The following is a 52,113-nucleotide window of genomic DNA, read 5'->3' as shown; positions in this document are numbered from 1 at the left end:
CTCGAGTCGGCGCCAGCGACGACATCGCGGGCGGTCGCTCGACGTTCATGGTCGAGATGGACGAGCTCGCCACGATTCTGCGGGAGGCCGACGAGCGCTCGCTGGTCCTGTTAGACGAAGTCGGTCGGGGAACCTCGACGGCCGACGGACTGGCCATCGCGCAGGCGATCACCGAACACCTCCACGACGAGGTCGGCGCGACGACGCTGTTCGCGACCCACCACCACCCGCTGACCGAGCTGGCCGACGACCTCGAGGCCGCGTTCACGCTGCACTTCGAGGTCGAACAACAGGAGGGGGAGGTCGTCTTCCACCACGAGATCGCCCCCGGCGCGGCGACGGGATCGTATGGCGTCGAGGTCGCGACCGCCGCGGGCGTCCCCGAGTCGGTCGTCGAGCGCTCCCGGGACCTCGTCGCGGAAAACGCCGACGAGCCGGACGGAGGCCGGCCGGCCCCGCAGGCCGATCCACAGGGGCCGGGAGACGCCCACGTTCCGGCGTCGACCGACGGCGGGAGCCAGGGCCTCCCCGACGACGTCGCGGCCGAACTCCGCTCGCTCGAGCTGGCCCACCTCACGCCCGTCGAGGCGCTGACCGAACTCGATCGGTTACAACGGCTACTCGAGGAGTAGTCGAAACCGCATCAGTAGTCAAAAATACAGTTTCGTTATTCAGTCTTGGTGTTGATTCCGAGTGGGTCGAATCGTTTACGTAGAGCGTGCGAATGGAACAGGCCGGCATTGTGTCTGCGGTTTTAGCCAACCACCGCCGGGCGGGACTGAAAGGGGCTGGCCCGGTCGGCGAGCGAGACGAAGTAAGCACCGAGCGAGCGAAGCGAGGGAGGCGCACAGCGAGTCGCAGCCGTCGACCGGGTCAGGGGCTTTCGCGGTGATAACTGCAGGAGCAAACTCTCCTCACACGACCACAGGGGATCGCCACGCCCTCCCCAGCCGATTCGCTCGGTCGCGTCGCTCCCTCACTCATCCCTCGCGCAGCATCGTCGACCGCCCTCGTTCGCACTCGGCCGGTCGACAGCGCACGCCACCGCAGGAAGAATGGTCGGACCGAACTGAGACGTCGTTCCCCTATACTGAACACGAGTTTTACGGCCGACTCTGAATAAAGAAATCGTGTTACTACCTACTGGTATAGCGGAGAACGGCTGCGGTTACTTCGAACGACGGGCGACCCGCGCGAACGCGAGCGCGGCGCCGAACAGCGCGGTGTTTTTGAGGAACTGGATCTGCTCCTGCTGCTTCTCTTCGGGATCGTCCTGGTTCCAGAAGTCGTGCATTACCGGGGTCGTTCCGGCGAGGAAGCCGGCGATACCGAGCGCGGCCGCGGCCGGCAGTTTCCAGAGGACGACGCCGAGCCCGCCCAGCAGCAGGCCGACGCTCGCCGCGGGGACGGTGCGGTCGGGCTCGGGCGCACCCTTGAACTCGGCGTAGCCGATGCGCTCCTCGAGGTTACGCAGGTTGTCGATCGCGTTGAACGCGAGCACGCCCCCGAAGAGGACGCGCCCGAGTCGGAAGAGCGCGGTGTCGGTCACCGACTCGTCGTCGGTCGGCTCCGCGACCGCCTCGGTGCGCTCGAGGGGTTCGTCGTCGCTATCGCTGTGGCTCGTGAGTCGAGAGGCAACTGTCATCACCAGCGCTAGTGGATCGAGCGGGATAAGTCCGCGCTGACACCGATGTCACTGTGACTCGGTATAACTTACTTCGTGGCCGGGGTGGGAGCATCGGATGATGGCGACTCTTACCGTCACGAGTCCGGAGTTCGGCGACGGCGAACGAATCCCCGACCGGTACGGCTACGGCGAAGAAAACGTCAACCCGCCCCTCGAGATCGAGGGCGTGCCCGACGAGGCCGAGTCGCTCGCGCTGATCGTGGACGATCCCGACGCGGTCGAACCCGCCGGAAAGATCTGGGACCACTGGGTCCTCTGGAACGTCCCCCCGGAGACCGAAACGATCCCCGAGGACTGGGACGCCGCCGATTCGGCGGAGGGGACGAACGATTTCGGCGACGTCGGCTACGGCGGCCCGAGCCCGCCGGACCGGGAGCACACCTACCGATTCGCGGTCTTCGCGCTCGAGACCGGCCTCGAGCTCGGTTCCGAAACCGACGCCGACGGCCTCAGAGACGCGATGGAGGAGTACGTCCTCGCGCAGGGACGGCTCGAGGGGACCTACGCGCCGTAACTACTCGGTCGGCTCGAGCGCGACGAACTCGAGGCCGTGACGGGCCAGCAGCCGATCGGCCCGATCCGTGACGGAGGGGGCGACGAGGATCCCACGAACCGAAGCGTCAGCGTGGAGATCCCGCTCCAGGGCGTCGACGTAGCGGCGGAGCTGACTCACCGCGTCGGGGCCGACGCGTCGGCGCTTGAGTTCGACGACGACCGAACGGCCCGCCGAATCCTCGCCGTAGATGTCGACCGCGCCGGCGGGCGTGTCGCGCTCGGTCGCAAGCGGCGTGAAGCCGGCCTCGAGCAGGGTCGGCTCCTCGAGGATCCGCCGGCGGAGGTCCTCCTCGGTGCCGACGACCGAGAGCTCGGTCGGATCGGAGCCCGCAAAGGTCGAGACCTGTAACACCGCCTCGAAGCTGACGACCAACTGCTCGTCGGGCGAGGACCGCACGCTCTCGACAACGAGCGCGCCGTCCTCGCAGCGAACCGCGTGCTCGCAGCCGGGGGGCTGCCAGTTGACGGGCTGTTGGCCCTCGTCGGTATGGACCAGCGCCGCGCCGTCGGGTTTGAGCATGAGGTGGCGGTCGCCGGCCTCGAGCCGGCTCGAGGCTCGACCGTCGTAGTCGACGCTACAGCGCCCGAACACCGTGATCATCGCCTCGCGCTCGATCCCGTCGGCGATCGCCTCCCGGGCGTCCTCGAGGGCGGGCCGCTCGAGCGTCGTCGCCTGCGGGGGCCGGATGCCGGATGTCACTACCCCGTGGTAGCCGACTGACGAACAAAAGGGATCCGAACTGCGGGAGTGAGGCGATCGAAAACCCTTATTTTCGTGGGGAGACGCGTTCGAGCTACCAATGACTAGCGAGCCCAACCGCCGTCGATTCCTCCAGCTTACCGGAACGGGGACCGCTGCGGCGCTGGCCGGCTGCAGCGACCTCAACCCGTTGAGCGACGACGGCGGCGAGTACGACGACGTCCTGACCGCCGTCATCGGGCCGGACTCCGCGGAGATCGAGGAGCTCCAGGAGCAGGTCGAAAACGAGGAGTTAGACATGATGGAGGCCCAGCAGCGCCAGCAGGAACTCGTCGAGGAAGCGATCGACGACTTCGAGTCCCGGGCCGAGGAGGACGACGACCTCACGATCGAGGACGCGAGTCCCGAGTACGGGCTCTACCGGATCGACGGCGAGGCCGAGGCGATCGTCGACGAACTCAAAGGAGGGCCGATCGCGTCGCTCTCCGAGGGCGCGGCCTACGATCGGATCCTCGAGGAGCAGGAACAGCAGCCGGAGCCGGCCGATCCCGAGGAGGACATCGACGTCGAGGAGGAACCCGAGGACGACGAAGCCGAGGGGGACGAACCCGAAGGGGACGAAGCCGACGACGGTGACGAGGAAAACGGCGCGGACGACGGCGACGAGCCGACCGACGAGGATGGAGACGAAGCCGACGAGGACCTCGAAACGGACGACTGAGCGGTCCTCGAGTCCCTACCGCACGCCGAAGGGGCTCTCCCGTTCGGTCCAGTTCCAGCCCGGCAGGCGCTCCTGGAAGCCCGCGGCCAGGGCCGCCTCGCAGTCGTCGACGCCCGCGTTTTCGCTCTCGTCGCCGTGGACCTGCAGGTCGGCGTAGTGAAACGTCGCCTCGCCCAGCGTTCGCAGCGGCTGGGTGCCGGCGATCGTCGCCGCCAGCTCCCGACCGACGATCTCGTCGACGATGAAGCCGGGGTAGTCGCCCTCGACGTCGAGTTCGCGCAGGATCGCGACCATCGCGGCGACGTTGACCGCGAGGTCGCCGTCGGCGAAGACGGCGTCGACCGCTCCGCGGTAGGCGTCTTCGGTGACGGGATCGACGTCGGTCTCGAAGATCGATCCCAGGTCGTCGCGCACGTCGTTGATGATCGGGACGACGGTGTCGGCTCGTTCGATGACCCACTCGTACTCGGCGGCGACGCGCTCCGGTGTGAGATGCATACGGTCACTTCGAGCCGAACTACCCTGGTTTTTGCGAAGGCTTTTATACCACGCAAAGAATAGCCACGGGTAAGCGGGTTCTCCCTGGAATCTTCCCGCACGAACCAGGATAACCGACCTGGGTACGTCTTCGTCGGACGAACCATCACACAATGATTCGGGACACCGGACGGAACCGACCCTCCGTTGTCCGACGGTACCGTCGCTCGAGGTCGTCGGCAGTATCACTGCAGCGGCCGACGACCGGCGACCGGCGACCCGTCGACGGTCCCCGCGGTGGTGCGTTCGCTTCGGCGACTCCGGCGTCCCCCCGTCGGCGAGTTCACGCAATCGACAACTGGCGATTATGAGCACTGTAGAGCAGCAACTCGACGATTTGAAAGCAGAGATCACGAGCGAGTTACCGAACGATATCTCGGTTTCCTCGGTGAAGTACGAAGGTCCAGAGTTGGTCGTGTACACGCGCGACCCGAAGGAGTTCGCCCAGCAGGGCGACCTCATCCGGAAGCTCGCGAGCAAGCTTCGCAAGCGGATCACCGTCCGCCCGGACCCGAGCGTTCTCTCGCGGCCCAACGAGGCCCGCGAGCAGATCATGAACGTCATCCCGGAGGAGGCCGGCGTCACCGATCTGGACTTCCACGCCGACACCGGCGAGGTCGTCATCGAGGCCGAGAAACCCGGCATGGTTATCGGCCGTCACGGCTCGACGCTTCGGGACATCACCAAAAGCGTCGGCTGGACGCCCGAGGTCGTCCGTACGCCGCCGATCGAGTCCTCGACGGTCTCGAACGTTCGGAGCTTCCTCAAGCAGGAACGGGACGACCGCCGAGACATTCTCGAGCGGGTGGGCCGCCAGATCCATCGCGAGGAGATGTCCGATGACGAGTACGTCCGTATCACGACGCTGGGCTGCTGTCGCGAGGTCGGTCGCGCCTCCTTCATCCTCTCGACGCCCGAGACCCGGATCCTCGTCGACTGCGGCGACAAGCCCGGCGCCGAGGGCGAGGTGCCGTACCTCCACGCACCCGAGGCCCTGGGTGCGGGCGCCCAGACGATCGACGCGGTCGTCCTGACCCACGCCCACCTCGACCACTCCGCGCTGATCCCGCTGCTCTTCAAGTACGGCTACGACGGCCCGATCTACTGTACGGAGCCCACGCGGGACCTGATGGGACTGCTGACGCTCGACTACCTCGACGTCGCCGCCAAGGAGGGACGCACGCCGCCCTACGAGTCCGAGATGGTTCGCGAGGCGATCAAACACACCATCCCGCTCGAGTACGGCGACGTCACCGACATCGCGCCCGACGTCAAGCTCACGATGCACAACGCGGGCCACATCCTGGGATCGGCCGTCTCGCACTTCCACGTCGGCGACGGTCTCTACAACGTCGCGTTCACCGGCGACATCCACTACGACGATACGCGCCTCTTTAACGGCGCCGTCAACGACTTCCCGCGAGTCGAGACCCTGGTACTGGAGTCGACCTACGGCGGTCGCAACGACTACCAGACCGACCAGGAGGACTCCGAGCGGAAGCTCGTCGACGTCATCAACGAGGCCCACGACCGCGACGGAAAGGTGCTGATCCCCGCGTTCGCGGTCGGGCGCTCCCAGGAGATCATGCTCGTCCTCGAGGAGGCGATGCGATCGGGCAAGATCCCCGAGATGCCCGTCCACTTAGACGGGATGATCTGGGAGGCGACGGCGATCCACACGACCTACCCCGAGTATCTGCGCGACGACCTGCGGGATCGGATCTTCCACGAGGACGAGAACCCGTTCCTCGCCGAGGAGTTCAACCACATCGACGCCGGCGAGGAAGAACGACAGGACGTCGCCGACGGCGGCCCCTGTATCATCCTCTCGACCTCGGGGATGGTCACCGGCGGCCCCATCATGTCCTGGCTGAGCCACCTCGGTCCCGACCCGGACTCCTCGCTCGTGTTCGTCGGCTACCAGGCCCAGGGAACCCTCGGTCGACGCATCCAGAACGGCTGGGACGAGATTCCGACCAGCGAGGTCGGCGCGATGGGCAACGGCGGCGGCCGCGGCACCCTCTCGCTGAACATGAACGTCGAGACCGTCGACGGCTTCTCCGGCCACGCCGACCGGGCCGGCCTCGAGAACTTCGTGAAGACGATGAACCCGCGCCCCGAGAAGGTCCTCTGTGTCCACGGCGACGAACGCTCCGTGCAGGACCTCTCCTCGGCGCTGTACCACGACTACAACATGCGGACGTTCTCGCCGAAGAACCTCGAGACGTTCCGCTTCCTCTGAAAGCCCTCGGCGACCCCTGATCGGCTCGCTCGTCTCGCCCTTTTAATCCACCAGGCCCGCAACGCGGCGCGGGGATCCCCGCGCCGCGCGGTCGGCCTTCACTCCCCCGTGACTCGAGCCCGCGACTCGAACGGCGCCGCGCGCTCGAGTCGGCCACCGTCGCTGGACGGTCCGGACCGCCGTTCGGAGGACGAACCGTCGGGGGTCGTGCGACGGGGTGACAGTGGATACGTATTGCAAGGCACTCTTGGAACTCGAACCACTCCGTCAGAAACGATGGAACGCGACGACCGCGGGCGCCGTCTCGAGGATTGCGACGTCGATCGATCGACCGCGAGCGACGCCGGCGGAAGGGTGAGTCGCCCGTGATGTCGACCTGGTTCCTCTATGCCTTCCTGACCGCGGGGATCTACGCCGTGATCGCGCTGCTGTCGAAGGTCGTCAGCGGCGTCGAGATCGACGACCCGCTGACACTGGCGATCTACAACTGCATCCCCTTCTACGCCGTCTACGTCCTCGTCGGGCTCGCACTCGAGTGGCCCGCGATCCGCAATAGCCTCGCCGGGGTCGGCGGCGAGGGAGTGGCGGGCGCCGAGCCGGTCCCGATCGCGATCGCGCTGGGGTTCGGCGTCGTCTCGACGATCGCCTACGGCGTCTACTACTGGGGGCTGGTCAACGGCGACGTCTCCCGGTTCGTCCCGGCGCTATCGCTCGAGACCGTCTTCGTCCTCGTGCTGGGATTCGTGATCCTCGACGAGGCGTTCCCCTCCGGAGTCTACGCCGGGGTCGGGCTGGTCGTCTTCGGGGCGCTGTTCATCTCCTACGACCGGGCGGCCGGCTCGATCCGCGAGAGCCTGACGTTCTCGACGGTCGGCGTCGCCGTCCTCGCCGCGATCGCCTTCGCGGTGTTCAACACGGGGATGAAGGTCCTCACGGACGGCTTCGGCACCGTCGAGATCCTGTTCTGGATCAGCCTCGGCGGTCTGCTCTCGATCGCCGCGGTCGTCCCGTTTCGCAGAGAGGGGATCGAACCGAATCCCGCCGACCTGCTGGCCGGGCGCGTGCGGCTCACCAAGGGGACGAAACTGCTGCTCGTCGGCGGCCTGCTGAACGCCGTCGGGCTCTTTACGTTCATCCGGGCGCTCGAGCACGGGCCCGTCTCGCTGGCGACCGCGATCACCAAACTCGACGTGATGATGGTGTTCGTCGGCGCGCTCGCGCTGTCGAAGCTCGCGCCGGCGCTGCTCGAGGAGCAGTTCGACCCGTTCACGCTGGCCCAGAAGGCGTCGGCGTCGATGATCGTCCTCGCGGGCTCGGCGCTGATCCAGTTCAGTTACTGAGTCGGAGTCGCTATAGCAGTAGTCGACGAGGTAGTTTTGTTGCTCTCGGGTGGAGAGATGATCGGTCGATTCGTTGCGTAGGTGGGCGTATGGAACAGCCGGCGATACGTCTGCAGTGCCGACCAACCACCACTGGGTGGGACTGAAAGGGGCTGGCCCGCTCGGGGAGCGAGACGACGCAAGCACTGGACCGAACGCAGTGAGGGAAGCGCGCAGCGAGTCGCAGCCCTCGAGCGTGCCAGGGGCTTTCAGAGCGATACGGACGAGTAGCAGGTCCTGCTCACACGAACACAAGGGATTGCCACACCCTCCCCAGCCGATTCACTCGGTCGCGTTGCTCCCTCGCTCATCCCTCGCACAGCGTCGTCGACCGTCCTTACTGGCGTTCGGACGGCCGAGAGCGCGCGCCACCGCAGAAGGAACGGTTGGATCGAGCTGAGACGTCGTTCACCTATACGTGACGCGAATTTCTGAATACCGAACCCGTGCTCCCGTCAGGAGAGCTGCTTCGAGAGCCACTCGAGGTTCGTCGCGACCACCGCCAGGAGGATCCCGACGACCGAGATGACGATCAGGAACGTCGAGACGACGCTGACCATCGGATCCAGCGCCTGCCGGATCTCGGTCCAGGCGAGGACGGGGATCGTCTCGGTGCTTGGGGTCGAGAGGAACAGCGCCATCACGAACTCCTGGAGGCTGATGATAAAGGCGAGCAGCCCGCCGACGAAGATCCCGTGTTTCACGTTCGGGAGGACGACGTGGACGAACGACTGGACCGGCCCGGCGCCGAGGTCCTGGGCAGCATCGAGCTGTTGCCAGTCGAACCGGCTGAACACCGACCGCATCACGAAGTAGACCAGCGGCGTCGCCCACAGCGTGTGGGCCAGGACGATGCTCGTGTACGAGCCTCGAAGCCCGACCTCGTTGAAGTACATCAGCAGCGTAATCCCGAGGATCACCGGCGGGATCAAAAGCGGGATCAGGACCAGCGGTGCCAGCACCGTTCCCAGCGAGCCGTCGTCGATCTCCTGTCCGAACGCCCCCATCACGCCCAGCAGCGTCGCGACCAGCGCGGTGCCGACGCCGATGACGAGGCTGTTCGTAAAGGCGTCGAGCCACCGGACGCTGTCGAGGAACTCGGCGTACCACACCAGTGAGTAGCTCTCGGGCGGGAACGCGAGCCGCCCCGTTCCGGAGAACGACGTCACGACGACGACCAGCAGCGGCAACAGCATGAGCGCCAGCAGGGTCAGGTAGCCGGCGTGAAACGCCGCGGTCTCGAGCGATTCTCTACGCAAGCTCGAACTCACCTCCGATCCGGTTGAGGACGGTAAACATGATCGCGATGCTGACGAGCATCAACAGCAACATGAGCACCGAGAACGCGGCTGCGAGCGGGTAGCGCATGTCCGAGAGCATCAGCCCTTCGACCTGCATCGCGAACGTGATGTTGCCCGATAGCAGATCGGGTGCGGCGTAGGCCCCGACGCTCCAGGCGAAAGAGATCACCGCCGCGACGATGACGCCGGGCATCGCCTGCGGGACGACGACCTCGAGCACCGACCGCGGCCTGTTCGCGCCGAGGTCGCGTGCGGCCTCGACGACGTGCCAGTCCATCGTCGCCAGCACGCTGTAGATCGCCAGCACGGCGTAGGGAAGCACGATGTAGAGCTGGCCGACGACGACGCCGACGGTCCCGGGAACGAACTGGATCGGGCTCGAGATCAGGCCCAGCGAGAGCAACAGCTCGTTGAACGTCCCCGACGGCGACAGCAGCGGGTTGAACGCGTACGTTCGGATGACAAGCGTAGTCAGCAGCGGAAGCACGACCGAGAACAGCAGCAGCGACTTGACGAGCCCCGTCGACCGCCAGATCGCGTACGCGTAGAACAGCCCGACTAGGACCGAGAGTACCGTGACCACGATTCCGAGCAGGAACGAGTAGCCGACGATGCTCCAGAGGAGATCGCTCGTGAGGACGCTCGAGTAGGCCTCGAGCGTCCAGGTCCCCTCGGCGTAGACGAGGTCGCTCGACTCCTCCGCGAGGCTGATCCGCAGGAGGATAAAGAAGGGGACCACGAACACCAGCAGCTCGAAGGCGAGCAGCGGGGCCATAAGCAGCAGCGCCCGGTTCGAGTCGGACTGCCGGCCGAACGACTCCAGACACTCACCCGCAACACGTCCTCGCCGTCGCTGCCGGCGAGTTCGGCACAGCCTGCGAGCGCGGTCGCCGAGCCGACCGCCGCAGCGGACAGGAAACGGCGCCTCGAGGTCGGGCTCGCTCGAGAGTCGGTTGAAGATCCGATCGCTGACTTCGTGTCGCTGGTTTCTGCATCCCGGTGTGGGTCTGCAGCCATTGGTACCCGGATTGTAACATAAAGGCGTTATGATATGGTAATAATAGCCGATGAAAATCGCGAGGATCGGTCGCCGTATCGAGCTCTCGCCGGCGAATTGCCGCCGTTCCGGCGTCGCTAGTCGTCGGTCGATTGCCCGGAGTCGTCCTCGTCGGGCCGGTCGCCGGGCGACTCCGCCTCGGACGCGGACCCGGTCTCCGCTCGAACGCGAACGCCGACGGACAGCGGGACCGCGAGCAGGTAGCAGCCGACGACCGCGAGCGTCAGCGGCGAATGGCCGGGGGCGGCGACGGCTCCCAGTAATGCGAGTCCGGTTTCGAGCAACGCCCGGAGCGATCGGTTCGAGCGCTCCGCGAACGGCGCCTCGAGCAGCGACTCGAGGCTCGTTCGCCGACCCCCTCGAGCGGGAGCCGGGCCGAGACCAGAACGGGAACGATGACGACTCGCCCGATCCACGTCGTCACGAGGAGGGTGAGTTCGAGCGATAGCCGAATCGTCGTCGCCCCGAAAAAACCAGGAACTGGACGAGACCGCCCCGACGAGTACCATCGGGAACAGGGCGAACTCGATGGTCGGGTCGACCGGTCAGGACTCCGGCGCGTCGGCCGGATCGACGACCTCACCCGTCTCCGGGTAGACCCCGACCTGATCGCAGACGTCGGCCATCGGACAGGCGTCGGGATCCTCGAGACAGGCCGGCTTGCGGGCCGTGCAGTACTCGCGGCCGAACTGGATCGAGGCGGTGTGACCGAAGCCGCACTTCGCGGCGGGAACGTCGCGCTCGAGGACCGTCCGAACGTCCTCGTGGTCGGCGTCGGCAGGAGCGATCCCCAGTCGCCGATAGATGCGGTGGACGTGCGTGTCGACGGGGAAGACGCCGCCGCGCCCGCCCGCGAACAGCAGGACGCAGTCGGCGGTCTTCGGGCCGACGCCGTGGATCTCGAGCAGCCGGTCGCGAACGGTTTCGGGCTCTTCCTCCCGGATGAAGTCGTCGAACCCCGCGGCCGACCCGAACTCCTCGAGGATCTCCTCGGCGGCGCCGACGATCATCTTCGATTTCTGGTTGTAGAGGCCCGCAGAGCTGATCGTTTCGGCGAGTTCGGACTGCTCGGCGTCGGCGAGCGATTCCGCGAGATCCTTCTCGGGACCGCCGTATCTGTCGATCAACGCGTTGTGGGCCGGCTGGCTCGCCACGTCGCTCGTGTTCTGGCTCAGGATCGTCCGCACGAGACAGGTGAAGGCGTCCTGCCCGCCGTACGTTTTCTGCCAGTACAGTTCGCCGAGGCGGTCGACGACGCGCTCGGCGCGGGTGTCGGCGGTCGCCGGATCGAACTCCGCGGCGGCCCCGCCGCCCGTCTCGCCGCCGCTGATGTTGACCGACGGCTCCCCGTCGTCATTCATGTCCTCGCCTTCGGTCTCGAGGAGCAAAATCGCCGCGGAATCGGCAGCGCCTCGAGTCGACGACCGAAAAAGCCGGCTCCGGCCTTACTCGACCGCGATCGTTACGGTCACGTCGGCACCGTCCGCGAGCGCGTCGACGAGCTCTCGGTCGAATCCCTCAGCCGCGAACTCGGCGCCGACCAGAATCGTGCGGTCGTCCACGTAATCGCTGGTGCGACCAACCGCACTGCGCTCGTTCGTGAACTCGAGGTCGGGGTCGCCCCGCCCTTCAACCGACTCGCGGTGGCCGTCGGCCTCGATCTCGACGGTGATCGTCGCTTCGGCGTCCCGACAGGCGTCGACGAACTCGGGGTCGAAGTCCGCGGGTGCTCGGTCGGCCTCGATCGCGAGGATGCAATCGCCGGCGGGGGTGAGGTAGTCGTCGGTCGTCACCTCGAACGTGCTCGCGTGGTCGGCGCTGACGTGTTCGTGTCCTCGAGCGCGGATCACTTCCTTCATACCTCCGCGGAACCGCGCCGGGCGGAAAACGGGATCGACTCGGGCCTAGAGCAGACTCGCGCCGTCGAGCTCGCTGCGGCTGTACTCGACCTCCAGCAGCTCCAGGATCGTCGGGGCGATGTCGAAGAGGTCGGCGTCGCCGATCGAGGCGTCGGGGTCGTCGATGTACAGCGAGGTGTCGTCGAAGCTGTGCATGCCGTTTCGGGGGCCGGTCGTGAAGATCTCGGAGTCGGCCTTGAAGCCGGACTTGAGGTCGAAGCCGTCGTTCGGGATCGCGACCAGATCCGGCGCGATGTCGTCGTGGTCGCCACGGAAGGCAGCTTCCTTCTCGACGACGCGGTCGACGACCTTCTCGCCGTTGGGGCCCTCGAGCGCCTCGAGGTCGGCCTTGAGTTCGTCGCGGACGTCGTCGTACTCGTCCTCGGGAACCGAACCCCGCGGTTCGCGGCCCTCGAGGTTGAGGTAGAAGCGACCCGGAATGAAGGAGTAGGCCTTCGTCTCCGTCGCGATGTCGCCCAGCTCCTCGGGCTCGTCGTCCTCGAAGGAGAGCCATCCCTCCTCGCGGAGCCACTCGTTGAAGTGGACCTCGTAGTCGAGGCTCGTGAAGCCGTGGTCGGAGGCGACGATCAGCGTCACGTCCTCGGGCAGCGCCTCGCGAAGGCGGCCGACGTAGTCGTCGACCTTCTCGTAGAACTCGAGGAACTCCTCCTTGTACTGGCCGTCGCGCTCGTAGTCCTTGAACAGGAAGTGATTGACCCGGTCGGTCGTCATGAAGACGCCGAAAAAGAGGTCCCAGTCGTCCTCCTCGATGTAGTGTTCGAACGCCTCGAAGCGGGCGTCGATCGTCTCGTGAGCGTCCTCGATGAACGCCTCCTTTTTTTCCTCGTGACCGAGTTTCGGATTGACGTCGATGCGGTAGTCGAGCGTCTCGAGGTAGTCGCGGACGTCGTCGGGGTAGGCGGCCTTCTCGAGGTCCGGCGAGAGGAATCCCGAGACCATCCGCTGGACGTTTCGCTGGGGCGGGAACGTAACGGGGACGTTCATCACGGTCGCCTTGAGCCCCTCCTCCTGGACGCGGTCCCAGACGCGGTCGGCCTGGACCTCCCGGCCCATCGGAACGTACGTGTCGTACGTGCCGACCTCGCGGTCCTGGAAGCCGTAGACGCCCGTCTCGCCGGGGTTGACGCCCGTCGTCAACGACGGCCAGCAGGCGCTGGACTCCGGCGGGACGATACTCGAGATCTCGCTTGCGGTCCCGTCGTCCGCGATGGATGCGAAGTTCGGAAAGCGATCCTCGTGTTCGGAGAGCAAACTGTACGGCACGCCGTCGACGCCGATAAACGCGACTCGGGGGGAGTCGTCACCCCGCAACCGGTCGAACAGACCCATGGGGGCCGTAGTCCGACCGCATACAAGAAGGTTCGTTTCCGGACACTGTTTTCGAGAAGCGGTGACGCCGTTTTCACTCTCACGGACGGCTTCGCCGACCACCACGTCGTTCTCGCGGACCGACGCCGGCGGAGAGGATCCTCGAGACGCTCGCAGAAACCGGCAGGATCGCCGTGCGCTCTCGCGGCGGGCGATCGAGGTCCGGGCTACTCCGTCTCTTCGTCCGCGCTCTCGGAACGGAAGTTCGTCGGGACGACCGTCAGGTGGGCCATCCCGGTACCGGATTCGACCGATTCGGTGGTCGACGCGGACTCTCGTGGGGACGGGTTGGTTGCTGCCATGACGAACGGTAGTACGGTGGCTCACCCAATAAAATTACCCATGCTCATAACACATACGGCGGACGGGCGGCGATAACTCCGGCGAATCCCTCGGCGAAAAATCGAACGCGGGCGCGGGGTCACCGCTAGAAGTTCTCGTCGTAGAGTTCCTGGGCGTGTTCGATCGCGTCGTAGGCCGCCTGACGGTCCTCCCAGCCCTGCGTTTCGACTTCCTTGCCCTCCTCCAGGTTCTTGTAGGTCTTGAAGAACTCGTCGATCTCGTCGAGCTGTTGCTGGGGGATGTCCTCTAAGTCCTCGATGTGGTCGTACCGGGGGTCCTCGCTGGGGACGGCGATGACCTTGTCGTCCTGCTCGCCGTCGTCGTCCATCTTCATCAGGGCGACCGGACGGGCCTCGATGACGCAGCCAGGGAACGTCTGGTCCTCGACGAGGACGAGCACGTCGAATGGATCCTCGTCGTCGTAGTAGCTCTGCGGGATGAAGCCGTAGTCGGAGGGGTAGTGGACGTTCGAGTGGAGCACGCGGTCGAGGACGACGCCGGGAACGTCCTTGTCGTACTCGTACTTGTTGCGCTCGCCCTTGAGACACTCGACGACGGCGTAGATCTCTTCTGGCGGGTTCGGTCCGGTCTCTAACTCTTCCCAGAGATTAACCATGTGCCTTGAAACTCCACGGTGGATCAAAAAGTACTTTCGTAATCGCATCGGCCGCTACGGCCGACGACTGCCGACGGAGCGTCAAGTACGGGACTCGCGACGACGGTGTTCGTGCCCGTATCGACGACTGGACGCGGTCTGCGGGTTGTCCGGCAAAATAGTTGAGAAGTCTTAAATAGGCCGATGACTGTTACACAACTATGTCAGAGGCACAATCAATCAGCGGCGATCAGAGCGTCGCACGCGAACTGACCGCGTTTCAGACGAACATTCTCACCATCCTCGCCAAGGAGCCGATGTACGGCCTGGCGATCAAGCGCGAACTCGAGGAGTACTACGGCACGGAGGTCAACCACGGCCGACTCTACCCGAACCTCGACGAACTCGTCGAACTCGGGCTGGTCGAGAAGAGCGAACTCGACAAGCGAACGAACCAGTACTCGCTGACCGACGAGGGCTACGAGGCCGTCCTCGACGGCGTCCAGTGGTCGCTCTCGAAGATCGTCACGGACGACGACCGCGCCGACGAGATCCGCCAGCTCGTCGACGAGAGCTACTAAACAGCAACCAGGGTGTCAGAACCTTCGTTCGCGTTCGATCGCACGCGGCTGTGATCGGCGCCGAACCGTTTCGTTTTATTCGACCGTTGACGAGATCCGTAGCTCCGGGTGTGGCTCGTCGGCCGCCTCGAAGACGAGATCGATCGACTCCTCGACCACGTCTCGTTGCTTTTCGGAGGGCCAGGCGTTCCGAACGAAGTACCCCGTCAGGAACTCCTCGAGTTCGGACGGCGTCGCCGATTCGATCGGCTTCGCGTAGTGGTTCCCGAAGAAGTCCGCGAGCGCGACCGCGTTATCGCCGTGGACGTCGCCGTGGGCTGCCCTGACCTCGGCGACCAGCTCGCGGTTTCGCTCGTCGACCGCCCCCCAGTCGTCGGGATCCTCGGTGCCCTCGAGCTGAATCTCGATCGCCCGGTCGATGTCCTCGATGCGATCGGTCCTGATGACGCCGTCAGCGTGCCACTCCTCGGGGTGGAGCACGAGGGTCGCATCCTCCTCGTCCCGGACACGGGCGGTAAACTCGTGTTCGGCGAGCAGGTCGTCGCGTCGCTCGAGCCGGGCCGCCCGCTCGTTCTCGTCGGTCGCGGTGCGGGCCAGCCGCGTCAGTCGTTCGGCCTCGTCGATCACGTTGTCGGGTAGTTCCCCGGACGTTCCGTCCTCGTCGGCGTCCCCCTCGTTCGCGAGGTCGCTCATACCCCTCGTTCGCGCTCGAGGGTTTTTCCCTTGCCGCTTCACGCTCGATCCAGCGCCTCGTTGGCCAGCCCGTCCGCGCGGTCGTTGACCTCCCGGGGAACGTACTCGAGGCTCCAGTCGTCGAACGAGGAGAGGAGTTCGAGGGCCCGAACTCGCCGTTCGCGCAGTTCGGGGTCGTTCGTGTCGTACTCCCCCCGAACCTGCTTGACGATCAGTTCGGAGTCGCCCCGGGCGTGGACCTCACCGTAGCCGTACTCCTCGGCCGCCTCCAGCGCCGTGATCAGCGCGGTGTACTCGGCCTGGTTGTTCGTCACCCGACCGATCCGTTCGTTCCCCTCGGCGACGATCCCCTCGCTCGTGACGATCACCCAGCCGATCGCCGCCGGACCTGGGTTGCCGCGGCTGGCGCCGTCGAAGTAGACGTGGGCTCGGCCTCCGCCCTCGCGAAGCAGCGCCTCGAGTTTGCGGGGCGTCTCGCCCTGGATCACCACCTTGTCGTCGTAGGCGACGGCCGTCGCTCCTTCGCGGCTCGCCCGCCAGCGCTCGTGTTCGGTGTTTCCCGATTCGACGGAGACCCCCGCCTCCTCGAGACGCTCGCGGGCGGCGTCGACGTCGCACTCGATAACCGGCATTCGTGTCCGTGCTCGAAGAGAGCCGGATAAAGGTTTTCCGGTTTCAAATCGTAAACCATCCTCCTGAACGCCTGAAGGTACTGTTTTCGGCAGATACTGTGAATATGTCGGGAACGGGACCCCAGAACTTATATATCATAGTAGTACTACTATAAAAGCGCGATGACACGGTCCACCCGCCAGCGGGAGCGAATGCGTGAAACGGACGAATCCGAGGAGCAGGAGGGGGTACGTGCCTGTCCCGAGTGCGAATCGGATAATCTCGTGAAAGACTCCGATCGGGGTGAGCTCATCTGCGAAGACTGTGGGCTCGTCGTCGAGGAGGAGAAGATCGACCCTGGTCCGGAGTGGCGGGCGTTCAATCACCAGGAACGACAGGAGAAGTCTCGCGTCGGTGCCCCGACGACACAGACGATGCACGACAAGGGGCTGACGACGACGATCGACTGGAAGGACAAGGACGCCTACGGTCGCTCGATCTCCTCGAAGAAGCGCAGTCAGATGCACCGCCTGCGCAAGTGGCAGGAACGCATCCGAACCAAGGACGCTGGCGAGCGTAACCTGCAGTTCGCGCTCTCCGAAATCGATCGGATGGCTTCGGCGCTGGGCGTGCCGCGGTCGGTCCGCGAGGTGGCGTCGGTGATCTACCGACGCGCGCTCAAGGAGGACCTCATCCGCGGCCGATCGATCGAAGGCGTCGCCACCTCGGCGCTGTACGCCGCCTGTCGAAAGGAGGGCATCCCGCGAAGCTTAGAGGAGATCTCGGAAGTTTCACGCGTCGAACGAAAGGAGATCGGTCGCACGTATCGGTACATCTCGCAGGAACTCGGCCTCGAGATGCGCCCCGTCGACCCGAAAAAGTACGTTCCCCGCTTCTGTTCCGAACTCGAACTCTCGGAGGAGGTCCAGACCAAGGCCAACGAGATCATCGAGAAGACGGCCGAGGAAGGACTGCTCTCGGGCAAGTCCCCGACCGGGTACGCCGCCGCCGCGATCTACGCCGCCTCGCTGCTGTGCAACGAGAAGAAGACCCAGCGCGAGGTCGCCGACGTCGCCCAGGTGACGGAAGTCACCATTCGGAACCGCTACCAGGAACAGATCGAAGCGATGGGAATCCACGGCTAACCCCGAACTCCGTCACCGCTTTTTTCGAGCGTCCCCCTCTCGAGGCGAGAGACCGCCGTCGTCCGAAGGTGTCACCGATCGACGGCTGCTCCCGCAGCTCGCCGCCGTAACGTACCGGAGGCCGCTCGAGGTCGAACCACCGAATCGGTGACCTACTCCTCGTCTTCGGCCGGATCTTCCTCGTCTTCGGTCGGGTCGTCTTCTTCATCGTCCATCGGATCCTCCTCGTCTTCCTCCTCTTCATCGGCCGGGTCTTCCTCGTCTTCGGCCGGATCATCTTCCTCCTCATCGGCCGGGTCCTCCTCCTCATCGGCCGGGTCCTCCTCGTCTTCGGCCGGATCGTCTTCTTCTTCGTCCATCGGATCTTCCTCGTCCTCGGTCGGATCGTCTTCCTCGTCCATCGGATCCTCCTCTTCATCGGCCGGCTCCTCCTCGGGGTCGTCCTCCGGATCGTCGTTACATCCTGCGATCGCGATAGCGCTAACTGCACCGCTCAGTGCAATCAGACGCCGGCGTGTGAGATGATCGTTCATGGTGGGTCGCTCCGAATCGGGTCTGAGAAGGCCACCGCAAAAAGAATGCGCTGCCTATTCTTGCTTCGCCGGCGACAAACTACAGTTATGTCAAACCCGTTCTCGAGCGAGAACAGTCACCTGGCTCGAGCGGAGCGTTCAGCGACCGTCGATCCCCTCGGCACCGACGGTACCGAGAGATCGAGCGATGACGTCGGGTCCGCTGCGCGGTGGAAAACCGCAGTTACCGAGTCGAACGACCGAAACGGGAGTCGGAGCACGATCGTTACTCGTCCTTCCCGACGCTGATGACCTGCAACAGCGAGTAGACGGGAACGCCCTCGATCTCCTCGACGCCCTGCTTGTCCGCGAGGACGACGCAGGCGAGCGGCTCGCCGCCCTCCGACCGGATCGCCGTGATCGTCTCCCGCATCGTCGTCCCGCTGGTGATGGTGTCGTCGACGACGTAACACTCGCGGTCGCGGATCCCGGCGAAGTTTCGCGAGAACGTGCCGCCGAGTTCGTCGATGTCGCCCTCTTCCCACTGGTGTTTCGCGGGCGTGTACGTCGAGAGATCCGTCTCGAGTTCGCTGGCAATGAGCGTCGCGATGGGACCGCCGGCCTTCTCGATACCGACGGTCAGATCGACGTCCTCGCCGTGTTTGGCGAGCAGGTCGGCCATCGCCGCCGCGATCGATCCCATTCGCTTGCTGTCCCGGCCGATCGCCGACCAGTCGACGTGGATGTCCTGTGGACCGCCGTTCCCCGCGGACTGCTGGGTCGACTGGTTGGAGGGCTCGGCCGTCGCGCCGCTTCGCTCGACCAGCCAGCTCGCGGTCTCCCGGGAGACGTTCAGCTCGTCCGCGATCTCGCCCTTCGAGAGCCCCTGGCCCGCGAGTTCGGCGGCACTCTCGATAAGGTCGTCAACGTTTTTCATGGCTCGAGGTTCGCACGCCGTTTTTATAGTCGTGTCGCAGCCGACGAACGTCGCCTCGACTCCCTGGAACGACTCTCAGTAGTGACAAGGATTATCACCCACCTCTCCGGTATCACGGGTATGGAACGGTACGATCTCGTCTACCAGCTCTACGACGAGTACGACACGGAAACGTTACGGGAGTACCAGGAGTTCGTCGACGTCTTCCCGGCCGTCGACTCGCGGGTCGCCCTCGAGCACTGGCAGGAGGCGAACGAGGAACTCGAGGGCCGCAAGGACGAGATCCGGTCGGCGTTCGCCGCCGGAGAGACGTTCGCCGAGATCGCAGCCCGGGCGACCCGCGACCAGGCGTTTACCGCGCTCGACCTCGAGGCCAAGTACGACCGCGGGGTGAACGTACTCGTGCTCGACGTCGACGAGACGCTGCGGTCGGCCGGCAGCACCGACAACGAAATCCCCCGTGACACCTTGCACGTCCTGACGGAGTTCCACGAGGCCGGCGTGCCGATCGTGATCTGTACGGGCCAGACCCTGGAGAACGTCAAGGGGTTTGCCATCCAGGGGCTGGGCAGCGAGATCGTCCACTCCGGGGAGCTGTCGATCGTCTACGAGGCGGGAACCGGCGTGTTCACGCCGGGCCACGGCGCCGAAACGAAACAGCTGCTGTACGAGGAACTCGACGTGGAGATCCGCGAGGTGTTCGACGACCTGCGGGCTCGCGTCCTGCCGGAGGCCCCCGACGCGCTCAGGCGGGGCTGTCACCTGCAGGGCAACGAGTTCAACGTCACGATGAAGCCCAACTACGAGACCGGGTCGGCCGACGCCCGCGAGATCATCGACGACGCGCTCGTCTACCTGATCGACCTGCTCGCAGACGCCGTCGCCGAGGCGATCGGGTTCGACGGCGAGGCGATCCGCGATCGGACCCGTGCGTTCTACGCCGACCAGGACCCCGAGATCAGGACCGTCCTCGAGGAGGAGGGCGCCTACCCCGACCGGGACGAGAATGCGATCCCCGACGAACTCGAGGACGTCCTCGAGCGGATCGACGTCGCCTACTACGAGGCCGACGCCGCCGAGATCGGCAGCCTCGAGCTGAACAAGGTCGTCGGCGTCGAGCGCGCGCTCGAGGTGCTCGGGGTCGACGACCCGTTCGCGCTGGTGATGGGCGACTCCAAGAGCGATCGCCGCGTCATGGAGTGGGTCGCGGAGAACGACGCCGGGATCGCGGCCGCGCCGGAACACGCCTCCCAGGACACCCTCGAGCACGTCCTCGGGACCGACGAACTCGTCTTCGACCGCGGAAAGAGCGTGGACGTCCTCCAGACGGCGTACGCACTCAACCGGCTCGCGAGGCTCGGGTAGCCGGCCGGGATCACACTTGAACTGCCGGAATAGGTAGGCCGTCTCATCAATCCCGTCGGCGCTGTCCCTTCCGCAAGCGCGGTTCGAGCGCGGGTGGCACTGACACGCAGTATCCGTGCGATCGAGCCAGGTGATCAGCTATGAACGGACTCGACTGCCAGTACGGCTCCGGTCTCGGAATCGACGGGCGACCGGACTGGAACGCGAACGGCGGGAGGGATCGATCATGACGACGATCGCGGAGCTCGCCGTCCCCACCGACGAGTTCGCACTCGAGCCGACGATCCGGTCGCTGTCGGCGTTCGAGCTCCGGGTCGAGAGCGTCGTCGTCGACGACTCGATCCGAACCGCGCCGCTGATCTGGTTCGCGGGCCCCGACGTCGCCGCGGTCGAGGACGCGCTCGCGGACGATCCCACCGTCGAATCGTTCCGCCGACTGCTCCGGCGTCCGGAGGCCGACGAGTGGCTGTTCCGGATCCGGTACGCCGACGAGGCCACGCCGGTCTGCAGCGCGGTCTACGCGAACGACGGGACGGTTCTCGACGCCGAGGTCGCGAACGGACGCTGGGCGGTCACGCTGTTGTTCTCCCGCAGGGAGGGCGTCTCGGATGCGGTCGACGACTTCGAGGAACACGACGCCAGAATCGACGTCAGACGCATGGGCGAGGCCGGGAAGAACGAGAGCCTCGAGATGACGACGACCCTGACCGACCCCCAGCGGGAGGCGATCGCCGAGGCCTACCGGCAGGGGTACTACGACGTCCCCCGGGAGATCTCCCTCGAGGAGCTTGCGGGCGAGCTCGAGATCTCTCACCAGGCGCTGTCCGAACGGCTCCGCCGGGCGAACCGCGTCCTCGCGAGCGAGCAGCTCGACGCGTCGGCCGGCGGACTCGGCGAGGGGTAACGCTCGAGTGGTGGCCATTTTTGCCACCGGGCTCGAATAGGGGCGTATGGAGCTCACCGACGAGCAGGCGGCGGTTCGCGACGTCGTCCGCGAGTTCGCCCGCGAGGAGATCAGACCGACGGCGCTCGAGGCCGATCGGAACCAGGAGTTTCCCGAGGACGTCTGGGACGGCCTCGCCGAACTCGACCTGACGAGCCTCACCGTGCCCGAGGCGTACGGCGGCTACGACGCCGACCCCGTGACGGCCGCCGTCGTCAACGAGGAGGTCGCCTACGGCGCGCTCGCGGTCGCGACGGCGCTGTCGGTCCACTCGCTGGCGACCTCCTGTATCGCCGAGTTCGGTAGCGAGGATCTCAAGGAACGCTGGCTCCCCGATATGGCCGACGGCCGGCCCGTCGGCGCGTTCGCGCTCTCGGAGCCCCACGCCGGTTCGAACCCCGCCGAGATGTCCACCGAGGCCCGCAAGGAGGGCGACCAGTACGTCATCAACGGCGAGAAGCAGTGGATCACGAACGGGAACCGGGCGGGCGTCTACGTGCTCTTCGCGAAGACCGACCGGGACGATCCCTCGACAGTGACCCAGTTCCTCGTGCCGGGGGACGTCGACGGGCTCTCGGTCGGCGAGAAGGAGGACAAGCTCGGACTCCGTGCCAGCGACACGACGAGTCTCACCTTCGACGACGTTCGGATCCCCGCCGAGAACCGCCTGACCGAGGAGGGGCGTGGCCTCTCGGCCGCCTTCCACATCCTCACGGGCGGGCGAATCGCCATCGCGGCACAGTCGGTCGGTCTCGCCCAGTGTGCGATGGACGAAGCGCTCGAGTACGCCGGGGAACGCGAGCAGTTCGAGCAACCGATCGGTGACTTCCAGTCGATTCGCCACAAGCTCGCCGAGATGGCGACCCGAATCGAGGCGAGCCGGCTGCTGACCCGCGAAGCCGCCCGCGAGCGCGCGTCGGGCGACGCCGGACTGACCGCGAGCATGGCGAAGTACTTCGCCAGCGACACCGCGATGTTCGTCACCAACGAGGCCGTCCAGATCCACGGCGGCTACGGCTACGTCACCGAGGGCGAGGTCGAACGCCTCTACCGGGACGCCAAGATCACCGAGATCTACGAGGGGACCACCGAGATCCAGAAGAAGGTGATCGCGCGCCACCTGCTCGAGTAGCGGACCGAAGTCGCTATTCTGCTTCCGTCCGTACCACCGGTCGTGACCGAATACGACGCCGTCGTCTACGACCTGGACGGAACCCTCGTCGACCTCGAGGTCGACTGGAACGCCGTCGCGATCGACGTCATCGCGGTGTACGCCCGAGCCGCGACCGAGCCGCCCAGCGAGAACCTCTGGGAGCTGCTCGAGGCCGCGAGCAACTTCGAGATTGCGCCGGCCGTCGAGGAGACGATCGCCGACCACGAACGGGAGGGTGCGCGGCTGTCGCGTCGCCTGGCCCGTGCCGACGAGGCGCTCGGCCGGACGATTCCGGTGGGCGTTTGCTCGCTCAACTGCGAGGCCGCCTGCCGGATCGCACTCGAGGTACACGACCTCGAGGCCGTCGTCGACGCGGTGGTCGGTCGAGACACCGTCGAAACCCGAAAGCCCGATCCCGAACCGCTGCTCGAGACCGTCCGCGGGCTCGGCGCGGAGCCGGCGAACACACTGTTCGTCGGCGACACCGACCGCGACGAGCGAACTGCGCGGCGCGCAGGCGTCGACTTCGAGTACGTCGAGGGCGGCGAGTATAGTAGCAACTGAAACGATTCACACACCGATCTCGATGCGGTCCGGCGATCGGGTACGTATTGACTTTCAGTTGCTACTATAGGCTACTCCTGCGTGCGCTTCGCGTACGCGAACACCGACAGCGCCACGAGCAGCCAGACGACCGCCCCCACGCGGATCGCGAACTCGGCTCGAGCGCCCCAGGTCGGGAGGTCGACGCCGGTCGACAGCAGGGCGACGACCGGCGCGCCGACGAGGATCGTGACGACGAACGTCGTCTGCATCACCCACCCGTAGTCGACGCCGTCGGGCGAGGTCGTTTCGACGCGTTCTGGCACGTTCGAAGGTGCTCACCGGGCCCTCTTAAGGATCGCGGGTGGCGGATCGTCGGCGCGGAACGATGGCGTTTACTCGCGGGGGCCGAACCCATACGTATGCCTACCGTACGGGAGCTGCAGTCGATGGCCGGGACCGAACCGATCACGATGCTGACGGCCTACGACGCGCCGACGGCCGAGATCGTCGACGAGGCCGACGTCGACGTGATCCTGGTCGGCGACAGCGTCGGCAACACCTCGCTCGGGTACGAGACGACGCTACCGGTGACCGTCGACGATATCGCCAGCCGCGTCGGCGCAATCTCCCGGGCGACCGACGAGGCGCTGGTCGTCGCCGACATGCCGTTTCTCTCCTTCGGCGTCGACGAAGCGGACAGCCTCGAGAACGCCGGCCGGATGCTCAAGGAGGAGGGCGCGGCCGCCGTGAAGCTCGAGTCCGGACCACACACCGTCGACCTAACCGAGACGATGGTCCAGCTCGGCATCCCCGTAATGGCCCACCTCGGCCTGACGCCCCAGCGCGTCAACCAGTACGGCGGCTACCCCCGCCAGGGAACCGATCAGGAGGCCGCCGAGCGCATGCTCGAGCTGGCCCTCGCCCACGAGGAGGCCGGCGCGTTCTCGCTCGTCCTGGAACACGTCCCGTCGAACCTCGCCGCCGAGATCACCGAGGCGCTCGAGATCCCGACGATCGGGATCGGTGCCGGCCCCGACTGCGACGGCCAGGTGCTGGTCGTCGACGACGCCGTCGGCCTCAGCGACTGGTCGCCCTCCTTTGCGAAGCAGTTCGGCAACGTCCGCGAGGAGATGAGCTCGGCCGTCGAGGGCTACGTCGAGGCCGTCGAGTCCGGCGAGTTCCCGGCCGAGGAGCACAGCCACGAGGAGCGGGATCTCGAGGACCTGTACTGATACGGTTTGCTGTACCGATTTACCGGTGGGACCGCAGGACGGATCGCGGCTCCACCGGAAATGACTTACAGCAGACAGTATGAGCCTCGAGAGGGGCTACTCCTCGAGCCGGTCCGCGAACGCCGCGACGGCCTCGTTGAACGCCGCCGGCTGCTCGAGCATCGCCAGGTGGGCCGCGCCCTCGATCTCGACGAGGTCGCCCTCGCCGATCTCGTCGACGAGGTACTCGTGGTACTTCGGGGGCGTCAGCTGGTCGTGCTCGCCGTAGACCGCGAGCGCGGGGACGTCGATTCGGCGAACGTCGTCGCGGACGTCGAAGCGGTGGCAGGTTCGGAAGTCCCGGCGCACGGTCGCCTGCCCGCACTCGCGCATCCGTTCGATCGACTCGTCGCGTAGTTCGGGGTCGGGATCGTGAAAGAGCCGATCCGACCCGTGGAGGAACTCGAGGGCCCGGTCGAAGTCGGTGTCGAGCCACTCGAGCAGGTCCTGGAGCACGCCCAGTTTGGCACCCGTCCCCGCCAGCACGACTCCGTCGACGTCGAGGTCGCGCTCGAGCAGGAGGTGCAAGACGACGGCCCCGCCCAGGGAGCTACCCGCCAGAACCCTCGCGTCGGTTTCCTCGAGGACGGCCGCAACGTCGTCGGCGTACGCCGACAGCGCCGTGTACCCTGCGCTGGCGTCGACGTCGTCGGAGTCGCCGTGTCCGCTGAGGTCGACGGCGACGACCGGGTACCGATCGGCGAGTCGGTGCTGTGCCTTCCAGGCCGCTCGCGATCCGCCGCTACCGTGGACGAAACAGATCGTCGGCCCCGTTCCCCCTCGATCGGCGACCTCGTAGGCCGTCTCCCGGCCGTGGTGTCGAACCGTTTCCATACTTCTCCGGACGCGGGGAACCGATATAAAGGCTCGAGCCGGCATCGACACAACCGGCAGGAACGGACGGATCCGATAGGAACCTGGGTTCGGAGTTCGTACGTTGAACTGCGAACAAGCCTCTTCTACGGTACCTCGGTCCCGTACCGCGGTTCGTCGGAGGAAGGTTTATATATTAGTAACACTTACCCGTAGTTAGTATCAAAATGACACTCGATCAATTCACCCGTGGAGACGAGCGGATCACTCGTCGCTACGAGTACGAGGACGGATCGGTGCTGGCCGTCGACTTCGGCACGGCGACCACCGACGCCGACGTGGACGTCGTCGACGGGACGGTCATCGTCGTCGACGACGACGACCAGTACGAACTCGAGTTGCCCGACGGTGCAGCTGACGCGCACACGTTTATCAGAAACGGCGTGCTCACTGTCGAACTGGAGGGCAACCAATGAAACTCACCGTCAAACCCCTGAAACAGAAGGACGCGGGCCGCGGACTCGCCGCGATCGACCGCGTCTCGATGCGCGAGCTCGACCTCGAGAACGGCGACTACATCGTCATCGAGGGCAAGGGCGACAGCCAGGCCGTCGCGCGCGTCTGGCCCGGCTACCCCGAGGACGAGGGCCGGGGCATCGTTCGCATCGACGGCCGCCTGCGCCAGGAGGCCGACGTCGGGATCGACGACAACGTGGGCGTCGAGCCCGCCGACGTCAAGCCCGCAAACTCGGTCACGGTCGCGCTCCCCCAGAACCTGCGCATCCGCGGCGACATCGGCCCGCTCGTGCGCGACAAGCTGTCCGGCCAGGCCGTCACCGAGGGGCAGACGGTGCCGTTCTCGCTGTCGTTCGGCCCGATGGCCAGCTCCGGCCAGTCGGTGCCGCTGAAGATCGCCAGCGCCGACCCCTCCGGCACGGTCGTCATCACCGACTCGACGAACATCGAGATCTCCGAGACGCCGGCCGAGCAGGTCAGCTCCGAGGCGGGCGAATCGCCCGAGGGCGTGCCCAACGTTACCTACGAGGACATCGGCGGTCTCGACGACGAACTCGACCAGGTCCGGGAGATGATCGAGCTGCCGATGCGCCATCCCGAGCTGTTCCAGCAGCTGGGCATCGAGCCGCCCAAGGGCGTGCTCCTGCACGGCCCGCCGGGCACCGGGAAGACGCTGATGGCCAAAGCCGTCGCCAACGAGATCGACGCCCACTTCGAGACGATCTCCGGCCCGGAGATCATGTCGAAGTACTACGGCGAATCGGAGGAGCAGCTCCGCGAGGTGTTCGAGGAGGCGGAGGAGAACGCCCCCGCGATCATCTTCATCGACGAACTCGACTCGATCGCCGCCAAGCGCGAGGAGGCCGGCGGCGACGTCGAACGCCGGGTCGTCGCCCAGCTGTTGAGCCTGATGGACGGCCTCGAGGAGCGGGGCCGGGTCACCGTCATCGCCGCGACCAACCGCGTCGACGCGATCGACCCCGCACTGCGCCGTGGCGGCCGCTTCGACCGCGAGATCGAGATCGGCGTCCCCGACAAGGGCGGCCGCAAGGAGATCCTGCAGGTCCACACCCGCGGGATGCCCCTCGCCGACGACATCGACCTCGACCACTACGCCGAAAACACCCACGGCTTCGTCGGCGCCGACCTCGAGTCGCTGGCCCGCGAGGGCGCGATGAACGCCCTGCGCCGGATCCGCCCCGACCTCGACCTGGAGTCCGAGGAGATCGACGCCGAGATCCTCGAGTCCCTCGAGGTGACCGAGGCCGACGTCAAGGAGGCGATGAAGGGGATCCAGCCCTCGGCGCTCCGCGAGGTGTTCGTCGAGGTTCCCGACATCACGTGGGACGAGGTCGGCGGGCTCGGCGACACCAAAGAGCGGCTTCGCGAGACGATCCAGTGGCCGCTGGACTACCCCGAGGTGTTCGAGCAGATGGACATGCAGGCCGCCAAGGGCGTCCTCATGTACGGCCCGCCCGGCACCGGGAAGACGCTGCTCGCCAAAGCCGTCGCGAACGAGTCCCAGTCGAACTTCATCTCGATCAAGGGACCCGAACTCCTGAACAAGTACGTCGGCGAGTCCGAGAAGGGCGTCCGCGAGGTCTTCGAGAAGGCCCGCTCGAACGCCCCGACCGTGATCTTCTTCGACGAGATCGACTCGATCGCGGGCGAACGCGGGCAGCGACAGGGTGACTCCGGCGTCGGCGAGCGCGTCGTCTCCCAACTGCTGACCGAACTCGACGGCCTCGAGGAGCTCGAGGACGTCGTCGTCATCGCGACGACCAACCGGCCCGATCTGATCGACTCGGCGCTGCTCCGTCCGGGACGGCTGGACCGACACGTCCACGTGCCGGTTCCCGACGAGGAGGGCCGCAGGAAGATCTTCGAGGTCCACACCCGCGACAAGCCCCTGGCCGACGCGGTCGACCTCGACTGGCTCGCCGCCGAAACGGAGGGCTACGTCGGCGCCGACATCGAGGCCGTCACCCGCGAGGCCTCGATGGCCGCCAGCCGCGAGTTCATCAACTCGGTCGACCCCGACGATATGCCGGACACGATCGAGAACGTCCGCATCAGCAAGGAACACTTCGAGCAGGCTCTCGAGGAGGTCCAGCCGAGCGTGACCCCCGAGACGCGCGAGCGCTACGAGGAGATCGAACAGCAGTTCCAGGCCGCCGAACCCGAGGGCGAAGAACAGCTCGGACGCACCTTCCAGTAGTCCGGAACGGCGCCCGCAGCCGACCCGCGCCGCGGTCGTTCGAGGCCGATTTTTCGAGGTGCTACAGGACGAACACGGCGACGAAGACGACGATACCGAAAACCGCCGTGAGCCCCAGCCAGACCGCGACGACGAGTGCGGCCTGTCGGCCAGTGAGCGACTCTCCCTCGAGCACCTCGGCTACTCGTCGAAGGTTCATACGCAGCCGTCTCGCGCCTCGGAAAAATCGGTTGGGCCGGAATCGTCAGCCCGATCAACCCAGTCTCGAGGTGACCGTCCCGCAGGCTGTCACCCGCTCCTCGTCGTCGAGGACCTACTTCTCCGGCGCGACCTGTCGGTCGGCCAGCGACTCGAGCACGTCCTCGGCGTGGCCGTCGACCGAGACGTCCTCGTAGACCGCCTCGATCGTTCCGTCGGGGCCGATAACGTACGTGTTCCGGAAGACGCCGTCGAAGGTGTTGCCGAACATCCGCTTCTCGCCGTAGGACTCGTACAGCGTCGCGACCTCGCCCTCGGGATCGGAGAGCAGGTCGAAGCCGAGCGATTCCTCCTCGGCGAACGCCTCGAGGTCCGCAACCGAGTCGTCGCTGATCCCGACGATTTCGACGCCGCGGTCCTCGAACTCCTCGCGAGCCGCCTCGAACTCCCGGGCCTCGGTCGTGCAGCCGTCGGTACCGGCGCGTGGATAGAAGTAGACGACGACTCGGTCGTCGAAATCCGAGCGGCGAACCGTCTCGCCGTGTTGATTGTGCAGTTCGAACTCGGGTGCGTTGTCGCCGGTTTCGAGCATACCCGATCTTCGAGGGAGTCGTCGTATGCCTTCCGGTTGCGTCGGACGGGTCCGGTCCGTCAGTCCAGCCGTTCGGCCGCGTCGCGCTCGAGCAGGGGCGAGGCGTTCTGTTCGGGCAGCGTGACGACGTCGTCCGAAGCGAGCGTGTACTCGCGGTCGTCGACGCCGAGGATCGAGCCGACGTCGCGCGTCATCCGAACGGTGACGCGATCGACGTCGTCCTCGAGTGCGGTCTCAGTGGGGGGTTCCGGGTCGCCGGACGTCTCGTCCTCGAGGTCGGGATTGACGGACTCGCCGGGGACCGAGTCGCTCGGATCCGGTTCGTTCGGACCGTCCTCGGGAGCGTCGACCGGCGACGTCGGCTCCCCGTCGGGCCGCGGGGCCTCCTCGCTTGCGTCGTCGGTCGCCGGGCCGGCACCGCCCATAACGTCGGCGGCGGTAACCTCGCCCTCGCTTTCGCCCGTCTCTCGGGAGGCACCGTCGGGCTCGAGGCTCGTCGGATCGATATCCGGGCCGTCCTCGGCGGTCGGATCCGGCTCCATCGGCGGCGCCGGTGGCGCGTCGTCGCCGCCTTCCGCGTCGGATTCGGAAGGCGCTCTCGAGACGTCACCCGCCGAGTCGGTCGTCGCGGGTTCGGACTCCGACGGCGGCCCGGATTCGGCTCCGGCCGCTGGCCCCGACTCGAGGTCGGGATCGGCGTCGACGCCCTCGAGGACGTCGAGCACGCGGCTCTTGTTCGAATCGATGCGGTCGACGAGGTCGTCGAAGAGGTCGGCCTCCTCCGCGGTGAGGCCGTCGTCGTTGGCCGCCATCCCGGCCGCGGCGAGGCTGGCCTGCTTGACGAGCTTGCCCATTCGTCGCTCGTAGATCGCCTCGACGACGTCCTTGGCGGTCTCGATCTCGTCGGTGAGCCGGCTCACCTCGGGTGAAGAGAAGGGGTCGTCGGCCCGCTCGGCCGCCCGATCGCGTTCGGCCTCGAGGTCGGCGATGTACTCGCCGACCTCCTGGTAGAACGAGGGGCGCAGGTTCTGGAGGCTGTCCTTCTGGCGCTCCTTGCTCTGGACGGATCGTAGCTCGTCGAGATTCATTCTTTCTCCTTCTCGGCGCGGCCGCGGGCCATGAGGAACACGGCGACGTACTCCGGAAGTGACTGGTCACCCTCCGGAACCGTAAAACTATCTCCTCCCAGCTCGACCTCGCCGCCGTCGGTGACGTCGACCCGGATCTCGTGGCCCGTAAACGTCTCCGGGACGGCGTCGACCAGCGGGTCGAAGGCGTCGATCTCGTCGCGTCCGAGTCGGACCGTCTCGAGCCCGCTGCCGCCGTGGAGACTGCCCGGCAGGCGGATGAGTCGGTTCGTGTCGGTCGTCACGGGTTCGTCGATCGGGGCGTTGTCGGCCTCGACCGCCCGCTTCGCGAACCGCTCGGCCAGTTGGGAGATGGCGGTGTGGACGGTGACGTTGCCCGCTTCCAGTTGTTCGCGGTTGTTCCGGGCGGCGTTCAAGGTCGCCGTCGCCTTCCCCTCGCCGATCCCGTCGAACGCCTGCAGTCGCTCGAGGGCCGCGTCCTCCTCGAGGGCGAGCAGCTCGTCGACGAAGGCCATGAACCGGTCGTGGGTTCGGGCGCCCCAGCCGCCCTCGGTTCGCAGGGTGCGACGCTCGGTGGGGGTCTTGCGACCCAGGCCGGCGACGGTCTCGGTCTCGATCAGCTCCTCGAACTCCAGGCCGATCCCGCGGACGTAGTCGACGACCTCGCGGCGGTGTTCCCGGTCGAGGTGCAGAATCGACTCGTCGCGGACGTGGACGTGGTACCCCCGCCCGCCCGAGAAGACGATCTCGAGGTCCTCGAAGGCGAAGTCGTCCTCGAGGAAGTCAAGCAGGCGGAGCAGGGCGTCCTTGCACGTCGCGAGCATCTCGGCGTAGGAGTCCTCGCCCAGCGTCACGTTCGGCAGGTGGTCGGCGTCGAGGTCGAAGACGAGATCCGCGGACTGCCACTCCTTCTCGTGCATCGAACTCGCACCGGGGTCGCGAAACCGCCCCGCCGAGAAGTAGACGTGGCGGGGTCGCTTGCGGACGAGGAACTCCTCGAGGTCGCCGAGTTCGAGCAGCGAACGGTGGCGGACCATCGTCGTGTCGGGTCCTTCGGTCCAGGGGATGTACCCCCACTCGCGCTCGTTGGCCGCGGGCGGCAGCGTCAGCTCCGTGCGGCGGTAGTGATCGCGGAATCGACCCCGAAGGTAGGCCCTCGTTCGCTCCTCCATACGACTCGAGTAGTCGTGAGTGGGACCGTATAACCCTGCCGAATGGTCGACTCTACGGGACCGGTTCTCGAGGATTTCGCGACGACCGACCGACGGCCGTTCACCGCGATTCGACGGTCACGTACCGCTCTCCGCGGAGGATCGCCGCGACGCGGCTGTGCCAGTCCTCGGCGAACGCCTCGCGTTCGGCGTCGGTCGCGGTGTCGTCGATCAGCTTCGGCAGGTCGGCGGTCGCGGGGCCACCGGCCGGGACGTCCTCGACGTGGTAGGTCGCCCGGACGGTCTCGTCGGTGTCCGTCCGCGTGAACTCGAAGGCGATGCCGTCGGTGCCGATCGCGCCGTAGCCCAGCAGATCCGTCCGCCCGCCGTGGCCGCCGGCCAGCCCGGCGAAGCCGTCCTCGCCCGCGGCGCCCGTGACGTACGAGATCAGACGCGCCGTGACGCCGTAGGCCGGATCGTCCCGCGGTCCGCCCGCGAGGACGGCGACGTCACCGCGGACGGGCAGTTCGTCGGGGTACAGCACCTCGAGGGCGTCCCTCGCGAGCCGGTAGGCGCCCGCCGTCGTGGGACAGGAGTGGCCCGCCGCTTTCACGAGGTCGGCGTAGGTGACGACGATCGGCTCGCCGGGCTCGAGGAGGGCCAGCGCCTCGGCGGCTGGATCGCGCAGTCGGATCGGGTCGACGTCGTAGCTGACGGCCCAGTTCGTCCGGTCGCGCCGGTCGCGCCGAACGGTCGTCCCGTCGAACGGTGCTGTCCGACGGTATCAGTACCGCAGCAGTCGCATCCCGTTCAGGATCACCAGCAGGACGCTGGCGATGTGGATCAGCATCCCACTGGCCATGTGGACGTAGCCGGCGAAGACGCCGGCCAGCAGCAGGCCGACCGTCGCCACGGCGACGGCGACGTTCTCGGTGATATTCCGGCGGGTCGCCTTGCTGAGACCCACGGCGTAGGGAATGCGCTCTAAGTCGTCGGCCATCAGCGCCATATCGGCGGTCTCGATGGCCGTGTCGGTCCCCGCGGCGCCCATCGCGACGCCGACGTCGGCGGTCGCCAGCGACGGCGCGTCGTTGATCCCGTCGCCGACCATGGCCACGACGTGGCCGTCGGCCCGAAACGACTCGATCGCCTGCTGCTTTTCCTCGGGCAGGAGGCCGGCGCGGTAGTCGTCGATTCCGACTTCCGCCGCGACCGACCGGGCGGTGCGCTCGTTGTCGCCGGTGAGCATCACGGTGCGGACGCCAGCGTCTCGCAGGGTCGCGATCACACCCGCCGCGGCGGGGCGGAGCTCGTCACGGATCGAGACGACCCCGACGACCTCGCCCTCGAGGGTGACGTAGACCGCCGTCTCGCCGGCCTCCTCGCGGTCGCGGATGTGGCGCTCGACGCGGTCCGGGACGTCGATCCCGCGCTCGTCGAGCAGCGTCCGGTTCCCGACGACGATCCGCCGGCCGTCGTGACCGGCGAGGACACCCTTGCCAGCGGCGACCTCGAAGTCGTCGGGATCGGGGATCGCCGGGCCGTCGGGCTCGAGGCCCGTCGCTTCGGTCGATCGCTCGAGGATGGCGCCGCCGTCCGCGACGGCGTCGGAGTCGCCGCCGCGACCGCTGGCGGCCTCGAGGATCGCGTCCGCGAGGTGGTGTTCGCTGCGCTTCTCGGCGATGGCCGCGTCGCGCAGGACCGCCTCGTCGTCGACGCCGAACCCCGCCACGTTCGCGACGGTCGACTCGCCTCTCGTCAGCGTGCCCGTCTTGTCGAACGCGACGAGGTCGATCTTCCCCGCGGTCTCGAGGTGTTCGCCGCCTTTCAGCAGCACGCCCGAGCGCGCGGCGTTGCCGATCGCGCTGACGATGCTGACCGGCGGGCCGATGACCAGCGCACCGGGACAGCCGATGACGAGCAGCGTCAGCGCGAGGACGGCGTTACCGGTGACGGCGTAGGCGCCGACCGCCAGCGCGACGATCGCGGGCGTGTAGTACGTCGCGAAGCGCTCGATGATCGTCTCCGTGGGCGCTTTCGCCTCCTGGGCCTCCTCGACGCGGCGGATGATCCGTTCGAGGGTCGTATCGCGGCCGGTGCCGGTCGCGACGACCTCGAGGGCGCCCTCCTGGTTGACGGTGCCGGCGTAGACCTCGTCGCCCGCGCGCTTGTAGGCGGGCGCGCTCTCGCCGGTAACGGGCGCCTGGTCGATCGCGCTCTCGCCGCCGACCACGTCGCCGTCGACGGGGACCTTCGCCCCGGGTTTGACGAGCACTGTCTCGCCGGGTTCGACCTCTCTGGCCGGTACTTCCACGTCCTCACCGTCCCGTCTGACGACGGCCGTGTCGGGCGCCAGCTCGAGCAGTTCCGTCAGGGCCGAGCGGGTCTTGCCCATCGTTCGGGCCTCGAGGTAGGTTCCCAGCGCGAACAGGAAGACGACGGCGGCGGCCTCCCAGTACTCGCCGATCGCGATCGCGCCGATCGCGGCCAGCGTGACGAGGGTATTGATGCCGACGGTGCCGCTCCGCAGGGTGTAGTAGGCCTTCCTGGCGACGTCGTAGCCGCCGACGAGCGCCGCGAGGACCATCATGACCGCGCTCGCGGTCTCGAGGCCGTAGCCGTAGCCGGCGCCCCACCCGACCGCGAACAGCAGGCCGCTCGTGACGACGACGGCCGGTTTGCGGTGTTTCCGGAACTGCTGAGTGATTTTCATCACAGCTCACCGTAGCCGGGGCGTGTACCCCTGTTTCGCGATGGTTCGCTCGAGGTCGGCGTCGTCGACGACGGTCTCGTCGTACTCGACCTCGACGCGACCGGTCGTGTAGTGGACCTCGACGCGGTCGACGCCCTCGGTTTTCGCGAGCGTTCGTTCGACGTTGCTCGCACAGGTCGGACAGTCGAAGTCGGTCACGCGGTATTCGATCTGGGTCATCGGTCTTCGACTACTCGTACGATCCCACCCTGTAAATATATCACTCAAATTATGTGTTTGGGAACAGCCACTGACGCTTCCACCGGTTCAACGATTCGTCTAGACGGTGGCGACGAACCGACATCGAGTCGACTCCGACTACCGACGCGTTCGGCTGAACGACTTTGGGGACCCGCCACCTACACCCACTACCCAATGGTCGAATTCACGTCGGACGTCGCCGTCGAGGACGTCGCGATCCGGGATACGAACGTCTCGAGCGCCGTCGACGAACCGGTCCGCGCGACGATCCTCGACATGCTCGCCGACGCCGAGCACTCGGTAGCCGAGATCGACGCGGAGCTCGAGGCCCGCGGCTACGATCGTACGCGCAACACGGTCCGCCACCACGTCAACGAACTTCGCGATGCGAATCTCGTCGAGGTCGCTCGCCTCGAGGAGCGAGGCGGCGGGACCGAGAAGTACTACCGGGCGAACACGATCGTGCTCTCGTATTCGGTTCCCGAGGGGGCGCGGGACGATCTCGAGGAGATGGCCGACTCGATCGCGCCCGAGGTCGCCGACATCGTGGCCGACCTCGAGGCCGAGTACGGCGGGACGATAGACCGGATCGCAGCCGAGATGGCCCCCTGCGAGCACTGCCGCGATCAGAAGTACGAGACGTACCTGCTGTCGACGATCCTCCGTCGGGCGTTCGTGGCGGGGAGCGTCGGGGACGACACCGGGGCGTAGACGAGGGTGGGCGATTCCGCTCGAGTCGTCGGATCAGCGCCGAACGAACTCCGAGATCCGATCCGCGAGCCCGGAGTCCGAACCGAGTTTGAGGTAGTAGGCGTCGCCGCCGTCCTCGTAGTAGCCGTTGATCCGGCGTTTGATATCGAAGCCGAGATGTTCGTAGAACTCGAGGGCGTTCTCGTTGCTGGTCCGGGCGTGGCAGGTGATCGACTCGTGGTCGTCGGCGACCCGGGCGACGAGTCGCTTGCCGATCCCCTGGCCGCGAAACTCCGTCGAGACCGCCAGAAAGAGAATGTAGCCGTCCCGGCGAACGGCCGCGAAGCCGACAAGTTCGTCGTCTTGCACGTAGCAGTGGACCGTCGAGCGACGGTACGCGTCGGTAAAGAAGTCGTAGCGCTGCTTCAGCACGCCCTCCTGGCTGTTGATGCGCTCCTTGAGCCGCCAGGCCTCGTCGACGTACTCGTCGCTCCCCGGGGCGACGACGCGACTGTCGATATTGACGCTCACTACCACAGTGTAGCAGGCTCGCCAATATAATTCCACCGGCAGCGCGGCCGTTCGCCGGGAACCGTCCGCGGTCGCCGAAGATTCCGTCGATCGTCCCGACGCCGGCGGATCGAAGCGACGGACATACCTCGCGGGCTCGAGAAGGGACGAGGTATGGGATTCCAGCTTCGCGATCACACCGCCGATATCGGCGTCGAGGCGACCGGAGAGAGCCTCGAGGCGGTCTTCGCGGCGGTCGCCGACGGCCTCGCGGCCGCCTCCTGCGAGTCGATTCCGGACGGGACGGGCGAGCGCTTCTCGGTGTCGGTGACGGCCGAGAGCCCCGAGGCGCTGCTGTTCGACTTTCTAGACGAACTGATCTACCTGCGGGACGTCCGGATGGCCCTGCCCGTCGACCACCGGGTCGAGGCGATCGACCGGCTCGGCGAGGAGGGGTGGCGCCTCGAGGGCAGCGCCCGCGAAATTCCCCTCGAGGAGATCACCGCCCGCGAGATCAAGGCCGTCACCTACTCGGAGATGCGCCTCGAGGAGGTCGACGACGGTTGGGAGGCCTACGTCGTCTTCGACGTCTAAGCCGCAGTACGGCGGTTCGGCCCGGTCGGCGCTACGGGTCGGTGATCGACAGGGTCCAGTCCCCGTCGGCCTCGACGTCGAGCCAGACGGGGCCGCCGGCCTTGTAGGATCGCGGGTTCTCGAACTCCCCGCTTCGGTCGACGAGGACCTCCCTGTGGCCGTCTGCGCCGTTGCCGTCGACGACGAACGCCCCGTCGCCGCCGTGGGTCGCGACGACCCTGACGTCGCCGTCGGTCCAGAGCGGACCGACGACCGCGGAGCCCGAACCGGACGCCTCGACCGGAAGCTCCTCGAGGTCGTCGCCGTGGACCGCGGGCTGTTCGAGGTCGATCGACCACGCGCCGTCGGCCACGACCTCGAGGCGGTAGGCGCCGTCCTCGACGACCGTAACCGACTCTCCCTCGGCGCCGCCGACTCGCACCAGCGTCTCGTCGATCTCGGCGCCGTCGTCCCGCACCAGGTCGACGGCGAGTTCGGACGCGTCGCCGGTGACGGTCGCGACGAGGACCCCCTCGTCGAGTTCGAACGACGGCGTCTCCTCGTCTCCGGAGCCCTCGAAGGCGTGGGACCGTCCTTCCTCGAAGACGGCTCCGTCAGGACGCTCCGGCTCCGGCGGTTCCTCGCGGTCGCGCTCGAACGTCCCGTCGACGAGGTCCGACGGGGTGACGACGTCGAGGCCGCGGTGGTCGATGTGCTCGAGCAACAGTCCGAAGTCGTCGATCGACATCCGGTTCTCGTCGACGCCGACGTCCTCCGGTTCCTCGTCGACGAGCCGCGGGACGCGGATCACGGTGAGTAGGTCGTACTGGTCCGCGATGTTCACGTGGCGGCGAACGCCGGTGTGAAGCGCCGGCCCCCAAATGTACGGGATCGCGTGCATCTCCGTCGGGGGAACGCCCGTGGTCCCGGAGTTAGAGATGAACGCGGCATCGTAGCCCTCCCGCGCGAGCCGGTAGCTCTCCGCGTCGAACCCCTCGTCCGGAACGAACAGGTGTCGGGCGCCGTCATCGAACCCCTCCCGTTCGAGCGCCGCACGGGCGTCCTCGAGGAGCTGTCGTTTCCCATCCGCGGACTGTTCCGGAAGCGGCGTCGAGGGCGCCGGAAGCGGACAGACGTCCCAGCCGCGGTCGCTGAGGTCGCGAAGTTGCTCGTGGTTCATCCGACCGTCCTCGCCGATCCGTTCGGGAGAGACCGGTACCGCCGCGGCCCAGCCGCGTTCCTCGAGGAGGTCCGCAGCGACGTCGTAGTGGGAGCCGTGGCCGCCGTAGAGCGCGAGGACGGCCTTTCCGTTGTCGGCCGACCGCGTCCGACGGAGGTCGTCGACCACCAGCCTGGTCGGGCCGCCGTCCGGCCCCTCGGCGACGACGTTGATTCGAGTGACTGCCGAGAGGTCGGGCTCCTCGGCCGGCTTCTGCTGGTAGCCGCAGTCGAGCCGAAACCAGCCGTCGAACCCGTCCGGAACCAGCCGGACGCTCGTGAGCCGTTCTTCCCGATCCGGCGCGACGAACTCGACGCGGATCCGGGTCGCGGACTCCGGTTTGACCGCCAGCGAAGTATCCCATCCCTCGAGGTCGAGGCCGTCCGAGAACTCCAGTTTCGAGAGGTCGAGACCGTCGAACGTCGTGGTCAGCTCCGCAGTCTCCCCCTCGCTTTCCAGAACCGCAGCCTGGGATCCCGTCAGCGCCTCGTCGGCGGAAGCCGATACGGTACCGGTTCGAGCGGTCCACTTCCCGAGATCCTGGAAATCCGAGAGGACCTCGCCCGAGTCGAGCGCGGGCCAGGCCCCCGAGTCGGCCATCTCCTCGTCGCTCGAGACCAGATCCGTACAGCCCGCGAGCGTCGTCGACGTAACGCCGAGTGCGGCAAGCAGTCGTCGTCGAGACGGTCCACCCCCCGCGTCGCGTTCGCGTTGCATGAAAGTACGTGTCCTCGGATTCTCACCGCCGAGTGATAAACGAGGCGATAAATTTCGATCGGGACCGCCGGTCGGTGTCGACGCCCGCTCGAGGCGAACCTTCTTTCATCGTTCCCCTCGGAGTACCGCGTATGACTACCTTCGACGCCGACGGCATCACCCTCGAGAAGGTACGCGACTACGTCTGGGAGATCCCCCGGGAGGGAGAGATGCGCACTCCCGCGCGGGTGCTCGCCAGCGAGGCGCTGCTCGAGGAGATCAGCGAGGACAAGACCCTAGAACAGCTCACAAACACCACTCACCTGCCGGGGATCACGAAACACGCGATCTGCATGCCCGACGGCCACCAGGGCTACGGCTTCCCCGTCGGCGGGGTCGGCGCGCTCGACGCCGAGAACGGTTGTATCTCGCCCGGAGCGGTCGGGTACGATATCAATTGCCTCTCGGGGGATTCCGAGGTGCTCCTCGAGAACGGTCGACGGATTTCGATCGCGGATCTCGAGAAACGGTTCGAGGACGAGCGAGCGATGGTCGTCGGCGAAGAGCTCGTTCCCTCGGAGATCCGATTATTCACCAAGCGCGAGAACGCGGCGGTGTACGACGTGGAGACCGAAACCGGGGATCGTATCACCGCGACCGCAGACCATCCGTTCCGAACGCCTGACGGAATGCGCGAACTCGAGGATCTCTCCGAGGACGACGAGGTCGTCGTCCAGCCGTTCCGAGGCGTTCCCGACGAGAAACCCGACGAGTTCACGGTCCTCAGCAGAGACGACTTCGCCGGCGAGAATCCACAACTCATCCGTGCACTCGAGGAACGGGATCTCCTCCCGCTGAAATCGACCGACGACGCGTTCAACCGCTTCCTCAAGCTCGTCGGATTCCACACCGGAGACGGCGCGATCGGTAGCGGCGGGCAGACGTGGTTCTACGGCGAGCCCGCGGATCTCGAGTCGATTCGCGAGGACATCGACGCGATCGGATTTACGCCGTCGAAGATCTACGAACGGGACCGTTCCCACGAAATCGACGGCAAAACCTTCGAGACGACCGAATACAGCGCTCGATCGAACTCGAAGGCGTTCCAGAAGGTCCTGCTCGCGCTGGGTGCGCCGGAGGGACGGAAGATCGAATCGGAGTTCACGACGCCGTGGTACTTCGATCGACTGACGAACTGGCAGAAGGCGTTGTACGCCTCGGCGTACTTCGGAGCCGAAATGAACGCGCCCGCGGCGCAGCACGACAAGAACCTGTACTGTCCAAAGGTATCGCAGACGCGGGTCGCCGACGTCGCGAACGCCGGGGAGCAGTTCATGGCGGAGCTGGCCTCGTTCCTCGAGGACCTCGGGATCGAAACGAACGAGATCGAACGGTTCGAGACCGACTCGAGCGCCGACAGGGACACGATTCGGCTCCGACTCGGAATCAAAAACGACTCCGAGAACCTGATCCGGTTCTTCTCGACCGTCGGCTACCGATACAACCGCGAGAAGCACCGGAAATCGATCAAGGCGCTGCAGTACCTCAAGACCAAAGAGGCGGTAATCGACCGACGGGCGACGATCGCTCGCGAGGCGAAAGCGATGGCCGACGGCGGAACACCGGCACGGGACATCAAATCCGAGTTCGACGTCAACGACCGATTCGTCGAACGGAGCATCTGGGGAGGACGCAGCGGACGGCCGCGACCGCCCGCGGAGTTCCCCGGATTCGACGAGTACTGTGAGACAATTACTATGGGGGACGATGACACCGTCTCTACCCGAATTCGATCCATCGAACCACGCGACGAAGAGCGAACCGTGTACGACATCGGTGTCAGCCACGGTGCACACAACTTCGTCGCCGACGGGTTCGTCGTCTCCAACTGCGGCGTCCGGATGATGCGGACGAACCTCACCTACGACGAACTACAGGGCCGCGAGGAGGAGCTCGTCGACTCGCTGTTCGCCAACGTCCCCTCCGGGCTCGGCGGCGGCGGGATCGTCGAGGCCGGCGTCGACACCGTCGACGAGATCCTTTCTCGTGGTGTGGACTGGGCGCTCGAGCACGGTCACGCCGTCGAGGACGACCTCCTGCACTGCGAGGACGAGGGGATGCGCGAGGGCGCCAACCCCGACAAGGTGAGCCAGAAGGCCAAGGACCGCGGCAAGAACCAGATCGGCTCGCTGGGCTCGGGGAACCACTTCCTCGAGGTCCAGCGCGTGACGGACGTCTTCGACGACGACGTGGGCGAGGCGTTCGGCCTCGAGGAGGATCGGATCGTCGTTCTCATCCACTGTGGCTCGCGGGGACTGGGTCACCAGACCTGTAACGACTACCTGCGGAAGATCGAGCAACAGCACAAGGGCCTGCTCGATCGGCTGCCGGACAAGGAACTCGCGGCCGCGCCCGCGGGCTCGCAGCTCGCCGAGGACTACTACGGGGCGATGAACGCCGCGATCAACTTCGCGTGGGTCAACCGCCAGCTGATCATGCACCGCACCCGACAGGTCTTCGAGCGCGTGTTCGACCGCTCGTGGGAGGAGATGGAGATGGAGCTCCTGTACGACGTGGCACACAACATCGCGAAGAAGGAACTCCATACCGTCGACGACGAGGAACGCGAACTCTACGTCCACCGCAAGGGTGCGACTCGAGCCTTCCCCGCGGGCCACCCCGAGGTGCCGAAGGCCTACCGCGACGTCGGCCAGCCGGTCATCATCCCCGGCAGCATGGGCGCCGGCAGCTACGTCCTGCGCGGGGGCGAGCACTCGATGGATCTCACGTTCGGGTCGACCGCCCACGGCGCGGGTCGGCTGATGAGCCGCACCCAGGCGAAAAACGAGTACTGGGGCGGGGACGTAAAGCAGGAGCTACAGGACCAGCAACAGATCTACGTGAAAGCCCAGTCGGGCGCGACCGTCGCCGAGGAGGCGCCGGGCGTCTACAAGGACGTCGACGAGGTCGTCCGCGTCTCCGACGAACTGGGCATCGGCGACAAGGTCGCACGGACGTTCCCCGTCTGTAACATCAAGGGTTAGTTCACACGAAACGGATTCTCGTCGTCGCCGTCGCCGCCCTCGTCCTCGCTCTCGTACGGTTTCCGGGCGGTGATCGTCACCGTCGCCTCGGGATTGTCCTCGTCGGACCACGGGCTGTCGTAGGCCGAGATCTCGAGGTCGGTGACGTCCCACCCCTCCTCCTCGACGAGTTCGACGAGTCGCTGCTGATCCGCGAGCATCTCTCGGTCCATGCGGGTCCGTTGCCCGCCGACCGAAGTAGGTGTTCTGCCGGCGCGCTCACCGCGTCTCGTCGGTGCCGACCGCCTCCCTGACGAGCGTCAGGTGGGCCCGGCGTAGCCGCTCGGAGAGGGCCTGGTGGGAGATTTCGAGTTCGTCCGACAGCGCCTCCATGTCGATCTCCCGAGGGATATCGTAGTAGCCGTACTCGAGGGCGGCGACGAGCGTCTCGTACTGGGGATCGGTCAGGTCGAACCGACCGTGGCGGATCTCCTCGAGGCGGTTGATCTTCCGCAGGTCGAGCGGGACCCCCTGATCGGTCGCGAACTCGTAGCTCCGGGCCAGCGCCTCCCGGTTCGGAAAGAGGACGCGAAACCGCCAGCGATCGCCCTCGAGACCCGCCTCGAGCACCGTCGCCTGCTCCCTCGTCAGCAGGTGGACGGCGTCGACGACCGTCTCGTTCCACCGGATCCGGTAACACCGTTCGTCCTCGAGTTCGAGGATCGGCGTCGCGGCCTCGATCGTCGGATCCTCGTCGAGCGCGTCGTCGGCGTGCTCGAGGGTCCCCTCGTCGCCGAGGAGTCTGACGCAGGGAATCACCGTCTCGGGAGCCGCCGCGACGACGCGCTCGACCTCGACCTCGAGGTCGGAGACGCGCTCGAGCGTGTGCCCGAGCGCGAACGCCTCGGCGGGGATCGTGAACTCGGCAATCGTACTCATACCGGGTTACACGACGGCCGGCTGCAAGAGTGGTACACCACGCGAGATCGGAACTGGGCGGCGATTTCGAAACCGAAATCGGTTACGAAGGTCGATTTCGTCCGGCGAACTTAAGCGGTTTCACCTGAAACTGGGTGGTATGTTAACCGACGAGTTCGGGCGCGAGGTCACGGGGGTTCGGATCTCGCTCACCGATCGGTGTAACTTCGACTGTATCTACTGTCACAACGAGGGGTTAGGCGACACGCGCGGACCGATGGATCCCCAGGACGACGAGATGAGCGCCGACGACGTCGTCCGCTTCCTCGAGGTCGTCGAGGAGTTCGGCGTCGACTCGGTGAAGTTCACCGGCGGCGAGCCGATGCTCCGCCAGGATCTCGAGGAGATCATCGAGCGCACGCCCGACTCGATGGAGGTCTCGCTGACGACCAACGGCACCTTCCTCCCGGGGCGGGCCGAGGACTTAGTCGACGCCGGGCTCGAGCGGGTCAACGTCTCCCAGGACGCGCTCGACCCGGAGGACTTCGCCGCCGTGACAAAAAGCGGCGCCTACGAGAAGGTCCTCGAGGGTGTGCGGGCGGCCGTCGACGCGGGGCTGGACCCGGTCAAACTCAACATGGTCGTCTTCGAGCACACGGCGGGCTACGTCCCGGAGATGGTCGACCACGTCGCCGAGAACGAGGGACTCCAGCTCCAGCTGATCGAGTACATGCCCGAGCTGACCGGGCGCCCGGAGTGGAACATCGACATCGGGCGGGTCCACGACTGGCTCGCCGAGCAGGCCGCCGAGGTCGAACACCGGGAGATGCACGATCGGAAGCGGTACTGGATCGAGAACGACGACGGCGGACGGGGGATGGTCGAGATCGTCGACCCCGTCGAGAACCCGACCTTCTGTGCGAACTGCCACCGCGTTCGGGTCACCCACGAGGGGTACCTGAAGGGCTGTCTCAACCGCAGCGACGACCTGCGCCCGATGGGCGAGATGACCAAACCCGAGATCCGCGAGGCCTACCGTGAGGTCGTCGCGAACCGCGTCCCCTACTACGGCGAGTACATGATCAAAAACGACGACGGGGAGTGGGAGATCAACGACGAGTACATCGAGGGGTACGCCGAGGTCTAGTCCAGTCCGTCGACCGTCGTCGAGTACGTCTCCCCGAACGCGTGGTGTTCGGTCGCCGCGACCCGCCGGAGTTCGTCGCCGACCGTCGCTTCGAGACGGTACCCTTCTTCGACCAGATCGTCCGAGCAGGCCGACGTCCACCCCGAATCGTCGGCCGCGACAACGAGGACGTCGAGCCGGCTCTGCGAGGACTCGTATTCCGCGTGAGCCAGCTCGAGCGCGCCACAGCTGCTCGAGCCGTACTCGATCGTTCCGCGAACGGTGACGACGTCGCCGTCGACGGCTACGTCCGGCGGCTTCCGGGGTCGATGCTCCGAAGCGGTCGTCTCGAACGACGTCTCGAGACCCACACCCGGAAGCCGCTCGAGACAGCCCGCGGTGGCGGCGAACCACCCGGTCGCCGCCGTCGCGAGGAACGCGCGTCGCTCCATATCGGTCGTTTCTGTCAGTACACAAAACTGCTGTGGCCGACGCGCTCCGCGGATACGCCGCTCAGTGGCGGGCTCGCCGTCGACGGCTCGATCCCGTCCGTCCGCCGCCGAACCCGACGACGATGAGCACCGCCGCGACGAGCAACAGGACGACGGCCGCGACCGGCTGTCCGCTTCCTCCGAAGACGTACGCCGCGTAACCGACCGTCCCCGACAGCAGTCCCACGAGAAGGCTCGAGACCCCCCGGACCGCCTCGAGCCGACGCGTCTCGGCCTCCCGACCGAGCTGGTCGCCGAGCGCGATCGCGCCGTGGGCGAGATCCCAGGCGACGACGGTCGCGACCGTGGCGACGATCGTCGCCTCGACCGCGGTCGCCTCGAGCCCGCCGGCGACGATTCCGAGAAAGAGCGCGAGCGCGCCGGCGTCGACGACCCGGTGACGGCCGGTCGCCAGCCCGACGGCGAAGACGAGCCCGCCGACCGCGCCGAACCCGAGGACGCTCGCCGACTGGCTCCCCGCGGCGAGGACGGCGACGAGGACGACGGCACAGGCGGCGACGCTCGAGCGAACGGCCGGTCGGCGAGTGATCTCGCTCACCGGCGATCACCCGCGCTCGCGGCCCGCCGGGCGAAGACCGTGTCGATCGACTCGTCGGCGGGCCAGTCGACGACCGGAATCCCTGCCTCCCGGAGGTCGAACCCTCGGACCGCCCTGGCGACGCGGGCCAGTCGCTCGCCGGCGGTGCCGTCGGCGGTCGGATCCGGGCTGACGACCGTGACCGGATACCCCCGCGAATCGAGCCGGCGGGCGACGTCGGCCGAGACGCCGTCGCAAAGCGGCGTCAGGAAGACGATCTGCGTTCCCGTCGCGAGCCGTCGCCTGAGCCCGCGCAGCTGCCAGAGCCACCGCCCCTCGTTCGTCGGCGGGGTCGTCGAGAACTGCGGGTGGGTCGCGAGCAGCTCCGCGACCCGAACTTCGTGGTGGCGTCCGGCGGCCGGCGCGAGCCAGCACGGCTCCTCGTCCCGGTCCCGGTCGATCGCTCCGAGCCCCGCCAGCCCGACGGTGTCGCCGTCGGCCAGCAGCGAAGCCGCGATCCGGCCCGCGGCGGCGACCGACCGATCGACCGCGTGGGTGGTCTCGGAGTCGGGCGCCAGGTAGGCACCCCGACGGGCGTCGATCAGGACGACGACGCGGGCCGAGCGCTCCTCGTGGAACTCCAGGGTTGCCAGCTCGCCGGTCCTGGCGCGGCGGTTCCAGTCGACCCGGGCGAGGGGGTCGCCCCTGCGGTACTGTCGGACCGAGTGGAAGGTTGTCCCGGCGCCCGCCTCCTCCGTTTGGAGCCGACCCGAGACGGTGGCGCCGGCGGCTCGAAGCGGAACCGGGGCCGCGATCGGCCGGAGTTCGGGCTCGCAGACGACCGTCGTCTCCGCGCCGACCAGGTACTCGCGCTCGGTCGACCGCGAGAGGTCCCCGACGACCGCGAGCGCGGGGTCGAACTCGTGGCTGCCGCGGCCGACCGCGACCGCGTACTCGAGGCGAACCGACTCGCCGGGCCGAAGCGCGGTTCCGAGCCGACTCGAGCCCTCGACGACGGCCATCCCCGCGGGAACGCCGTCGACGATGCGAAGGTCGGGGACGAACCCGTCGCGCCCGTTGGTGATCGTCACCGTCACGTCGATCTCGTCGCCGGGCGCGGGTTCGTCGTCGCTCAGCTCGCGCTCGATCGAGAGCTCGAGTTCCGGCGGGTCGAACGCCCGGGCGAAGCCGGCGTAGCCGACGCCGACGACGCCGGCGAGGACGGCCGCGGGGGCCTCGGCGACGACGCCGATCCCGACGGAGAGCAGTGCGACGACGCCGATCCCGCGCCAGTAGTTCGTCGCGCGCTCGCGGCGCCGTTCGGTGCCGTCGGTCGGACTCGTCGCGGTCCGAGTTCCCCGATCGCGGGCGGTCCCGTCCCCGGGATCGTACCGCGGGAGCGAGCCGTCGCCCTCGTCGTCGCCGACCCTCGCGATGGCCGCGACCGCGTGTCGAACGCCGTCCTCGAACCGCGAGCCGCGAGCCGCGGCGGCGGCGATCCGGTCTCGAACCGACCCCGACGGCCGCTCGAGCGAGGGCGAGAGGAAGGCGGCGGCGACGTCGTCGTCCGTCCAGTCGCCGGCCTCGACGCGCTCTCGGGCTCGCTCCTCGTCGTCCCCGCCGAACCGCGAGCGGACCGCGATCGCCGCGGCTCGAAGCCCCTCGACGGTTCGTCGGCTCGTGACGGCGTAGTTCGTCTCGACCGACCGGAAGGCGCCGAGGGACTCCCGGAGCGTCTCGCCGGGAACCGGGACGGCCGTCGGGCGCTCGGGATCGGGCGTGTCGACGGTCCGGGGTGGCTCGCGGGTGAACAGCGCCCGGAGGCCGATCGCGACCGCGGCGAGGCCGACGACCGCGATCAGCGGCCGTGCGACCTCCCACTCGAGGACGCCGGCGAGAACGGCGAGCCCGGCGGCGAACGTCGCCAGACCGAGCGCCAGCGCGGCGGCTCGAGCGTTCACGCCCCGTCCCCTCCGTCGGCGGCTCCGCGGCCGCGGTCGGTCCCCTCCGGCCCCGGATCCGGGTCCGCCTCCACTTTGCCGTCGGCGTACGCCGACTCGATCTCCCGGAGGACCGACACCGCCCGTCGCTCCATCGCCGCCGTCGTCTCGCTCTCGCCGTACCTGACGTCCTCGAACAGCCGCGTGAGCTCCTCGACGTGGTCGCGCTCGAGGCCGGCCTCGATCGCGGCGTCGGCGAACTCTCGGGGCGTGCTCGAGTCCGGGCGGTCGACCTCGAGGGGTGCGGTCATCTCCCGCCAGGCGCGGTAGACCTCGTTGTCGGCGGCCGTCCCCTCGTCGATCCGGTCGGCCGCGCGACCCGCGGCCGAGCCGACGGCGACGGCCTCGCCCTCGGTCTGCGTTCGACCGTCGTCTCCGGCCTCCGATCTCGAGGTCGGAGCCGTCGGTTCGGTCGCGTTCCGGCTCAACAGTAGCCCGCCGACGAAGACGGCAACGAGGGCGGCGAGGACGCCGAGGACGCCGAGCAGCGGTCCGGTGGGTACCGATAGCTCGCCGTCGCCCTCGCCGGGGTCACCTCCCTCCCCGCCGAGGCCCGGTTCCTCGGGCTCGTTACCGGCCGGCTCCTCGCCGTCGAGGGGGACCGTCCCCAGCGCCGCAAGCGCGTACGCCAGTCCGACCGCGAGGAGAACGACCACGAGCGCGATCGCGACCAGACGGACCGCGTCCCGTCGGTGGGCCAGAAGATACCAGACGAGGACGATCGCCAGGAGGACGACGATCGCGTAGAGGAGGACCTCGAGAAACGGGGGGATCTCGCCGCCGGTCGGCGGGTCGGGTTCGGGCGGCTCTCCGGTTCCGACGCCGTCCCCGTCGCCGGTTCCCGCCCCACCGGAGCCGCCGGTCTCGAGCGGTGATCGAACGGTCGCCGCCGCCAGCCCGATCGCGACGATGGCGGCGACTGCCGCGACGAGGCGGACGAGGAGGGCGTTTCGTGGCACGCGTTGGCGGCGGTACGAAGGCGTCGGTAATAAGCGCCGGTCCTTCCGCTTTGTCAACGTGTCACGGCCGCAGCCGAGGGGATTCGTTGCGCTTAAGTACCCATCGGCGATAGGTGTGAGTGCAATACGTGCAGGGGACGCCGTCCCCGAGTCCGTACGGGCGACGATAGATCGACCGTGTCGTGGTAGCCAAGCGGCCCAAGGCGCATGGTTGCTAACCATGTGGCGTCAAGCCTCCGGGGTTCAAATCCCCGCCACGACGTCGGCTTACCCGATCGACGTCCAGTCGGTCGGCTTTGCAACGCGCGCAGACCAGACACAGATTCACCACACATGAGCGAGGAAGAACCTCAAGAGCAAGAGGACGAAGAGCTCCAGTACTTCGTCCGCATCGGTCAAACCGACCTCGACGGGACCAAATCCGTCGAACGCTCGCTCTCGGAGATGAACGGGATCGGTCGTCGAACCGCCCGACTCATCGCCGAGAAAGCGGGCGTCGACCGGACGGCGACGTTCGGCCGACTCGACGACGACGTCATCGACGAGGTCGTAACAGTCGTAGAGAACTACGCCGACGAAGTTCCGGACTGGCTCAACAACCGCCAGAACGACTTCTACACCGGCGAAACCACCCACGAGGTCGGCAACGATCTCCAGCTGACCCGGCAGCACGACATCAACCGGATGAAGATGATCGACTCCTACAAGGGCGTTCGCCACAAGCGCGGCCAGAAGGTCCGCGGCCAGCGAACGAAGTCCACCGGTCGTACGGAGGGCACCATCGGCGTCAACGTCGAGGAGATCCGCGAGGAGCAAGAAGAGGAAGCCGCCGAGGAGGATGACGAATAATGCCGCTCGGAACCGACACCAAGCAGTACGAGACGCCGAACCACCCATACCAGGGCGAGCGCATCGCCGACGAACACTCGCTGGTCGAGCGCTACGGACTCTCGAACAAGGAGGAGCTCTGGCGAGCGCAGTCCGAGCTTCGCTCCTACCGGCGCGAGGCTCGCGACCTGCTCGGCCAGGCACAGGACGACGAGACCGTCATGCGTCGCTCCGAGGAGTTCCTCGGACGGCTCAAGCGCGTCGGCATCCTCGGCGAAGCTGACGAGCTGGGCGACGTCCTCTCGCTCGAGATCGAGGACGTCCTCGAGCGCCGTCTCCAGACGGTCGTCTACCGGAAGGGACTCGCGAACACGACCCAGCAGGCCCGTCAGTTCATCGTCCACGGACACATCGTGGTCGACGGCCAGCGCCACCGGGTCCCCTCCTACGTCGTCGACGTCGACGAGGAGGATCTCGTCGACTTCGAGGAGAACAGCCCGCTGTCGGACGAGCTGCACCCGGAACGCGCGGAGGAGCAATAACATGAGTCAGGACGACGAGAAGTGGGGCGTAGCCCACGTGCACGCATCGTTCAACAACACGATCATGACCGTCACCGACCTCACCGGGTCGGAGACGATCGTCAAGTCCTCGGGCGGGACCGCGGTCAAGCAGAACCGCGACGAGGCGTCGCCGTACGCGGCGATGCAGATGGCCGAGTCGGTCGCCGAGGAGATCAAGGCCGCCGGCATCACGGGACTGCACGTTCGCGTGCGCGGTCCCGGCGGCAATCTCCAGAAATCTCCCGGCCCCGGCGCGCAGGCGACGATCCGCGCGCTGGCCCGCTCGGGCATCGAGATCGGTCGCATCGAGGACGTCACGCCGATCCCGCACGACGGATCGCGAGCACCGAAAGGCAAGGGCGGCTACTAACCCATGAGTGAGGAGTACGACGTCGAGTTCGTCGAACGGGGGGATCGGGAGGCCCGATTCCTCGTCCGCGGGATCACGCCCGCGTTCGCCAACGGGATCCGTCGCGCGATGGTCGCCGACGTCCCGACGATGGCGATCGACACCGTCAGGTTCGTCGAGAACTCGTCGGTGATGTTCGACGAACAGCTCGCCCTGCGACTCGGGCTCGTCCCGCTGACGACCCCGCCGGAGGGCGAGTTCGTCGAGGACGACACCGTGACGCTCTCGATCGACGTCGAAGGACCGGCCACCGCCTACTCGGGCGATCTCGTCTCGGCCGACTCCCTCGTGGAGCCGGCCGACGAGAACGTTCCGATCATCGAACTCAAGGACGGCCAGCGCCTCGAGGCCGAGGCCGAGGCCCGCCTCGAGCGCGGGAAGAACCACGCCAAACACCAGGGCGGGGTCGCGGTCGGCTACCGACACCTCCAGCGCGTGGAGGTCGTCGACGACCTGCCGGAGTTCCAGGAACCGGAGTCCCAGATCGTTCGGGGCGTCGTCGAGGAGAACGGCGAACTCGTCCCGACGAGCGAGTTCGATCACGACATCTCGACGCGCCACCCCGGCAAGGAGGTCCGCCTGGAGGACGTCCCGAACGCCTTCGTCTTCCACGTGGAGACGGACGGCTCCTTTAGCGTCGAGGAACTGGTCACGCGAGCCGTCGACTCGATCGAGGCGCGTGCGACCGAACTCGAAGAGGCAGTACAGCTATAGACATGATCCGACGCCCCCGAACCCACGTCGCCGAAACGCCCCTCGCCAGCGCCGTCTCCTGCGAGACTGGCGGGGTCTCGGCGGTCGGAATCGAAAGGGGTTTGAAGGGGCGACGGGTACACGGAAGTGCGAGCAGGGATAGCCAAGTCAGGCCAACGGCGCAGCGTTCAGGGCGCTGTCTCGTAGGAGTCCGCAGGTTCAAATCCTGCTCCCTGCATCACTTCTCACAACAGATCTCGATCGACGGCACTCCCGAGTCCGTCGATCACGCAGTATTTGGAGGAAACCAATGAGTAGTAAAACCAATCCGAGGCTCAACGATCTCATCGCCGAGCTGAAGTCGACGTCCCGGGAACGGGACGCCGACGTCTGGCAAGACGTTGCGGATCGACTCGAGAAGCCCCGGCGCACCCACGCCGAGGTCAATCTGGGCCGTATCGAGCGATACGCACGCGAGGAAGAGACCGTCGTCGTTCCCGGCAAGGTGCTGGGATCCGGCGCGCTACAGAAAAACGTCACCGTCGCCGCCGTCGACTTTTCGTCCTCCGCAGAGACGAAGATCGAACAGGTCGGCGACACCGTTCCCCTCGAGCAGGTGCTCGAGGACAACCCCGAAGGATCCAACGTACGGGTGATTCGATGAGCATGGCAGAGTTCGAAGCCGACGTCGTCGTCGACGCCCGAGACTGCATTCTCGGTCGCGTCGCGAGTCAGGTCGCAGAGCGCGCCCTCGATGGGGAACGCGTCGCGATCGTCAACGCGGAGGACGCCGTCATCACCGGCGACAAGGAAGACGTCTTCGGGACCTACCGCAAGCGTCTGGAGCTTGGCTCCGACAGCGGTCCCTACTACCCGAAGCGACCGGACACGATCTTCAAGCGCTCCGTGCGCGGTATGCTGCCGTACAAGAAACCGCGCGGTCGCGAGGCGCTCGACAACGTTCGGGTTTACGTCGGCAACCCCTACGAGGACGGCGCTGGCTCGGAGAGCCAGCGAAACGGAGACGGCGAAGCCGTCGAAGCAGAGATCCTCGAGGACACGTCGCTGGATCGGCTCTCGAACATCCGCTTCGTGCACCTGCACGAGGTCAGCGAACAGTTAGGTGCTAACGTCACATGGTAACGAACACGAGTGGAAAGAAGAAGACCGCCGTCGCCCGCGCAACGGTTCGCGAGGGCGAGGGCCGCGTCCGTATCAACTCGAAACCGGTCGAACTGGTCGAACCGGAGATGTCGCGGCTCAAGATGCTCGAGCCGTTCCGCATTGCCGGCGACGAACTCCGCGACGAGATGGACATCGAGATCCACGTCGAGGGTGGCGGCATCAGCGGACAGGCCGACGCCGTCCGCACCGCCATCGCCCGCGGCATCGTCCAGCACACGAACGACGCCGAACTCCGCGACGCCTACATGGAGTTCGACCGCTCGCTGCTGGTCAACGACGTTCGCCAGTCCGAACCGAAGAAGTGGGGCGGCCCGGGCGCTCGGGCTCGCTACCAGAAGTCCTACCGCTGAGGTGATTCAAGCATGATGGTACCGGTCCGGTGTTTCACCTGTGGCAACGTCGTCGCCGAACACTGGGAGGAGTTCGACGAGCGAGCCAACCAGGGCGACGAGGACCCACAGGAGGTCCTCGACGAGCTCGGCGTCGACCGCTACTGCTGTCGGCGGATGCTCGTCAGTCACACCGACCTCGTCGACGTGGTCTCACCATACCAGTAACGATGCAACAGGAACGCCACAACCGATACGAGAAGGCACGCATTCTGGGCGCGCGAGCGCTGCAGATCTCCTACGGCGCACCGGTGCTGATCGAGACGGATCGGAGCGAGCCGATCCTGATCGCCGCCGAGGAGTACGACGCCGACGTGCTTCCCTTTACCGTCAAACGGGGGTACGATCGGAAATGACGCTCGTTACCGACGTCCGGCTCCGCCGGATCCTGGACTCGCGTGGCAACGCCACGGTCGAGGCCGACGTCGTCACCGAGAGCGGCGGCTTCGGCCGCGCCGCGGCGCCGAGCGGCGCGAGCACCGGCGAGTTCGAGGCGATCGAACTGCCGGCCGGCGAAGCGATCGCCGCGGCCCGGGAACACGCCGTCCCGCGGCTCGTCGGGGAGACCTACGCGGGCAACCAGCGCGAGATCGACGCCGCACTCCACGCCGCCGACGGCACCGACGACTTCTCGAAGATCGGCGCCAACAGCGCGGTCGCGATCTCGATGGCCGCCGCGAAGGCCGGCGCCGACGTGCTGGGCGCGCCGCTGTTCCAGCACCTCGGCGGCACCTTCCGGGGCGAGAACTTCCCGACACCGCTGGGTAACGTCGTCGGCGGGGGCGAACACGCCGCCGACGCGACCGACATCCAGGAGTTCCTCGCCGCACCCGTCGGCGCGCCGAGCGTCGAGGACGCCGTCTTCGCCAACGCCGCCGTCCACGGCGCCGTCGCAGACATCCTCGAGGAGCGAGACTACCCCTCGGGCAAGGGCGACGAGGGCGCGTGGGCGCCGTCGATCGACGACGAGGAGGCGTTCGAGATCGTCGACGAGGCCGTCTCGCGGGTCGAAGACGACGTCGGATTCGCGATCGGCTTCGGACTCGACGTCGCGGCCGCGGAGATGTACGACGCCGACTCGGAAACCTACGAGTACGAGTCCGCGGGCGTCAGCCGCGACACCGACGAGCAGATCGAGTACATCGCCGACCTCGTCCGCGAGTACGACCTGGTCTACGTCGAGGATCCCCTCGACGAGAACGACTACGAGGCGTTCGCCGACCTCACCGACGAAGTCGGCGAGCAGACGCTGGTCTGTGGCGACGACCTGTTCGTCACCAACACCGACCGACTTCGGGAGGGAATCGATCAAGGTGCGGCAAACAGCATCCTGATCAAGCCCAACCAGATCGGGACGCTGACCGACGCCTTCGACGCGATCGAACTCGCGACCGAGCACGGCTACGACTCGGTCGTCTCCCACCGCTCGGGCGAGACTGAGGATACGACGATCGCACACCTCGCCGTCGCGACCGACGCGCCGTTCATCAAGACCGGCGCCGTCGGCGGCGAGCGAACCGCCAAGCTCAACGAGCTCATCAGAATCGCAGACGACGCGACATGACAGACAACGACACGACCCAAGAAGGGCTCGACGCCGCCGACGAGGAGAT

General features: G+C 66.9%; 59 protein-coding genes, 2 tRNA genes and 3 pseudogenes. 31 read left to right on the top strand and 33 right to left on the bottom strand.

The features are described 5' to 3' along the window. Positions 1 to 632, top strand: a 632-nt coding sequence (locus tag ACNA7R_RS04470; RefSeq protein ID WP_416282349.1) for a MutS-related protein, incomplete at its 5' end; no start/stop codon positions are given. Positions 633 to 1,168: 536 nt separating this feature from the next. Here ACNA7R_RS04470 and ACNA7R_RS04465 read toward each other — a convergent pair. Continuing rightward, a complete protein-coding gene (locus ACNA7R_RS04465) occupies positions 1,169 to 1,645 on the bottom strand; it encodes a DoxX family membrane protein (RefSeq protein WP_416282348.1) in 477 nt (158 codons plus the stop codon). A gap of 100 nt (positions 1,646 to 1,745) precedes the next feature. On the opposite strand from ACNA7R_RS04465, the gene ACNA7R_RS04460 reads away from it, so the two are divergent. Then, positions 1,746 to 2,201, top strand: a complete 456-nt coding sequence (locus ACNA7R_RS04460) for a YbhB/YbcL family Raf kinase inhibitor-like protein (protein WP_416282347.1) — start codon at positions 1,746 to 1,748, stop codon at positions 2,199 to 2,201. Here the strand turns inward: ACNA7R_RS04460 and nucS are convergent, their stop codons facing one another. Then, positions 2,202 to 2,942: an endonuclease NucS gene (nucS, locus tag ACNA7R_RS04455; RefSeq protein WP_416282346.1), complete on the bottom strand. Its 741-nt coding sequence runs from the start codon at positions 2,940 to 2,942 to the stop codon at positions 2,202 to 2,204. A 100-nt stretch (positions 2,943 to 3,042) separates the two neighbouring features. Between nucS and ACNA7R_RS04450 the strand changes: the two genes are divergently transcribed. Continuing rightward, on the top strand, positions 3,043 to 3,663 hold the full coding sequence (locus ACNA7R_RS04450; protein WP_416282345.1) for a twin-arginine translocation signal domain-containing protein: 621 nt from the start codon (positions 3,043 to 3,045) through the stop codon (positions 3,661 to 3,663). Between the two features lie 15 nt (positions 3,664 to 3,678). On the opposite strand, the gene ACNA7R_RS04445 is transcribed toward ACNA7R_RS04450, so the two are convergent. After that, positions 3,679 to 4,161 (bottom strand): hypothetical protein, encoded by a 483-nt coding sequence (locus tag ACNA7R_RS04445; protein WP_416282344.1) that lies wholly within the window; start codon positions 4,159 to 4,161, stop codon positions 3,679 to 3,681. 346 nt (positions 4,162 to 4,507) lie between these two features. Here ACNA7R_RS04445 and ACNA7R_RS04440 point away from each other — a divergent pair, with 346 nt between their 5' ends. Together ACNA7R_RS04440 and ACNA7R_RS04435 are read left to right on the top strand one after the other, a co-directional pair. Then, complete coding sequence (locus ACNA7R_RS04440) at positions 4,508 to 6,442, top strand: beta-CASP ribonuclease aCPSF1 (protein ID WP_416282343.1); 1,935 nt, start codon at positions 4,508 to 4,510, stop codon at positions 6,440 to 6,442. A 368-nt stretch (positions 6,443 to 6,810) separates the two neighbouring features. Next, on the top strand, positions 6,811 to 7,782 hold the full coding sequence (locus ACNA7R_RS04435) for an EamA family transporter (protein ID WP_416282342.1): 972 nt from the start codon (positions 6,811 to 6,813) through the stop codon (positions 7,780 to 7,782). A 494-nt stretch (positions 7,783 to 8,276) separates the two neighbouring features. Here the strand turns inward: ACNA7R_RS04435 and ACNA7R_RS04430 are convergent, their stop codons facing one another. The 9 genes and pseudogenes from ACNA7R_RS04430 to ACNA7R_RS04390 form a co-directional block, all read right to left on the bottom strand. Beyond that, on the bottom strand, positions 8,277 to 9,080 hold the full coding sequence (locus ACNA7R_RS04430; RefSeq protein ID WP_416282341.1) for an ABC transporter permease: 804 nt from the start codon (positions 9,078 to 9,080) through the stop codon (positions 8,277 to 8,279). Then, a complete protein-coding gene (locus tag ACNA7R_RS04425; RefSeq protein ID WP_416282351.1) occupies positions 9,073 to 9,945 on the bottom strand; it encodes an ABC transporter permease in 873 nt (290 codons plus the stop codon). Before ACNA7R_RS04425 ends, ACNA7R_RS04430 begins: the two co-directional genes overlap by 8 nt. Continuing rightward, positions 9,939 to 10,139: pseudogene (locus ACNA7R_RS04420) on the bottom strand (twin-arginine translocation signal domain-containing protein); the annotation flags it as partial. The pseudogene ACNA7R_RS04420 and the gene ACNA7R_RS04425, both read right to left, overlap by 7 nt. 117 nt (positions 10,140 to 10,256) lie before the next feature. After that, positions 10,257 to 10,595 (bottom strand): hypothetical protein, encoded by a 339-nt coding sequence (locus tag ACNA7R_RS04415; RefSeq protein ID WP_416282340.1) that lies wholly within the window; start codon positions 10,593 to 10,595, stop codon positions 10,257 to 10,259. 129 nt (positions 10,596 to 10,724) lie between these two features. Next, complete coding sequence (locus ACNA7R_RS04410; protein ID WP_416282339.1) at positions 10,725 to 11,540, bottom strand: endonuclease III domain-containing protein; 816 nt, start codon at positions 11,538 to 11,540, stop codon at positions 10,725 to 10,727. 84 nt (positions 11,541 to 11,624) lie between these two features. After that, positions 11,625 to 12,038, bottom strand: coding sequence for a DUF371 domain-containing protein (locus tag ACNA7R_RS04405; RefSeq protein WP_416282338.1), 414 nt, complete (start codon positions 12,036 to 12,038; stop codon positions 11,625 to 11,627). A 45-nt stretch (positions 12,039 to 12,083) separates the two neighbouring features. After that, positions 12,084 to 13,427: an alkaline phosphatase family protein gene (locus ACNA7R_RS04400; RefSeq protein WP_416282337.1), complete on the bottom strand. Its 1,344-nt coding sequence runs from the start codon at positions 13,425 to 13,427 to the stop codon at positions 12,084 to 12,086. Positions 13,428 to 13,633: 206 nt separating this feature from the next. Continuing rightward, complete coding sequence (locus ACNA7R_RS04395) at positions 13,634 to 13,768, bottom strand: hypothetical protein (protein ID WP_005558012.1); 135 nt, start codon at positions 13,766 to 13,768, stop codon at positions 13,634 to 13,636. Between the two features lie 125 nt (positions 13,769 to 13,893). After that, entirely contained in the window at positions 13,894 to 14,424 is a 531-nt protein-coding gene (locus ACNA7R_RS04390) for an inorganic diphosphatase (RefSeq protein ID WP_416282336.1), read from the bottom strand. Between the two features lie 200 nt (positions 14,425 to 14,624). On the opposite strand from ACNA7R_RS04390, the gene ACNA7R_RS04385 reads away from it, so the two are divergent. Continuing rightward, positions 14,625 to 14,984: a PadR family transcriptional regulator gene (locus ACNA7R_RS04385; protein WP_005558010.1), complete on the top strand. Its 360-nt coding sequence runs from the start codon at positions 14,625 to 14,627 to the stop codon at positions 14,982 to 14,984. 75 nt (positions 14,985 to 15,059) lie between these two features. On the opposite strand, the gene ACNA7R_RS04380 is transcribed toward ACNA7R_RS04385, so the two are convergent. Together ACNA7R_RS04380 and rnhA are read right to left on the bottom strand one after the other, a co-directional pair. Continuing rightward, entirely contained in the window at positions 15,060 to 15,677 is a 618-nt protein-coding gene (locus ACNA7R_RS04380; protein ID WP_416282335.1) for a hypothetical protein, read from the bottom strand. Positions 15,678 to 15,715: 38 nt separating this feature from the next. Further along, positions 15,716 to 16,309 carry a ribonuclease HI gene (gene rnhA, locus ACNA7R_RS04375; RefSeq protein ID WP_416282334.1) on the bottom strand — a complete coding sequence of 198 codons (594 nt, stop codon included), beginning with the start codon at positions 16,307 to 16,309 and terminating at the stop codon, positions 15,716 to 15,718. 162 nt (positions 16,310 to 16,471) lie between these two features. Between rnhA and ACNA7R_RS04370 the strand changes: the two genes are divergently transcribed. Further along, on the top strand, positions 16,472 to 17,434 hold the full coding sequence (locus ACNA7R_RS04370) for a transcription initiation factor IIB (protein WP_015321996.1): 963 nt from the start codon (positions 16,472 to 16,474) through the stop codon (positions 17,432 to 17,434). Positions 17,435 to 17,586: 152 nt separating this feature from the next. On the opposite strand, the gene ACNA7R_RS04365 is transcribed toward ACNA7R_RS04370, so the two are convergent. Both ACNA7R_RS04365 and gfcR read right to left on the bottom strand, forming a co-directional pair. Next, on the bottom strand, positions 17,587 to 17,967 hold the full coding sequence (locus ACNA7R_RS04365; protein ID WP_416282333.1) for a hypothetical protein: 381 nt from the start codon (positions 17,965 to 17,967) through the stop codon (positions 17,587 to 17,589). A gap of 265 nt (positions 17,968 to 18,232) precedes the next feature. Further along, positions 18,233 to 18,883 (bottom strand): transcriptional regulator GfcR, encoded by a 651-nt coding sequence (gfcR, locus tag ACNA7R_RS04360; protein ID WP_416282332.1) that lies wholly within the window; start codon positions 18,881 to 18,883, stop codon positions 18,233 to 18,235. A 120-nt stretch (positions 18,884 to 19,003) separates the two neighbouring features. On the opposite strand from gfcR, the gene ACNA7R_RS04355 reads away from it, so the two are divergent. The 4 genes from ACNA7R_RS04355 (at position 19,004) to ACNA7R_RS04340 (ending at position 22,908) form a co-directional block, all read left to right on the top strand. Continuing rightward, a complete protein-coding gene (locus tag ACNA7R_RS04355; RefSeq protein ID WP_416282331.1) occupies positions 19,004 to 20,248 on the top strand; it encodes an HAD family hydrolase in 1,245 nt (414 codons plus the stop codon). Between the two features lie 226 nt (positions 20,249 to 20,474). After that, a complete protein-coding gene (locus tag ACNA7R_RS04350; protein WP_416282330.1) occupies positions 20,475 to 21,152 on the top strand; it encodes a helix-turn-helix domain-containing protein in 678 nt (225 codons plus the stop codon). Between the two features lie 46 nt (positions 21,153 to 21,198). After that, on the top strand, positions 21,199 to 22,323 hold the full coding sequence (locus ACNA7R_RS04345) for an acyl-CoA dehydrogenase family protein (RefSeq protein ID WP_416282329.1): 1,125 nt from the start codon (positions 21,199 to 21,201) through the stop codon (positions 22,321 to 22,323). Between the two features lie 42 nt (positions 22,324 to 22,365). Next, the gene (locus ACNA7R_RS04340) at positions 22,366 to 22,908 is read left to right on the top strand and encodes an HAD family hydrolase (protein ID WP_416282328.1); all 543 of its coding nucleotides are present in this window, start codon (positions 22,366 to 22,368) and stop codon (positions 22,906 to 22,908) included. Between the two features lie 71 nt (positions 22,909 to 22,979). On the opposite strand, the gene ACNA7R_RS04335 is transcribed toward ACNA7R_RS04340, so the two are convergent. Beyond that, positions 22,980 to 23,213 carry a DUF5822 domain-containing protein gene (locus ACNA7R_RS04335; RefSeq protein ID WP_416282326.1) on the bottom strand — a complete coding sequence of 78 codons (234 nt, stop codon included), beginning with the start codon at positions 23,211 to 23,213 and terminating at the stop codon, positions 22,980 to 22,982. 96 nt (positions 23,214 to 23,309) lie between these two features. Between ACNA7R_RS04335 and panB the strand changes: the two genes are divergently transcribed. Beyond that, the gene (panB, locus tag ACNA7R_RS04330) at positions 23,310 to 24,122 is read left to right on the top strand and encodes a 3-methyl-2-oxobutanoate hydroxymethyltransferase (protein ID WP_416282325.1); all 813 of its coding nucleotides are present in this window, start codon (positions 23,310 to 23,312) and stop codon (positions 24,120 to 24,122) included. Positions 24,123 to 24,218: 96 nt separating this feature from the next. Here the strand turns inward: panB and ACNA7R_RS04325 are convergent, their stop codons facing one another. After that, positions 24,219 to 24,995, bottom strand: coding sequence for an alpha/beta fold hydrolase (locus ACNA7R_RS04325; RefSeq protein WP_416282324.1), 777 nt, complete (start codon positions 24,993 to 24,995; stop codon positions 24,219 to 24,221). 206 nt (positions 24,996 to 25,201) lie between these two features. Between ACNA7R_RS04325 and ACNA7R_RS04320 the strand changes: the two genes are divergently transcribed. Together ACNA7R_RS04320 and ACNA7R_RS04315 are read left to right on the top strand one after the other, a co-directional pair. Next, entirely contained in the window at positions 25,202 to 25,450 is a 249-nt protein-coding gene (locus ACNA7R_RS04320; protein ID WP_416282322.1) for an Hsp20/alpha crystallin family protein, read from the top strand. Beyond that, positions 25,447 to 27,708, top strand: coding sequence for a CDC48 family AAA ATPase (locus ACNA7R_RS04315; RefSeq protein WP_416282321.1), 2,262 nt, complete (start codon positions 25,447 to 25,449; stop codon positions 27,706 to 27,708). The genes ACNA7R_RS04320 and ACNA7R_RS04315 overlap by 4 nt, the downstream gene beginning before the upstream one ends. Before the next feature lie 61 nt (positions 27,709 to 27,769). On the opposite strand, the gene ACNA7R_RS04310 is transcribed toward ACNA7R_RS04315, so the two are convergent. The 7 genes and pseudogenes from ACNA7R_RS04310 to ACNA7R_RS04280 form a co-directional block, all read right to left on the bottom strand. Then, positions 27,770 to 27,907, bottom strand: a complete 138-nt coding sequence (locus tag ACNA7R_RS04310; RefSeq protein ID WP_416282320.1) for a hypothetical protein — start codon at positions 27,905 to 27,907, stop codon at positions 27,770 to 27,772. A gap of 114 nt (positions 27,908 to 28,021) precedes the next feature. Further along, entirely contained in the window at positions 28,022 to 28,498 is a 477-nt protein-coding gene (gene bcp, locus ACNA7R_RS04305; RefSeq protein ID WP_416282319.1) for a thioredoxin-dependent thiol peroxidase, read from the bottom strand. A gap of 59 nt (positions 28,499 to 28,557) precedes the next feature. Next, positions 28,558 to 29,586 (bottom strand): hypothetical protein, encoded by a 1,029-nt coding sequence (locus ACNA7R_RS04300; RefSeq protein WP_416282318.1) that lies wholly within the window; start codon positions 29,584 to 29,586, stop codon positions 28,558 to 28,560. Further along, the gene (gene priS, locus ACNA7R_RS04295) at positions 29,583 to 30,758 is read right to left on the bottom strand and encodes a DNA primase small subunit PriS (RefSeq protein ID WP_416282317.1); all 1,176 of its coding nucleotides are present in this window, start codon (positions 30,756 to 30,758) and stop codon (positions 29,583 to 29,585) included. The genes ACNA7R_RS04300 and priS overlap by 4 nt, the downstream gene beginning before the upstream one ends. 100 nt (positions 30,759 to 30,858) lie before the next feature. Beyond that, positions 30,859 to 31,473, bottom strand: a pseudogene (locus tag ACNA7R_RS04290) (hypothetical protein); the annotation flags it as partial. 48 nt (positions 31,474 to 31,521) lie between these two features. Next, on the bottom strand, positions 31,522 to 33,450 hold the full coding sequence (locus ACNA7R_RS04285) for a heavy metal translocating P-type ATPase (RefSeq protein ID WP_416282316.1): 1,929 nt from the start codon (positions 33,448 to 33,450) through the stop codon (positions 31,522 to 31,524). A 6-nt stretch (positions 33,451 to 33,456) separates the two neighbouring features. Beyond that, positions 33,457 to 33,669 carry a heavy-metal-associated domain-containing protein gene (locus ACNA7R_RS04280; RefSeq protein WP_416282315.1) on the bottom strand — a complete coding sequence of 71 codons (213 nt, stop codon included), beginning with the start codon at positions 33,667 to 33,669 and terminating at the stop codon, positions 33,457 to 33,459. A 195-nt stretch (positions 33,670 to 33,864) separates the two neighbouring features. Here ACNA7R_RS04280 and ACNA7R_RS04275 point away from each other — a divergent pair, with 195 nt between their 5' ends. Beyond that, a complete protein-coding gene (locus ACNA7R_RS04275) occupies positions 33,865 to 34,401 on the top strand; it encodes a winged helix-turn-helix domain-containing protein (RefSeq protein WP_416282313.1) in 537 nt (178 codons plus the stop codon). Between the two features lie 33 nt (positions 34,402 to 34,434). On the opposite strand, the gene ACNA7R_RS04270 is transcribed toward ACNA7R_RS04275, so the two are convergent. Further along, positions 34,435 to 34,911 (bottom strand): GNAT family N-acetyltransferase, encoded by a 477-nt coding sequence (locus tag ACNA7R_RS04270; protein WP_416282311.1) that lies wholly within the window; start codon positions 34,909 to 34,911, stop codon positions 34,435 to 34,437. Between the two features lie 153 nt (positions 34,912 to 35,064). Here ACNA7R_RS04270 and ACNA7R_RS04265 point away from each other — a divergent pair, with 153 nt between their 5' ends. Next, entirely contained in the window at positions 35,065 to 35,484 is a 420-nt protein-coding gene (locus tag ACNA7R_RS04265; RefSeq protein WP_416282310.1) for an archease, read from the top strand. 31 nt (positions 35,485 to 35,515) lie between these two features. Here the strand turns inward: ACNA7R_RS04265 and ACNA7R_RS04260 are convergent, their stop codons facing one another. Next, positions 35,516 to 37,399: a polysaccharide deacetylase family protein gene (locus ACNA7R_RS04260; RefSeq protein ID WP_416282309.1), complete on the bottom strand. Its 1,884-nt coding sequence runs from the start codon at positions 37,397 to 37,399 to the stop codon at positions 35,516 to 35,518. A 131-nt stretch (positions 37,400 to 37,530) separates the two neighbouring features. Between ACNA7R_RS04260 and ACNA7R_RS04255 the strand changes: the two are divergent. After that, positions 37,531 to 37,839, top strand: a pseudogene (locus tag ACNA7R_RS04255) (RtcB family protein); the annotation flags it as partial. Then, complete coding sequence (locus tag ACNA7R_RS04250) at positions 37,831 to 40,422, top strand: RtcB family protein (protein ID WP_416282350.1); 2,592 nt, start codon at positions 37,831 to 37,833, stop codon at positions 40,420 to 40,422. The pseudogene ACNA7R_RS04255 and the gene ACNA7R_RS04250, both read left to right, overlap by 9 nt. On the opposite strand, the gene ACNA7R_RS04245 is transcribed toward ACNA7R_RS04250, so the two are convergent. After that, positions 40,419 to 40,634, bottom strand: coding sequence for a hypothetical protein (locus tag ACNA7R_RS04245; protein WP_416282308.1), 216 nt, complete (start codon positions 40,632 to 40,634; stop codon positions 40,419 to 40,421). The genes ACNA7R_RS04250 and ACNA7R_RS04245 overlap by 4 nt on opposite strands. Before the next feature lie 46 nt (positions 40,635 to 40,680). After that, positions 40,681 to 41,340 (bottom strand): helix-turn-helix domain-containing protein, encoded by a 660-nt coding sequence (locus ACNA7R_RS04240; protein ID WP_416282307.1) that lies wholly within the window; start codon positions 41,338 to 41,340, stop codon positions 40,681 to 40,683. A 139-nt stretch (positions 41,341 to 41,479) separates the two neighbouring features. Here ACNA7R_RS04240 and moaA point away from each other — a divergent pair, with 139 nt between their 5' ends. Next, complete coding sequence (gene moaA, locus ACNA7R_RS04235) at positions 41,480 to 42,466, top strand: GTP 3',8-cyclase MoaA (protein ID WP_416282306.1); 987 nt, start codon at positions 41,480 to 41,482, stop codon at positions 42,464 to 42,466. On the opposite strand, the gene ACNA7R_RS04230 is transcribed toward moaA, so the two are convergent. The 4 genes from ACNA7R_RS04230 to ACNA7R_RS04215 form a co-directional block, all read right to left on the bottom strand. Then, on the bottom strand, positions 42,463 to 42,897 hold the full coding sequence (locus tag ACNA7R_RS04230) for a hypothetical protein (protein WP_416282305.1): 435 nt from the start codon (positions 42,895 to 42,897) through the stop codon (positions 42,463 to 42,465). The two genes, moaA and ACNA7R_RS04230, sit on opposite strands and share 4 nt — an antisense overlap. A gap of 61 nt (positions 42,898 to 42,958) precedes the next feature. Continuing rightward, entirely contained in the window at positions 42,959 to 43,495 is a 537-nt protein-coding gene (locus ACNA7R_RS04225; protein WP_416282304.1) for a hypothetical protein, read from the bottom strand. Then, positions 43,492 to 45,435 carry a DUF58 domain-containing protein gene (locus ACNA7R_RS04220; protein ID WP_416282303.1) on the bottom strand — a complete coding sequence of 648 codons (1,944 nt, stop codon included), beginning with the start codon at positions 45,433 to 45,435 and terminating at the stop codon, positions 43,492 to 43,494. Before ACNA7R_RS04220 ends, ACNA7R_RS04225 begins: the two co-directional genes overlap by 4 nt. Next, positions 45,432 to 46,433, bottom strand: a complete 1,002-nt coding sequence (locus ACNA7R_RS04215) for a DUF4129 domain-containing protein (protein ID WP_416282302.1) — start codon at positions 46,431 to 46,433, stop codon at positions 45,432 to 45,434. The genes ACNA7R_RS04220 and ACNA7R_RS04215 overlap by 4 nt, the downstream gene beginning before the upstream one ends. Positions 46,434 to 46,612: 179 nt before the next feature. Between ACNA7R_RS04215 and ACNA7R_RS04210 the strand changes: the two genes are divergently transcribed. The 12 genes from ACNA7R_RS04210 to eno all read left to right on the top strand — a co-directional run bounded on the left by ACNA7R_RS04210 (position 46,613) and on the right by eno (position 52,064). Continuing rightward, positions 46,613 to 46,695 (top strand) — tRNA-Ser (locus ACNA7R_RS04210). Positions 46,696 to 46,766: 71 nt separating this feature from the next. Further along, positions 46,767 to 47,282, top strand: coding sequence for a 30S ribosomal protein S13 (locus ACNA7R_RS04205; RefSeq protein WP_416282301.1), 516 nt, complete (start codon positions 46,767 to 46,769; stop codon positions 47,280 to 47,282). Further along, a complete protein-coding gene (locus ACNA7R_RS04200; protein ID WP_416282300.1) occupies positions 47,282 to 47,803 on the top strand; it encodes a 30S ribosomal protein S4 in 522 nt (173 codons plus the stop codon). The genes ACNA7R_RS04205 and ACNA7R_RS04200 overlap by 1 nt, the downstream gene beginning before the upstream one ends. A gap of 1 nt (position 47,804) precedes the next feature. Beyond that, positions 47,805 to 48,194: a 30S ribosomal protein S11 gene (locus ACNA7R_RS04195; RefSeq protein WP_416282299.1), complete on the top strand. Its 390-nt coding sequence runs from the start codon at positions 47,805 to 47,807 to the stop codon at positions 48,192 to 48,194. A gap of 3 nt (positions 48,195 to 48,197) precedes the next feature. Then, positions 48,198 to 48,947: a DNA-directed RNA polymerase subunit D gene (locus ACNA7R_RS04190; protein WP_416282297.1), complete on the top strand. Its 750-nt coding sequence runs from the start codon at positions 48,198 to 48,200 to the stop codon at positions 48,945 to 48,947. Positions 48,948 to 49,079: 132 nt separating this feature from the next. Next, positions 49,080 to 49,164: transfer RNA gene (locus ACNA7R_RS04185), tRNA-Leu, on the top strand. Between the two features lie 72 nt (positions 49,165 to 49,236). After that, the gene (locus ACNA7R_RS04180; RefSeq protein WP_278302597.1) at positions 49,237 to 49,590 is read left to right on the top strand and encodes a 50S ribosomal protein L18e; all 354 of its coding nucleotides are present in this window, start codon (positions 49,237 to 49,239) and stop codon (positions 49,588 to 49,590) included. Beyond that, the gene (locus ACNA7R_RS04175; RefSeq protein ID WP_416282296.1) at positions 49,587 to 50,069 is read left to right on the top strand and encodes a 50S ribosomal protein L13; all 483 of its coding nucleotides are present in this window, start codon (positions 49,587 to 49,589) and stop codon (positions 50,067 to 50,069) included. The genes ACNA7R_RS04180 and ACNA7R_RS04175 overlap by 4 nt, the downstream gene beginning before the upstream one ends. Next, on the top strand, positions 50,063 to 50,461 hold the full coding sequence (locus ACNA7R_RS04170; RefSeq protein ID WP_005557947.1) for a 30S ribosomal protein S9: 399 nt from the start codon (positions 50,063 to 50,065) through the stop codon (positions 50,459 to 50,461). The genes ACNA7R_RS04175 and ACNA7R_RS04170 overlap by 7 nt, the downstream gene beginning before the upstream one ends. Positions 50,462 to 50,473: 12 nt before the next feature. Then, positions 50,474 to 50,668 carry a DNA-directed RNA polymerase subunit N gene (locus ACNA7R_RS04165; RefSeq protein ID WP_416282295.1) on the top strand — a complete coding sequence of 65 codons (195 nt, stop codon included), beginning with the start codon at positions 50,474 to 50,476 and terminating at the stop codon, positions 50,666 to 50,668. Between the two features lie 2 nt (positions 50,669 to 50,670). Then, entirely contained in the window at positions 50,671 to 50,856 is a 186-nt protein-coding gene (locus tag ACNA7R_RS04160) for a DNA-directed RNA polymerase subunit K (RefSeq protein ID WP_416282294.1), read from the top strand. Beyond that, positions 50,853 to 52,064 carry a phosphopyruvate hydratase gene (gene eno / locus ACNA7R_RS04155; RefSeq protein ID WP_416282293.1) on the top strand — a complete coding sequence of 404 codons (1,212 nt, stop codon included), beginning with the start codon at positions 50,853 to 50,855 and terminating at the stop codon, positions 52,062 to 52,064. Before ACNA7R_RS04160 ends, eno begins: the two co-directional genes overlap by 4 nt. Positions 52,065 to 52,113: the final 49 nt, after the last annotated feature.

The organism is Natronococcus sp., assembly GCF_047921035.1.
Lineage (GTDB): Archaea > Halobacteriota > Halobacteria > Halobacteriales > Natrialbaceae > Natronococcus.
Note: the sequence above shows the minus strand (reverse complement) of the source record. Positions and strands in the feature narration are given on the sequence as shown.

What these genes read in the sequence shown, in the direction of transcription:
- eno (WP_416282293.1), top strand. Translation starts at nt 50,853, where the DNA reads ATGACGCTCGTTACCGACGTCCGGCTCCGCCGGATCCTGGACTCGCGT.
- priS (WP_416282317.1), bottom strand. Translation starts at nt 30,758, where the DNA reads ATGGAGGAGCGAACGAGGGCCTACCTTCGGGGTCGATTCCGCGATCAC.
- ACNA7R_RS04370 (WP_015321996.1), top strand. Translation starts at nt 16,472, where the DNA reads ATGACACGGTCCACCCGCCAGCGGGAGCGAATGCGTGAAACGGACGAA.
- ACNA7R_RS04275 (WP_416282313.1), top strand. Translation starts at nt 33,865, where the DNA reads ATGGTCGAATTCACGTCGGACGTCGCCGTCGAGGACGTCGCGATCCGG.
- ACNA7R_RS04240 (WP_416282307.1), bottom strand. Translation starts at nt 41,340, where the DNA reads ATGAGTACGATTGCCGAGTTCACGATCCCCGCCGAGGCGTTCGCGCTC.
- ACNA7R_RS04460 (WP_416282347.1), top strand. Translation starts at nt 1,746, where the DNA reads ATGGCGACTCTTACCGTCACGAGTCCGGAGTTCGGCGACGGCGAACGA.
- ACNA7R_RS04245 (WP_416282308.1), bottom strand. Translation starts at nt 40,634, where the DNA reads ATGGACCGAGAGATGCTCGCGGATCAGCAGCGACTCGTCGAACTCGTC.
- ACNA7R_RS04395 (WP_005558012.1), bottom strand. Translation starts at nt 13,768, where the DNA reads ATGGCAGCAACCAACCCGTCCCCACGAGAGTCCGCGTCGACCACCGAA.
- ACNA7R_RS04315 (WP_416282321.1), top strand. Translation starts at nt 25,447, where the DNA reads ATGAAACTCACCGTCAAACCCCTGAAACAGAAGGACGCGGGCCGCGGA.
- ACNA7R_RS04365 (WP_416282333.1), bottom strand. Translation starts at nt 17,967, where the DNA reads ATGAACGATCATCTCACACGCCGGCGTCTGATTGCACTGAGCGGTGCA.
- ACNA7R_RS04400 (WP_416282337.1), bottom strand. Translation starts at nt 13,427, where the DNA reads ATGGGTCTGTTCGACCGGTTGCGGGGTGACGACTCCCCCCGAGTCGCG.
- rnhA (WP_416282334.1), bottom strand. Translation starts at nt 16,309, where the DNA reads ATGCCGGTTATCGAGTGCGACGTCGACGCCGCCCGCGAGCGTCTCGAG.
- ACNA7R_RS04450 (WP_416282345.1), top strand. Translation starts at nt 3,043, where the DNA reads ATGACTAGCGAGCCCAACCGCCGTCGATTCCTCCAGCTTACCGGAACG.
- bcp (WP_416282319.1), bottom strand. Translation starts at nt 28,498, where the DNA reads ATGCTCGAAACCGGCGACAACGCACCCGAGTTCGAACTGCACAATCAA.
- ACNA7R_RS04180 (WP_278302597.1), top strand. Translation starts at nt 49,237, where the DNA reads ATGAGTAGTAAAACCAATCCGAGGCTCAACGATCTCATCGCCGAGCTG.
- ACNA7R_RS04310 (WP_416282320.1), bottom strand. Translation starts at nt 27,907, where the DNA reads ATGAACCTTCGACGAGTAGCCGAGGTGCTCGAGGGAGAGTCGCTCACT.
- ACNA7R_RS04350 (WP_416282330.1), top strand. Translation starts at nt 20,475, where the DNA reads ATGACGACGATCGCGGAGCTCGCCGTCCCCACCGACGAGTTCGCACTC.
- ACNA7R_RS04190 (WP_416282297.1), top strand. Translation starts at nt 48,198, where the DNA reads ATGAGTGAGGAGTACGACGTCGAGTTCGTCGAACGGGGGGATCGGGAG.
- ACNA7R_RS04230 (WP_416282305.1), bottom strand. Translation starts at nt 42,897, where the DNA reads ATGGAGCGACGCGCGTTCCTCGCGACGGCGGCGACCGGGTGGTTCGCC.
- ACNA7R_RS04320 (WP_416282322.1), top strand. Translation starts at nt 25,202, where the DNA reads ATGACACTCGATCAATTCACCCGTGGAGACGAGCGGATCACTCGTCGC.
- ACNA7R_RS04260 (WP_416282309.1), bottom strand. Translation starts at nt 37,399, where the DNA reads ATGCAACGCGAACGCGACGCGGGGGGTGGACCGTCTCGACGACGACTG.
- ACNA7R_RS04440 (WP_416282343.1), top strand. Translation starts at nt 4,508, where the DNA reads ATGAGCACTGTAGAGCAGCAACTCGACGATTTGAAAGCAGAGATCACG.
- gfcR (WP_416282332.1), bottom strand. Translation starts at nt 18,883, where the DNA reads ATGAAAAACGTTGACGACCTTATCGAGAGTGCCGCCGAACTCGCGGGC.
- ACNA7R_RS04195 (WP_416282299.1), top strand. Translation starts at nt 47,805, where the DNA reads ATGAGTCAGGACGACGAGAAGTGGGGCGTAGCCCACGTGCACGCATCG.
- ACNA7R_RS04380 (WP_416282335.1), bottom strand. Translation starts at nt 15,677, where the DNA reads ATGAGCGACCTCGCGAACGAGGGGGACGCCGACGAGGACGGAACGTCC.
- ACNA7R_RS04345 (WP_416282329.1), top strand. Translation starts at nt 21,199, where the DNA reads ATGGAGCTCACCGACGAGCAGGCGGCGGTTCGCGACGTCGTCCGCGAG.
- ACNA7R_RS04300 (WP_416282318.1), bottom strand. Translation starts at nt 29,586, where the DNA reads ATGAATCTCGACGAGCTACGATCCGTCCAGAGCAAGGAGCGCCAGAAG.
- ACNA7R_RS04405 (WP_416282338.1), bottom strand. Translation starts at nt 12,038, where the DNA reads ATGAAGGAAGTGATCCGCGCTCGAGGACACGAACACGTCAGCGCCGAC.
- ACNA7R_RS04280 (WP_416282315.1), bottom strand. Translation starts at nt 33,669, where the DNA reads ATGACCCAGATCGAATACCGCGTGACCGACTTCGACTGTCCGACCTGT.
- ACNA7R_RS04435 (WP_416282342.1), top strand. Translation starts at nt 6,811, where the DNA reads ATGTCGACCTGGTTCCTCTATGCCTTCCTGACCGCGGGGATCTACGCC.
- moaA (WP_416282306.1), top strand. Translation starts at nt 41,480, where the DNA reads ATGTTAACCGACGAGTTCGGGCGCGAGGTCACGGGGGTTCGGATCTCG.
- ACNA7R_RS04175 (WP_416282296.1), top strand. Translation starts at nt 49,587, where the DNA reads ATGAGCATGGCAGAGTTCGAAGCCGACGTCGTCGTCGACGCCCGAGAC.
- ACNA7R_RS04385 (WP_005558010.1), top strand. Translation starts at nt 14,625, where the DNA reads ATGTCAGAGGCACAATCAATCAGCGGCGATCAGAGCGTCGCACGCGAA.
- ACNA7R_RS04200 (WP_416282300.1), top strand. Translation starts at nt 47,282, where the DNA reads ATGCCGCTCGGAACCGACACCAAGCAGTACGAGACGCCGAACCACCCA.
- ACNA7R_RS04325 (WP_416282324.1), bottom strand. Translation starts at nt 24,995, where the DNA reads ATGGAAACGGTTCGACACCACGGCCGGGAGACGGCCTACGAGGTCGCC.
- ACNA7R_RS04355 (WP_416282331.1), top strand. Translation starts at nt 19,004, where the DNA reads ATGGAACGGTACGATCTCGTCTACCAGCTCTACGACGAGTACGACACG.
- ACNA7R_RS04445 (WP_416282344.1), bottom strand. Translation starts at nt 4,161, where the DNA reads ATGCATCTCACACCGGAGCGCGTCGCCGCCGAGTACGAGTGGGTCATC.
- ACNA7R_RS04465 (WP_416282348.1), bottom strand. Translation starts at nt 1,645, where the DNA reads ATGACAGTTGCCTCTCGACTCACGAGCCACAGCGATAGCGACGACGAA.
- ACNA7R_RS04410 (WP_416282339.1), bottom strand. Translation starts at nt 11,540, where the DNA reads ATGAATGACGACGGGGAGCCGTCGGTCAACATCAGCGGCGGCGAGACG.
- ACNA7R_RS04265 (WP_416282310.1), top strand. Translation starts at nt 35,065, where the DNA reads ATGGGATTCCAGCTTCGCGATCACACCGCCGATATCGGCGTCGAGGCG.
- ACNA7R_RS04390 (WP_416282336.1), bottom strand. Translation starts at nt 14,424, where the DNA reads ATGGTTAATCTCTGGGAAGAGTTAGAGACCGGACCGAACCCGCCAGAA.
- ACNA7R_RS04205 (WP_416282301.1), top strand. Translation starts at nt 46,767, where the DNA reads ATGAGCGAGGAAGAACCTCAAGAGCAAGAGGACGAAGAGCTCCAGTAC.
- ACNA7R_RS04160 (WP_416282294.1), top strand. Translation starts at nt 50,671, where the DNA reads ATGCAACAGGAACGCCACAACCGATACGAGAAGGCACGCATTCTGGGC.
- ACNA7R_RS04285 (WP_416282316.1), bottom strand. Translation starts at nt 33,450, where the DNA reads ATGAAAATCACTCAGCAGTTCCGGAAACACCGCAAACCGGCCGTCGTC.
- ACNA7R_RS04170 (WP_005557947.1), top strand. Translation starts at nt 50,063, where the DNA reads ATGGTAACGAACACGAGTGGAAAGAAGAAGACCGCCGTCGCCCGCGCA.
- panB (WP_416282325.1), top strand. Translation starts at nt 23,310, where the DNA reads ATGCCTACCGTACGGGAGCTGCAGTCGATGGCCGGGACCGAACCGATC.
- ACNA7R_RS04165 (WP_416282295.1), top strand. Translation starts at nt 50,474, where the DNA reads ATGATGGTACCGGTCCGGTGTTTCACCTGTGGCAACGTCGTCGCCGAA.